General features: G+C 48.2%; 51 protein-coding genes and 1 riboswitch (1 of these 52 cut by a window edge). Of the genes, 9 read left to right on the top strand and 42 right to left on the bottom strand.

Annotation, left to right across the window (positions count from 1 at the left end):
- From ACKKE8_RS11500 to ACKKE8_RS11485, 4 genes are all read right to left on the bottom strand, one after another.
- A protein-coding gene (locus tag ACKKE8_RS11500; RefSeq protein WP_409178273.1) for an AMP-binding protein crosses the window boundary here: on the bottom strand, positions 1 to 911 show its 5' portion. It extends 334 nt beyond the left edge of the window; 911 of the gene's 1,245 nt are visible here — the first part of the coding sequence; its start codon is at positions 909 to 911; its stop codon lies off the left edge, out of view.
- On the bottom strand, positions 889 to 2,781 hold the full coding sequence (locus ACKKE8_RS11495; RefSeq protein WP_409178272.1) for an IucA/IucC family protein: 1,893 nt from the start codon (positions 2,779 to 2,781) through the stop codon (positions 889 to 891). Before ACKKE8_RS11495 ends, ACKKE8_RS11500 begins: the two co-directional genes overlap by 23 nt.
- A gap of 40 nt (positions 2,782 to 2,821) precedes the next feature.
- On the bottom strand, positions 2,822 to 4,627 hold the full coding sequence (locus ACKKE8_RS11490) for an IucA/IucC family protein (protein WP_409178271.1): 1,806 nt from the start codon (positions 4,625 to 4,627) through the stop codon (positions 2,822 to 2,824).
- A gap of 218 nt (positions 4,628 to 4,845) precedes the next feature.
- Complete coding sequence (locus tag ACKKE8_RS11485; RefSeq protein WP_409179103.1) at positions 4,846 to 5,973, bottom strand: D-alanine--D-alanine ligase; 1,128 nt, start codon at positions 5,971 to 5,973, stop codon at positions 4,846 to 4,848.
- A 234-nt stretch (positions 5,974 to 6,207) separates the two neighbouring features.
- On the opposite strand from ACKKE8_RS11485, the gene ACKKE8_RS11480 reads away from it, so the two are divergent.
- Together ACKKE8_RS11480 and ACKKE8_RS11475 are read left to right on the top strand one after the other, a co-directional pair.
- Positions 6,208 to 6,699 (top strand): hypothetical protein, encoded by a 492-nt coding sequence (locus ACKKE8_RS11480; protein WP_409178270.1) that lies wholly within the window; start codon positions 6,208 to 6,210, stop codon positions 6,697 to 6,699.
- A gap of 102 nt (positions 6,700 to 6,801) precedes the next feature.
- Entirely contained in the window at positions 6,802 to 6,990 is a 189-nt protein-coding gene (locus ACKKE8_RS11475; protein WP_007727654.1) for a DUF4177 domain-containing protein, read from the top strand.
- Between the two features lie 63 nt (positions 6,991 to 7,053).
- On the opposite strand, the gene ACKKE8_RS11470 is transcribed toward ACKKE8_RS11475, so the two are convergent.
- Entirely contained in the window at positions 7,054 to 8,349 is a 1,296-nt protein-coding gene (locus ACKKE8_RS11470; protein WP_409178269.1) for a class I SAM-dependent rRNA methyltransferase, read from the bottom strand.
- Between the two features lie 89 nt (positions 8,350 to 8,438).
- Here ACKKE8_RS11470 and ACKKE8_RS11465 point away from each other — a divergent pair, with 89 nt between their 5' ends.
- On the top strand, positions 8,439 to 9,422 hold the full coding sequence (locus tag ACKKE8_RS11465) for a Na/Pi cotransporter family protein (RefSeq protein WP_047072548.1): 984 nt from the start codon (positions 8,439 to 8,441) through the stop codon (positions 9,420 to 9,422).
- On the opposite strand, the gene ACKKE8_RS11460 is transcribed toward ACKKE8_RS11465, so the two are convergent.
- The 13 genes from ACKKE8_RS11460 to lepA form a co-directional block, all read right to left on the bottom strand.
- A complete protein-coding gene (locus tag ACKKE8_RS11460; protein ID WP_409178268.1) occupies positions 9,388 to 10,053 on the bottom strand; it encodes an LrgB family protein in 666 nt (221 codons plus the stop codon). The two genes, ACKKE8_RS11465 and ACKKE8_RS11460, sit on opposite strands and share 35 nt — an antisense overlap.
- Entirely contained in the window at positions 10,046 to 10,441 is a 396-nt protein-coding gene (locus tag ACKKE8_RS11455; RefSeq protein WP_409178267.1) for a CidA/LrgA family protein, read from the bottom strand. Before ACKKE8_RS11455 ends, ACKKE8_RS11460 begins: the two co-directional genes overlap by 8 nt.
- A gap of 101 nt (positions 10,442 to 10,542) precedes the next feature.
- Positions 10,543 to 11,208, bottom strand: a complete 666-nt coding sequence (gene deoC, locus ACKKE8_RS11450; protein WP_409178266.1) for a deoxyribose-phosphate aldolase — start codon at positions 11,206 to 11,208, stop codon at positions 10,543 to 10,545.
- A 4-nt stretch (positions 11,209 to 11,212) separates the two neighbouring features.
- On the bottom strand, positions 11,213 to 11,641 hold the full coding sequence (locus ACKKE8_RS11445; protein ID WP_409178265.1) for an NUDIX hydrolase: 429 nt from the start codon (positions 11,639 to 11,641) through the stop codon (positions 11,213 to 11,215).
- Positions 11,638 to 12,996, bottom strand: a complete 1,359-nt coding sequence (gene mtaB / locus ACKKE8_RS11440; RefSeq protein ID WP_409178264.1) for a tRNA (N(6)-L-threonylcarbamoyladenosine(37)-C(2))-methylthiotransferase MtaB — start codon at positions 12,994 to 12,996, stop codon at positions 11,638 to 11,640. The genes ACKKE8_RS11445 and mtaB overlap by 4 nt, the downstream gene beginning before the upstream one ends.
- A 101-nt stretch (positions 12,997 to 13,097) precedes the next feature.
- Positions 13,098 to 13,856 (bottom strand): 16S rRNA (uracil(1498)-N(3))-methyltransferase, encoded by a 759-nt coding sequence (locus ACKKE8_RS11435; RefSeq protein ID WP_409178263.1) that lies wholly within the window; start codon positions 13,854 to 13,856, stop codon positions 13,098 to 13,100.
- Positions 13,857 to 13,874: 18 nt separating this feature from the next.
- Positions 13,875 to 14,816: a 50S ribosomal protein L11 methyltransferase gene (prmA, locus tag ACKKE8_RS11430; protein WP_409178262.1), complete on the bottom strand. Its 942-nt coding sequence runs from the start codon at positions 14,814 to 14,816 to the stop codon at positions 13,875 to 13,877.
- A 99-nt stretch (positions 14,817 to 14,915) separates the two neighbouring features.
- A complete protein-coding gene (dnaJ, locus tag ACKKE8_RS11425; protein ID WP_088906871.1) occupies positions 14,916 to 16,043 on the bottom strand; it encodes a molecular chaperone DnaJ in 1,128 nt (375 codons plus the stop codon).
- A gap of 150 nt (positions 16,044 to 16,193) precedes the next feature.
- Positions 16,194 to 18,020 (bottom strand): molecular chaperone DnaK, encoded by a 1,827-nt coding sequence (dnaK, locus tag ACKKE8_RS11420; RefSeq protein ID WP_409178261.1) that lies wholly within the window; start codon positions 18,018 to 18,020, stop codon positions 16,194 to 16,196.
- 51 nt (positions 18,021 to 18,071) lie between these two features.
- Positions 18,072 to 18,614: a nucleotide exchange factor GrpE gene (grpE, locus tag ACKKE8_RS11415; protein ID WP_409178260.1), complete on the bottom strand. Its 543-nt coding sequence runs from the start codon at positions 18,612 to 18,614 to the stop codon at positions 18,072 to 18,074.
- 58 nt (positions 18,615 to 18,672) lie between these two features.
- Entirely contained in the window at positions 18,673 to 19,698 is a 1,026-nt protein-coding gene (hrcA, locus tag ACKKE8_RS11410; RefSeq protein ID WP_409178259.1) for a heat-inducible transcriptional repressor HrcA, read from the bottom strand.
- Between the two features lie 152 nt (positions 19,699 to 19,850).
- Positions 19,851 to 20,993: a radical SAM family heme chaperone HemW gene (gene hemW, locus ACKKE8_RS11405; RefSeq protein ID WP_409178258.1), complete on the bottom strand. Its 1,143-nt coding sequence runs from the start codon at positions 20,991 to 20,993 to the stop codon at positions 19,851 to 19,853.
- A 256-nt stretch (positions 20,994 to 21,249) separates the two neighbouring features.
- On the bottom strand, positions 21,250 to 23,067 hold the full coding sequence (gene lepA / locus ACKKE8_RS11400; protein ID WP_409178257.1) for a translation elongation factor 4: 1,818 nt from the start codon (positions 23,065 to 23,067) through the stop codon (positions 21,250 to 21,252).
- A gap of 277 nt (positions 23,068 to 23,344) precedes the next feature.
- On the opposite strand from lepA, the gene ACKKE8_RS11395 reads away from it, so the two are divergent.
- A complete protein-coding gene (locus tag ACKKE8_RS11395; RefSeq protein ID WP_409178256.1) occupies positions 23,345 to 24,223 on the top strand; it encodes a GNAT family N-acetyltransferase in 879 nt (292 codons plus the stop codon).
- A gap of 54 nt (positions 24,224 to 24,277) precedes the next feature.
- Here the strand turns inward: ACKKE8_RS11395 and ACKKE8_RS11390 are convergent, their stop codons facing one another.
- The 11 genes from ACKKE8_RS11390 to ACKKE8_RS11340 form a co-directional block, all read right to left on the bottom strand.
- On the bottom strand, positions 24,278 to 25,282 hold the full coding sequence (locus tag ACKKE8_RS11390) for a hypothetical protein (protein WP_409178255.1): 1,005 nt from the start codon (positions 25,280 to 25,282) through the stop codon (positions 24,278 to 24,280).
- Complete coding sequence (locus tag ACKKE8_RS11385) at positions 25,252 to 25,800, bottom strand: sigma-70 family RNA polymerase sigma factor (RefSeq protein WP_409178254.1); 549 nt, start codon at positions 25,798 to 25,800, stop codon at positions 25,252 to 25,254. Before ACKKE8_RS11385 ends, ACKKE8_RS11390 begins: the two co-directional genes overlap by 31 nt.
- A 57-nt stretch (positions 25,801 to 25,857) precedes the next feature.
- Positions 25,858 to 26,871 carry a methyltransferase domain-containing protein gene (locus tag ACKKE8_RS11380; protein WP_409178253.1) on the bottom strand — a complete coding sequence of 338 codons (1,014 nt, stop codon included), beginning with the start codon at positions 26,869 to 26,871 and terminating at the stop codon, positions 25,858 to 25,860.
- 6 nt (positions 26,872 to 26,877) lie between these two features.
- The gene (locus tag ACKKE8_RS11375) at positions 26,878 to 29,052 is read right to left on the bottom strand and encodes a CocE/NonD family hydrolase (RefSeq protein ID WP_409178252.1); all 2,175 of its coding nucleotides are present in this window, start codon (positions 29,050 to 29,052) and stop codon (positions 26,878 to 26,880) included.
- Between the two features lie 24 nt (positions 29,053 to 29,076).
- Complete coding sequence (locus tag ACKKE8_RS11370) at positions 29,077 to 30,120, bottom strand: dipeptidase (RefSeq protein ID WP_409178251.1); 1,044 nt, start codon at positions 30,118 to 30,120, stop codon at positions 29,077 to 29,079.
- Positions 30,121 to 30,142: 22 nt separating this feature from the next.
- Positions 30,143 to 30,793, bottom strand: a complete 651-nt coding sequence (locus ACKKE8_RS11365) for a transcriptional regulator (protein ID WP_409178250.1) — start codon at positions 30,791 to 30,793, stop codon at positions 30,143 to 30,145.
- Between the two features lies 1 nt (position 30,794).
- Positions 30,795 to 31,262 (bottom strand): RidA family protein, encoded by a 468-nt coding sequence (locus tag ACKKE8_RS11360; protein ID WP_409178249.1) that lies wholly within the window; start codon positions 31,260 to 31,262, stop codon positions 30,795 to 30,797.
- 182 nt (positions 31,263 to 31,444) lie between these two features.
- Complete coding sequence (locus tag ACKKE8_RS11355) at positions 31,445 to 32,260, bottom strand: ABC transporter ATP-binding protein (RefSeq protein WP_409178248.1); 816 nt, start codon at positions 32,258 to 32,260, stop codon at positions 31,445 to 31,447.
- On the bottom strand, positions 32,257 to 33,315 hold the full coding sequence (locus ACKKE8_RS11350) for a FecCD family ABC transporter permease (RefSeq protein ID WP_409178247.1): 1,059 nt from the start codon (positions 33,313 to 33,315) through the stop codon (positions 32,257 to 32,259). Before ACKKE8_RS11350 ends, ACKKE8_RS11355 begins: the two co-directional genes overlap by 4 nt.
- Before the next feature lie 24 nt (positions 33,316 to 33,339).
- Positions 33,340 to 34,359 carry an ABC transporter substrate-binding protein gene (locus ACKKE8_RS11345; RefSeq protein WP_409178246.1) on the bottom strand — a complete coding sequence of 340 codons (1,020 nt, stop codon included), beginning with the start codon at positions 34,357 to 34,359 and terminating at the stop codon, positions 33,340 to 33,342.
- 167 nt (positions 34,360 to 34,526) lie between these two features.
- A riboswitch (cobalamin riboswitch) is annotated at positions 34,527 to 34,727 on the bottom strand.
- Positions 34,728 to 34,743: 16 nt separating this feature from the next.
- Positions 34,744 to 35,835, bottom strand: a complete 1,092-nt coding sequence (locus ACKKE8_RS11340; protein WP_409179102.1) for a M24 family metallopeptidase — start codon at positions 35,833 to 35,835, stop codon at positions 34,744 to 34,746.
- A gap of 124 nt (positions 35,836 to 35,959) precedes the next feature.
- On the opposite strand from ACKKE8_RS11340, the gene ACKKE8_RS11335 reads away from it, so the two are divergent.
- Positions 35,960 to 36,730, top strand: coding sequence for an alpha/beta fold hydrolase (locus ACKKE8_RS11335; RefSeq protein ID WP_409179101.1), 771 nt, complete (start codon positions 35,960 to 35,962; stop codon positions 36,728 to 36,730).
- A 58-nt stretch (positions 36,731 to 36,788) separates the two neighbouring features.
- Here ACKKE8_RS11335 and ACKKE8_RS11330 read toward each other — a convergent pair whose 3' ends face one another.
- The 8 genes from ACKKE8_RS11330 to gpr form a co-directional block, all read right to left on the bottom strand.
- Positions 36,789 to 37,694 (bottom strand): ABC transporter permease, encoded by a 906-nt coding sequence (locus ACKKE8_RS11330; RefSeq protein ID WP_106656650.1) that lies wholly within the window; start codon positions 37,692 to 37,694, stop codon positions 36,789 to 36,791.
- Between the two features lie 16 nt (positions 37,695 to 37,710).
- A complete protein-coding gene (locus ACKKE8_RS11325; RefSeq protein ID WP_409178245.1) occupies positions 37,711 to 38,721 on the bottom strand; it encodes an ABC transporter permease in 1,011 nt (336 codons plus the stop codon).
- 92 nt (positions 38,722 to 38,813) lie between these two features.
- Complete coding sequence (locus ACKKE8_RS11320) at positions 38,814 to 40,469, bottom strand: ABC transporter substrate-binding protein (protein WP_409178244.1); 1,656 nt, start codon at positions 40,467 to 40,469, stop codon at positions 38,814 to 38,816.
- Positions 40,470 to 40,597: 128 nt separating this feature from the next.
- On the bottom strand, positions 40,598 to 41,569 hold the full coding sequence (locus tag ACKKE8_RS11315) for an ABC transporter ATP-binding protein (RefSeq protein WP_409178243.1): 972 nt from the start codon (positions 41,567 to 41,569) through the stop codon (positions 40,598 to 40,600).
- Between the two features lie 18 nt (positions 41,570 to 41,587).
- Positions 41,588 to 42,556 (bottom strand): ABC transporter ATP-binding protein, encoded by a 969-nt coding sequence (locus tag ACKKE8_RS11310; protein WP_174225797.1) that lies wholly within the window; start codon positions 42,554 to 42,556, stop codon positions 41,588 to 41,590.
- Between the two features lie 313 nt (positions 42,557 to 42,869).
- Positions 42,870 to 43,178 carry a YqxA family protein gene (locus ACKKE8_RS11305; RefSeq protein ID WP_007727739.1) on the bottom strand — a complete coding sequence of 103 codons (309 nt, stop codon included), beginning with the start codon at positions 43,176 to 43,178 and terminating at the stop codon, positions 42,870 to 42,872.
- A 5-nt stretch (positions 43,179 to 43,183) separates the two neighbouring features.
- Positions 43,184 to 44,362, bottom strand: a complete 1,179-nt coding sequence (gene spoIIP, locus ACKKE8_RS11300; protein ID WP_409178242.1) for a stage II sporulation protein P — start codon at positions 44,360 to 44,362, stop codon at positions 43,184 to 43,186.
- 140 nt (positions 44,363 to 44,502) lie between these two features.
- A complete protein-coding gene (gene gpr, locus ACKKE8_RS11295) occupies positions 44,503 to 45,603 on the bottom strand; it encodes a GPR endopeptidase (protein WP_409178241.1) in 1,101 nt (366 codons plus the stop codon).
- Positions 45,604 to 45,781: 178 nt separating this feature from the next.
- Here gpr and rpsT point away from each other — a divergent pair, with 178 nt between their 5' ends.
- Entirely contained in the window at positions 45,782 to 46,057 is a 276-nt protein-coding gene (rpsT, locus tag ACKKE8_RS11290; protein WP_409178240.1) for a 30S ribosomal protein S20, read from the top strand.
- 62 nt (positions 46,058 to 46,119) lie between these two features.
- On the opposite strand, the gene holA is transcribed toward rpsT, so the two are convergent.
- The 4 genes from holA to ACKKE8_RS11270 all read right to left on the bottom strand — a co-directional run bounded on the left by holA (position 46,120) and on the right by ACKKE8_RS11270 (position 51,251).
- A complete protein-coding gene (holA, locus tag ACKKE8_RS11285; RefSeq protein WP_409178239.1) occupies positions 46,120 to 47,157 on the bottom strand; it encodes a DNA polymerase III subunit delta in 1,038 nt (345 codons plus the stop codon).
- A 241-nt stretch (positions 47,158 to 47,398) separates the two neighbouring features.
- Positions 47,399 to 48,250, bottom strand: coding sequence for a hypothetical protein (locus ACKKE8_RS11280; protein WP_409178238.1), 852 nt, complete (start codon positions 48,248 to 48,250; stop codon positions 47,399 to 47,401).
- Positions 48,250 to 48,795, bottom strand: coding sequence for an RNA polymerase sigma factor (locus ACKKE8_RS11275; protein ID WP_409178237.1), 546 nt, complete (start codon positions 48,793 to 48,795; stop codon positions 48,250 to 48,252). Before ACKKE8_RS11275 ends, ACKKE8_RS11280 begins: the two co-directional genes overlap by 1 nt.
- 53 nt (positions 48,796 to 48,848) lie before the next feature.
- Entirely contained in the window at positions 48,849 to 51,251 is a 2,403-nt protein-coding gene (locus ACKKE8_RS11270; RefSeq protein ID WP_409179100.1) for a DNA internalization-related competence protein ComEC/Rec2, read from the bottom strand.
- A gap of 204 nt (positions 51,252 to 51,455) precedes the next feature.
- Between ACKKE8_RS11270 and asnB the strand changes: the two genes are divergently transcribed.
- From asnB to comER, 3 genes are all read left to right on the top strand, one after another.
- The gene (gene asnB / locus ACKKE8_RS11265; RefSeq protein ID WP_409178236.1) at positions 51,456 to 53,381 is read left to right on the top strand and encodes an asparagine synthase (glutamine-hydrolyzing); all 1,926 of its coding nucleotides are present in this window, start codon (positions 51,456 to 51,458) and stop codon (positions 53,379 to 53,381) included.
- A gap of 119 nt (positions 53,382 to 53,500) precedes the next feature.
- On the top strand, positions 53,501 to 54,205 hold the full coding sequence (locus tag ACKKE8_RS11260; RefSeq protein WP_409178235.1) for a helix-hairpin-helix domain-containing protein: 705 nt from the start codon (positions 53,501 to 53,503) through the stop codon (positions 54,203 to 54,205).
- A 74-nt stretch (positions 54,206 to 54,279) separates the two neighbouring features.
- Positions 54,280 to 55,113 (top strand): late competence protein ComER, encoded by an 834-nt coding sequence (gene comER, locus ACKKE8_RS11255; RefSeq protein ID WP_409178234.1) that lies wholly within the window; start codon positions 54,280 to 54,282, stop codon positions 55,111 to 55,113.
- Positions 55,114 to 55,205: 92 nt separating this feature from the next.
- Here the strand turns inward: comER and leuS are convergent, their stop codons facing one another.
- On the bottom strand, positions 55,206 to 57,623 hold the full coding sequence (gene leuS, locus ACKKE8_RS11250; protein ID WP_409178233.1) for a leucine--tRNA ligase: 2,418 nt from the start codon (positions 57,621 to 57,623) through the stop codon (positions 55,206 to 55,208).
- Between the last annotated feature and the right edge of the window lie 48 nt (positions 57,624 to 57,671).

Below are 57,671 nucleotides of genomic sequence, written 5' to 3'. Positions count from 1 at the left end.
TCTCCCGTCCAGAAACCCAAATCCTGCGTCGCTATCTCGTTCTGTCCATTCCAAATCTTAATTTCACCGGGGTGTTCTTCATTTTCACCTGTTGTCATGGTTACATGGGAAAGGGGAATCCCCAGATCTGTATGCGTCCGCATCTGTTTGCTCATACTGACGCACCCCGCCTCAGAGCATCCATATTGTTGCATCAAGACGTCGCTCATGCCTTGCAGCTTTAGAAACAAGCCTTCTGGCATTGGAGCGCCAGATGTCATTAACCGGTGAAAGCGTACCTGCTCTCGCGTAAAGCTTGATAAGATGTGATAAAAGACTGGCAGACCATAAACAATATGCTGGGGAGTATCTTGAATCACTTGCAAAGCAAACTTTGGATTTTTGTGCGTCACAATCGAAGGCTTGCTTCCCCGTTCCAGTGCTGCCAAAACTCCACATATCAATCCATACGAATGTGTCACCGATGCCAGCACGATCGGGGTTAACGCTTCCTCTCCCTGAAACAACTGGTTGTAGGCATGAATTTCTGTTTGGATATCATCCCAACTTCTCCCGATTAGCTTCGCGTCCCCCGTAGTACCTGAGCTATATTGGTAGAGCGATGGTTTCTCGCTCTGTTGTTTATCCGTGATGGACAAGAAGCTCTTCGTCTCCTGATAAACAAGCCCATAACACCTTGCCTTCACTGCCATCTGATAGGCTGTTTCCATTGGGGTTTCCCCATGAATTAACAACACCGAGGCATTATGCTCACGTAAATATTGAACAAGACTAATCACGTCAAGTGGGTCAGCTAAGCAGACTGCGTACCTCTTTCCTTCCGGCTGTCGAAAATGATCCATGCTTTCGAATCCTTGCTTATGCCTCTCCATTTCATGCACAGAAATCTCATTTTGATTCACGATGATCATGATAGTAACCTCCCACAGCCATGGAATGAAGCCTTTTCCTTGCCTCGAACAAAGGATTGGGAACATCATGTAAATGATAGTTCTCGTTCGTTGTATATAGTTTTTTCTTGGTCAATTTCTCTACTTGCACGCTTGGAACAAACAGATCGAATCGCTTAAATCGCTCCGCCAATTCCGGGAATCGTTGTTGGTGACCCTCCAATACCTGAACGGCCATCTCCCAGAATTGCTCTTCAGCATATCCGTAATGCTCCTCTAACAGCCGTGCGAGTTGCCCCAGATTGATCAGAAATAAAGTTTCTAACGTCAAATCTCTGACTGTTGATGTTTCATTCATGTGGAACATTACATCATCTGGCTTCGTTGCGTAATATTCGTGCACTTCCGCGAAGTTCGGACATTTGTCTGGTTCACTCAAGAACGGTTGGCAAAAAATCAAATCTTCATGAAAATCCTTCAATGCTACTCGAGTAGGGACACCATCCCGATGCACCAAGATCATATTCTGCCCGTGGGATTCCATTGCAATTCCGTGTTTCACAAGTATATGAACAACCGGCAATACACTGCTTTCCAATAACCGCACAAGCCAGTTCTCCAGCCCCTGCTCTCTTATCCAGCGATCAATGAACGGCACCCCATCCACTTCTACTGCCGCTAATGCGTTATAAGGAACTGCATCTTCTCCTGCTTCGAGATGAGGGATGAGACTTTCTCTCCACATGCACCCGATTACCCCGAATGTAACCATCTCGACCAAGTCAGAAGCAGGTGGAGGATCGTATGCCACTGCCGCAAACTCTTGGAGCATGATCACCTTTTGTACGTCTCGTAAATACGAATCTGCGTCCGTAATCCCCTTGAGCCACCTCGAAACAATGGGTGCACTTGCCAGTGAGTGCGGGGTGAGATGACGTGCCGCTGACGTATTCACGACGTTGATCGACAGTTTAATATACGGTTTATGTGGATTGCTTTTGTTCGCAAAGGTTCGGATCGATTGCTGTGGACGATGACCATCAGAGCCTACTCCTAACACAATGATCTCTTTGCGATGGATATCGTCCAGGAATCCAGGCACGATATGATTACGCCACTGCCAAGGATGGACAGGCACGAAGGCATACTGATCAGGATCGCATCCATGCTTGACGATGATTTGTTGAAAGTCTTCTTTTTGTTCTCGACCTATTTCATCCAAAAGAAGGTCATCGAAATTTCTCCCTTGATCAATGGACACTTGAGAATATTGTTTTTTTATCGCTAACCAAAGAAAATGAACTTCCTGCTTAAATTCAGGACCATAGGCAAAATGATCTACGTAGGTAAATCCAACACGTGATTTATAGCTCGGGTGGTAAGGGTGACCGTCCATTAAATCACCTTCCAGCTCATCGTACGATTTGCCCTCCATCCGAATATCATTTTGTACCCGATAGTATTGGGACAATGTATCCTTTAACAACGTTTGTTCCAAGTCATTGGCAAATAGCTTCAGTCTTTGTTCATCTACCGCATTCATTCGGAAGACTTCCACTAAAAAACGAGTGAGGGATATCGCCTCAGATTCTTGCTGGGCAACTCCGCTTTGATCGTAAACAACACGAGTAACGGGGTCCTTCGCTAAACGAACAAGCCCAAAACTAGCGCTCTTCCTCCCTCGGCAACGATAGCGAACAGGCAGATCACCCTCATCAAGCCCATGTAGGGTGTAAATCGTCTCTTCACCCTCTTGGATGGTCTCAGGAATCAAAATTCCCTCATATAACAAAGACTCTATGCATTGTCGAAACACCCTTCTTCTCACCTGCACGTACTGTGTCGAGTGAAGTGCCTCTTCAATCGAGAAATCTTGTATTGTTAACTCCATACGTTATCCTCCAAATCTCTTCAAGCTAGATGCTAGTAAGCTATCCAAAAGCATGCAGCCCTGCCTTTTCGGTCTGCTTTACTTTTGCTAAAGGATTATCTATGTAAACAAAAACAGATGATCTCTCTTCCGGTTGGGTTAATTCATCCAGATCATAGAAGCGCGTGAGCAGATTCGCCTTACACGGAAGCTGTTCGCAAGTAAGTAGATTCTCTAGAAACTTCGACGCCTCTCGATTCATAGGTAAAAACTCCGTCAAAACCTCATGCATCTCTGCCAATAAGATTTGTTCATCAATTAATCCTTCCGTTCCAAATCCATTAATGAGTCCAAACATATGGTTAAAAATCATGTAATAGGTGATTCGCTCATCTACAAGATGGTCTTTGTAAATGTTCCTACTCTCCTTGCCAATCCCAGGCAATTCTGTCTCTAATACTTCTTGCATCGATTCTGAGAAATAGTAGCCTTGATTATCACGATAATAGAACTGATCGGGATATCCGTCGTTAAGAGTGACAACACTATTTTGTTGATGGGCTTCCAAGCCGATTCCGTATTTTAAATAGAGCCATACCATTGGCTTCAAAGAAATATCTACATACCGCTTAAACCATTCCAAACTAACTACTTCTAGTGCCTTTCCTTCCTTTTGTGCCAGATGGTGAATGATCGTTGCCAACCTACTCTTGTACCCAGGAAGTGGATCTTGCACAAGTGCAGCAATTTGCGTGACCTGCCGAGCATGACTCCCCATAAAGGGATTATCACGCAGGATTACTTCAAATCCTGTTTCTTCTGACTGATCCAATGTGATCGTGATGTAAGCCGGATCAGAGATAAAACCAAAGCCTGGATACTTGCGACTTACCTCACCGATCCCTGTTTCAAAAAGTTGATTCGCCTCTAAACCAATCTCCATCTCACTTAACTTATTGATCCGTAAAGAATTTGTAACTTTGATTGGGACGGACAGCTTGAGCATGTATTTCTTCTCAGGATGATAAACCGTTCTGAGAGAAGATGTTGCCATATACTCCTCACCTGCTGGCCCCAGGTAAAGAAGCAACCCTTTCTCGATCAAGGATTGAACGGCTACCTGTTCAAGCAACCATTCTGCTTGAAGCGGGTGAATCGGGACGAGTGAAAATGATGGATCGACATCAGATATCGAAGGAAACTCACCCTTCAGTAATTGCGTAGCGGATTCTGTTAGCCCAGATTTTTCGTGAACAATCGACGGATGGGCAGCAAACAAGTGGAGTTGAAACTTCCCGCAACACTCCGGTGCATACAACGCTTGCTTGGCCTCAGGAATTCCTTGCTGACTCTTCGGGGTTGGATGGAACAAGTGACCGAACAAAAGCGCCTGCTCTGCTTCGATGAAACTTTGTTCCACGCCATATAAAATCTCTGCTTTACTTTGACGAGTCCTAACAAATTTCTCAATGCTTTGGCAGCTTTGAATCATACGCAAGACTAATTCATCTGGAACTGCATTTTCCCCATGCTGAAGCGTTAGTTCTTTAATCAAAAGAACCGCTAATGTCAAATAGTCCGCCTGAACGAAACGAGTACAGTCACCACTTCGGTAGCAAGCTGGATAATGAAACAAATGCCTGCCTGTCACCGAATGATATTTGACACCGACATAGAGGGAAATCCCCTGATGCGGGAGTTCGCAATGAAGGTACATACCTGTTGTACTCGGCTGTATGATTTTCGTTAGCTGCTTAATAATCTCGTCTTTCCGATTGATCCACTCGCCCCTACCTGTTTCTCGGAGATAACAATTGAGAAAGCTCTGCATCGTTGCATGCTCTGCGATATGCTTGACTACGAACATGTTACCTCTCCTCTTGCTTGATCCAATTTTTTATCCAAGCACTGTGACTTACATAATTGGTAAAACGTCCCATAAATAATGTAAACGATTATCATTCTCATTTCAAGCCATAATATTCAGCTCATACAGTTAGGAGAGATAGTCTGACAGAAATTCGTTCCATCATCCTACACAAAAAGAAAAAAGATGCCGATTCATCAGCATCTTTTTTCTCATGATTAATCCAACTCTTCCGCATCTACCACATTGCGACCTTTATCCGCATGTCGCTCGATACCGAGTTGCACCAGACGATCGATCAGCTCGCTGTAGCTCACACCCGCCGCTTGGAAAAGCATTGGATACATGCTAAACGGCGTAAAGCCTGGCATCGTATTCACTTCGTTGATGTAGAGCTTGTCGTTTTTCTCATCCCAGAAAAAGTCTATACGGGAAAGGCCAGAGCCATCGAGTGCTTGGAATGCCTGCTTGGCTATTTCCGCGATTTGTTCGGATACATGCTCGGGAACGATGGCAGGAATGGAGAGCTCTGTTCCCGCCCCCTTGTACTTGGCTTCGTAATCGTAAAATTCTTTAGCAGCAATGACTTCCCCAACGACAGATGTCATCAGCTCTTCATTCCCCAAAACGCCAATCTCCAATTCACGTGCTTGAACGAACTCTTCCACAATCAATCTGCGGTCAAACTTGGCAGCTACCTCTAATGCGTGCTTGAGCTCCTCACGATTTTTCGCTTTGTTAATCCCTACGCTAGAGCCCATATTCGCCGGTTTGACGAAACACGGATAGCCGAGTTCACGCTCGATCCGATCCATGACATCGTCCTGTCCTTTTTCCCATTGCGAGCGCAGAAAGCCTACATATTTCACTTGCGGAAGTCCAGCCTGTGCAAAGACGGTCTTCATCATCCATTTATCCATTCCGATAGCGGAAGCCATTACTCCGGTTCCCACGTACGGGATATTCGCCAATTCCAACAGTCCCTGGATCGTCCCATCTTCGCCAAATGGTCCATGAACCACAGGGAAAACAACATCCAATTGCTCATTCATGGCAAACAGCGACCCTGACTTGCTTGCGACTGCCAGCTCTTGCCCTGTCTCTGTTGCCTCGCTAATGACTGGCGTTTTTGCCGATAAGCGCAACGCTTCGATCTTATCCGGCAGTTGACCTGCCAGTGTTTCTCCAGTCACCCAAGAGCCATCCAATTGAACGTACACAGGTGTTACCTCATATTTATTTGCATCCACGGCCTGCATAATGGACATGGCCGTACGCAATGAAACTTCATGCTCTGAGGATTTTCCTCCATAAATAATGCCCAGTCGGATCTTTTGATTTCCCATCTGTGTCATGCTCCTTTCCCCTCCGTACGAAACCGGAGAGTCTACCCAGTTTCTACTCTCTCCTATGCTATGCAAAAGCCCAACATCTGCTCTATTTACCGGGCCGAGCCCGTCATTTAGCATACACAAACCAAACGCCAAAAACAAGAGAAGCAAGTATCACCTGCTCACGTTTTTTCACATACCATATAAATAAAATTCCTGTCATGGAGCTATTTTTCTGGAGGGATTTCCATGAGAGATTATTTGTTGTACTGCACATATTGCTCTTCTTACACTTTATTGCACAGCTATGATAAGGAAAGCGGGTCTTTCTTGGGGGAATACTCCCTGCTGCATAACAACTACACCCGAGACCCCATCGTCTTGAACAAATTTCTCCTCGCCCATCTCGGTCATACCATCCGTACCATTCCCTCTAAGACGGATGACTACCGCCATATCATCTGCAATGCCTCCCATTTTTTGGAGGATGATATTGACAAGTACGTGGAGGAAAGTCAGCAGCGGGCTAAGTTCAAGGAGCGTGATCGGAAAAGCGAACGGGAAATTGGTCAGGTACAGCTATATCTGCTCGAGCATCTCTTGACCCACGAGCTTCAGAACTTAAGCCAGGCCCGCGCTTCTACCCCCGCCGAAGGACAAGTCTTGTTGGGCAAGGAACTGGGGTTCAAGCAGGCTCTCGATCTCGTCAGGCGTGTAAAAAATGACAAGCAATTGTCATGAGCACTTATTTCTTTGTTCGAAATGATTCACGTTCTTTTGCAACTCTTTCCGCTCGTCGCGCGTATAAAAAGAGAGACGATGATACAAGCGGGGGGAAAGAACATGTTTGAATACAAATTCGTCCGAGTTGAGCTGTCCTCTTTTCGACGCCAACCAAAAGAAGATTATCAGACCGTTGTCCACGAGCACGCCAAGGAAGGCTGGCGTTTGGTGCAAATCTTTGCTCCAAGCATCGGGGGCGACGGTATGGCCAAATACTTCGAATTGATTTTTGAAAAACCAAAATCTTAAATCAGGCTGAAGCCAAAAAGAAAAACAGCGCCGTATGAAAGCGGACGCTGTTTTTCTTTTTCTCTATCGACGATCTCTTACTTCAAAGATGGCAAATTTCAAATAATGAGCCTCATCAGCCCCACTGATTTGCGGATGATCCTTGCCCGCGCCTCGCCATTCAATCAGGCGCAATATCTTTTTCGCATCGACCGCTGCCTCTTGAATCGTTTGCAGGAACAGCTCAGGAGACATATGGTACGAGCAAGACGCGGTAACGAGAAAACCCCCTGAACGAACGAGCTTCATCCCGTTTAAGTTAATGTCTTTGTACCCGCGGCAAGCGCCTTTTACTGCCCCACGTGATTTCGCGAATGCTGGCGGGTCAAGAATGACCACATCCCAGCTCTTGCCTGCCTCTACATTTTCACGCAAATAATCAAACGCATTGGCCACCACAAAATCAACGCGATGCAAAAAGCCATTGAGTGTAATGTTTCGCTTCGCTGTTTCGATGGCGTGATCGGAAATATCGAGGGCTGTCACTTTTTTCGCACCGTGCTTGCAAGCATTCAGGGTAAAGGAACCGGTATGTGTAAAGCATTCCAATACCTCAGCGCCATCCCAAAACGGATTTTTAACCACTTTACCGCGCTTGTCTACAGGCATCTGCTTTGTCTCGCCATCAACTTCCATGCTCGTCAGGGTAATACCGTGGTTTTCGCCCCAGCCTTTCATCAAAGGCGCGATGGAAGCGCGATTCTCCCGCTGATCATAGAAAAAGCCAGTCTTTTGCCCCTCTACGATATCGACATAGTATTTTAATCCGTTTTCTTCGATCAAAACCTCACGCGGACACTCTCCGTACAGGACTTCTTTGCCCTGTGTCAGCCCTTCCAGTTCACGGACAGGTACATCATTGCGCAAATAAATACCAGTCGGTGAAAAAACCGCTACGAGTGCATCCCGAATCCATTCGATTCGCTTCTCCATCCCCAATGAGAGGACTTGGACAACCAATGTGTCTTCATAGCGGTCGACGATGAGTCCTGGCAAAAAGTCGGCTTCCCCGTAAATAACGCGGCATGCCCGTGGGTTGTCCACAAATCTCGTCCGGAATTCTGCCGCCTGCTTGATTTTGCGCAAGAAAAAGTCGTAGTCGATCTCTTCCTTTTGGTCATAACTCAAAATGCGCACGATCATTTGTGAAGCAGGGTTGATGTAGCCCTTTGCCAAAAAATGTCCTTTGTGATTGGTGACCTCGACGATTTCACCTGGTTCTACATCCCCTTGAATTTCTAATACCTCTGATTGAAAAATCCACGGATGTCCTACTTCTAGCCGCTTTTTCCGATGTTGATTCAATAGCACACGAGCCATGCAGCTATTCCTCCTCTTGTCATGCTTGCCCTTGTACAGGCATAGCGTTATAGTAACTTGCTAAAAATGGACAGGGAGGAACGTATCTTGTGATAGTCTCCATCCTCGCCCCTTTTACCTTTGGGCTCACTTTTTTTCTTTTCGGTATGTACGCCATGCGCTCCGGCTTTCAAAACCTCGCCGGCAAAAAAATGGAAGAATGGATGGGGCGATTTACACGTACCCCGCTCCATAGCTTCTGGATTGGTCTCTTCGCTACTTTTGTCTTGCAAAGCTCCAGTGCGGTAACTGTCCTGACGATTGGGCTGACGAACGCAGGCATCATCCAGTTCACACAAACCGTCGGCATCATATTGGGAACCAATTTGGGCACGACAGTGACAACGGAGCTGGTTGCGCTCAAGCTCGAGTCCTTTGCCATCCCCATGCTTCTCATCGGAGTGGCTCTATGGCTGATGCCGCGCCGAAACATTCGTTGCATTGGTCTCGTCGTCGCTGGCTTCGGACTGATTTTTCTCGGAATCGATACATTGAAAGTCATGGCGAAGCCTTTGGAGCAGTCTGAGACGTTTCGTTCGCTTTTTCTGGAGAGCAGCCATTCCATCTGGATCGGTTTGATTACCGGGATCATTTTCACCGCTCTCATTCATAGCGGTTCCGCTACGACCGTGATCACGATGGGCCTGCTCAGTCATCAAATTCTTTCGATGGAAACGGCACTCGCCATCGTACTGGGCGCAAATGTCGGAACTTGCTTTACCGCTGTCATCGCTGCAATTGGCACGAATACGGCATCCAAACAGGTCGCATGGTGCCATACGCTCTTCAACGTCGCAGGCGCGATTGTTTTTTTACCGTTTCTTTCCCAGCTTGCCCTCGTCAGTGCATTTTTAACGGATAGTCCTTCGATGCAGATCGCTCATTCACAGACGATCTTCAATCTCGTCTGCTCGTTGGTCGCGCTGCCATTCGTGCCGCAGATTGCCCGCTTTATTCAATGGTTGATCCCTGATAAGCGTCGTCCTACTGACCTCACCTTCAGAAAGAAAATGGTATCAAGTAGATGGAAGTAATGACGCCTGCCACGATCATTGCGACACTGGACGCTGCCGTTTGAACAGGTGAAACGCGGTTCAAGCTGGCTGTACCAATGGCGTGAGCACTCGTACCGATGGCGATCCCGATTGCCCAATCATCCGTGATCTTACCCCATTTGAGAACAGGACGGGCAATCATGACACCGACCATCCCCGTCAATGCGGTAAAAAAGGCTGCAAGCGCAGGTTCGCCACCTATGGAACGACTCAGCTCCAACGCAATCGGGGTGGTCACGGATTTACTGAGCATGCTTTTGTATACGAGCTCATCTGAACCCAGACACCAATGAACCGCGATAACAACGAAGATCGCGACTGCACAGCCTGCACATACACCAAGCAAAACACCACGCCAAATATGAGCAAACTCCTTGATCTGTTTAGCCAGCGGAATAGCAAGTGCCACCGTTGCAGGGCCGAGCCAAAAGGAAATCCATGATCCTCCGGCAGCAAACGCCTCCCAATCGCCGCTAAACGCCCACCACATGGTCCAGACCAAGACCACAGCCACCAGAAGAGGCTGCAACCGTTGGAATCGAGCGTTGATCATTGTTGCGCCTTTGTACCCTGCTATCGATACCAAAATGGCGAAAAATTGACTAAGCATCCAGAGTCCTCCCCTCTTGCTGCAAGGACGATTCTGATTTTTGTTTATGGTGCTTCAAATACCATTGCACGACCACACCCGTCACAAGCATGACTAGCAATGGTCCGAGAACCATCGATAGTATGATTGGCAATGGGTTTTGCGTGAATACGTTTAAATAGGAAGCGACTCCGACGATGATCGGTACGAAAAAGAGCAACATATGTCGGATCAGAAAAGTACCCGCTTGTTCCACCATATCCATTCGTATCCATCCCATACACAGTCCCAGTGTTAACAGCAACATTCCCACCAGGTTACCAGGCAGGGGAATATGCAGCCATTTGCTCGCAGCTACGCCGACTCCATAAAAAGCCAACAGGATGATGATTCCTTTAACAAATTTCATTTTGCTAATCTCCTCCCCGCTCCCTATCCTCTCTCTATAGGAACATCAGCATGCAGGACGGAAAAAGCCCGGCCTTACCTCGGCCAGGCTTTTCTTTCGTATTAGTATCCGCTGCCTGTTGTTTTTGCTCCAGTTACAATGGAAACACCGGAGCTTGTACCGATACGGCTCGCGCCTGCTTCGATCATCGCAACCGCTGTTTCGCCGTCACGAACGCCACCAGACGCTTTTACACCTACATTTGGTCCTACGGTTTTACGCATCAGGGCAATATCTTCAACCGTTGCTCCACCTGTTGAAAATCCTGTGGAGGTTTTTACGTAATCAGCACCAGCCTCTACGGAGAGCTTGCAAGCAACTACTTTTTCTTCTTCAGTCAAGAGGCAAGTTTCCAGAATCACTTTCAAGAGAATATCGCCAGCAGCTTGCTTCACAGCAGCGATGTCTTTTTTGACAGTTTCCAGGTCGCCGGATTTCAGTGCACCTACGTTCAGTACCATATCTACCTCAGTCGCTCCGTCTGCAATCGCATCGCGGGTTTCGGCTGCTTTGGACTCGATCGTGCTCGCTCCCAGAGGGAATCCGATAACTGTGCACACTTTCACATCAGAGCCTGCCAAGAGTTCAGCAGAGCGTTTTACCCAATAAGGGTTTACGCATACAGACATGAAATCGTGCTCTCTTGCTTCTTGGCACAGCTTGTCAATCATCTCTTGTGTAGCATCAGGCTTCAACAGCGTGTGGTCGATATATTTGTTCATGTTCATAGAACTACACCTCTATCCCTAATTGTTCGAATGCAAGGCGAAAAATGCTGTCATTGTTACGGTATCCTCGTTGCAGTTGCAAGTCCCATGCTTCCTTTGCTGGATGCCAATGAACATCATTGATTTCTTCCAGCTGTACGGTGATCTCTGTGTTGTAAGCTTCCACCAAATAATAATGGACTTCTTTGTCGATGGATTCGCCCGTCACCGGATGCGTATACACGTAGGTGATCATGTCGAGCTTGGACCCCAATCGTCCTGCTACGCCTGTTTCTTCCAAAACTTCGCGCAGAGCCGTTTCTTCGATGGTCTCGCCCATCTCCTGCTTCCCTTTTGCGAGTGTTACTTTGCCATAGCGGTCTTCAATCAATAGGAGCATGTACTCTGTGTCTTGCTTCTGGTATACAACGCCTCCTGCCGATATCTCCCTCATATAGCTCGCTCCTTCAGGTAAGGCAGCGCCTCTGTTTCCACTACGCGGACAAAAGTCCCTTTGCAGTATTCCGAGCCTGGTTCATCCAATCTGACCTTGCAAATCTTGCCGATCATGCTCTCATCGCCAGGGAAGACGACGTTCAGGTAGTTGTCCGAATAGCCCATCAGAAGACCGCTATCAGGCGCTTCTTTAAATGGACGCTCCGGAATGACTTCCAGTACATCCCCTACGAATTTCTTGGAGTATGCCAAGGTCAATTCCTGATTGAGCTCCAGAAGCTTCGCTACGCGCTCGTTCTTTTCCTCTTCAGGAATTTGATCCGTCATACGCGCTGCTGGTGTACCGGTACGCATGGAGTACGGGAATACGTGCATCTCGGCAAAACCGATTTTCTTCATAAACTCGTATCCGTTCCAGAATTGCTCTTCGGTCTCACCCGGGAAGCCTACGATGACGTCTGTTGTAATCGCTGCTCCTGGCAATGCTTCACGAACTTTGACCATTCTTTCGTAAAACTCAGCAGTCGTATACTTGCGGCGCATGCGTTTCAACACTTCGTCATCGCCCGCTTGCAGCGGTACATGCAGATGGCGCACGACACGATCGGAGTTGTTGATGACTTCGATCACTTCATCGGTGATTTGGCTCGCCTCGATCGAACTGATGCGGATGCGCTTGAGACCTTCTACTTGATGAAGGTCAAGCAACAGCTTGGCCAAATTGTAGTCTTCCAAATCCTCGCCGTATCCACCCGTATGAATCCCAGTCAAAACGATTTCCAAATAGCCCGCTTCCACCAGCTTTTGAGCCTGTTCGACGACGCTTTCCGGTTTGCGAGAACGCATCAGACCGCGTGCCCAAGGAATAATGCAAAACGTACAAAAGTTGTTGCAGCCCTCTTGAATCTTCAGGGAAGCACGTGTGCGATCCGTGAAGTTAGGAACATCCAGCTCTTCGAATTCGCGAGCTTTCATAATGTTGCCTACTGCGTTGATCGGCTGGCGCTCTGCACGAATTTGATCCACGTACTCGATCAGCTTCTCGCGTCCTTGTGTACCAACTACGATATCTACACCGGGAATTTGCGCAATCTCACTTGGGGAGGTTTGCGCATAGCAGCCAGTTACGGCTACGATCGCCTCAGGATTTCGGCGAATCGCACGACGAATCACTTGGCGGCTCTTCTTATCCCCGGTGTTCGTCACGGTACAAGTATTAATGACATAAACATCTGCATCATCTTTTTCGAAGTCGACTCTCTCGTAGCCGTCTGCCTTAAACAATTGCCAGATGGCTTCTGTCTCATAGCTGTTTACTTTGCAGCCCAATGTATGAAAAGCAACGGTAGACATTGCCATTCCTCCTTTTCCGTGAAAAACGCCTCGACGTTTTTCATAAAAGTGGATGTGACCGCTTGCGGTCAACCAAACGGTCATGACCGTTTAGTTCCTGCTCATCCTTTGCGAAGTGATGAAGCCTTGCGTTCAAACTGATAGGAAGCGCAGGCCAAAACGTACTGGCTTGCCGTTTCCGTGCGCAAAATGCGCGGGCCGAGAGAAACCGTCAGGAACCCTTTGCTCTCTGCTTGGGCCACTTCCTCAGGAGAGAAGCCTCCCTCCGGTCCGACGAGGACGAGAAGTGAATCACCCGCAGTCATCTCTTCTAGCACTTGATGAATCGTGGTACTGCCTTCTTTTTCATAGGCAATTGCACAATGCGTATACGACTGGCTAGCTTGAAGTATCTCACGAAATGAAACAGGAGATAAAAGCTCTGGCAAAACAGCACGATGAGACTGCTCAGCAGCCTCCTTAACAATTTTGCGCCAACGCTCCAGTTTTTTCGCTTCTTTTTTGGCGTCCAGCTTTACAATGGTTCGCTCAGAAGAAAACGGGAAAAAAGAGTACGCCCCAAGTTCCGTCCCCTTTTGCAAAATCCACTCCAGCTTCTCGCCTTTTGGAAGCCCCTGACCAATTGTGACCCGGATCGGCAGTTCTCGTTCTTCTTGAAGCATTTCCATTACTTCTGCCCGCACTTCCTTGGTAGAAAGGTAGACAAGCTTGGCCCGTGCCGACCTGCCCGCTCCATCAGAAACGATGATTTCTTCGCCTTCCCGAGCACGCATTACATTTACGATATGGTGTACATCGTCTCCGACAATCGTTAGCTCATTCTCACTAAAGGAATGTGGCTCGACAAAATATCGTTGCATCTCGCCAACCCCACTATTCTATCGTTTTTTTGCTACAATTGCTACCCAGTCATCGATGAAAATGGTTTCCACGACCTCAAGACCTGAAGCCGCCAACGCCGCTTTCACATCCGCTTCACGTGCAGCAATAATACCTGACGAGATAAAGGTTCCACCTGGCTTCAACACGCGGAATACATCGTCGGTGAAACGCACGATGACTTCTGCCAAAATGTTAGCCACTACCACTTCTACCTGCTCCTCGATGCCGTCGAGCAAGTTGTTTTGTCTCACGTTAATATGCTCATGCACACCATTCAGTTCGGTATTGGCCTGTGCGGAGCGTACGGCCACTTCATCCAAGTCCATCGCTAGCACATCTTTTGCTCCGAGCTTGATAGCAGCAATACTCAAAATAGCTGTGCCTGTCCCAACATCATACACCTGATCGCCTTTTGCCATGTACTTCTCGAGTGCACGCAGACAAAGAATGGTCGTCGGATGTGTACCTGTTCCAAATGCCATTCCTGGGTCCATCTCGATAATGATCTCATCTGGATTCTTCGGCTCGTAATCTTCCCATACTGGCTTAATGGTCATGCGATCAGACACATGAACCGGTTTGTAATATTTTTTCCAGGCGTGGGCCCATTCATCTTCGTGGACATCGTTTACAGCAATCGATGCCTTGCCGATATCCAAACCGTACTCGATCAACTGCGCCAATTGCTCTTTCAGCTCTTCTACTACGTCAAGCAGCTCGCTGCTGTCAACCGGCAGGTATGCTTTAACGAATACGCCCTCGGCCGGAAAATCATCAGGAGAAAGCTGGTAGATTTCGCCAAAGGGGGTATCCCACTCACGATAGAGCACCTCCGGGTCTTCAATTACGACACCATTGGCACCCAATTCATACAAGAGGCTTGACACCGCCTCCGTAGCCTCCGCTGTAGTATGGATACTGATTTCTGACCATTTCACGAATCTACCACTCCCCACATAAGCTCCCAATCGGGCTTTTCATTTAATCGACTCTGCTACATGAAACTTTAGGCAAAAAGCGGACAAAACCGCGACGGATTACTCGCCGCGGAATGCCCGTTTCATTTTTTCGAAAAAGCTTTCGTCTTCTCCTCCATGCTGTCCTGGCTTTTCTCCAGACAGTTCGGCGAGCTCACGCAACAATTCCTTTTGTTTATCGCTCAGCTTGGTCGGTGTAATGACGCGCACTTTCACATGCTGATCACCACGGCCGTTTCCACGCAAATGCGGAACACCTTTACCACGCAAGCGGAAGAATGTTTCTGTTTGGGTACCTGCCGGGATCTTCAACTTCACACGACCATCGACAGTCGGCACTTCGATCTCATCTCCAAGTGCTGCCTGTGCGTAAGTAAGTGGAACCTCACAGTAGATATCATTTCCTTCACGCTCAAAAAACTCATGACTCTTCACACGCAAAACGACGTACAAATCTCCAGGAGGTCCACCGTTTGCGCCCGGTTCACCTTCGCCTGTTACGCGCAATTGTGCTCCATCGTCCACACCTGCTGGGATGTTGAGATGAATTTTGCGGCGTACCTTGACACGTCCACTGCCACGGCAAGTTGAACATTTTTCTTTGACGACTTTCCCTTTGCCTTCGCAAGTCGAGCAAACACGGCGATTGACGATTCGGCCGAATGGCGTGTTCGCCACCACTTCTTGCTGTCCAGTACCGCTACAAGTCTTACATGTATCGACACCGGAACCTGGTTTCGCGCCAGAACCAAGGCATGTATCGCATTCTGCTTCTTTTGGAATTTCCACGTCGGTTTCTTTTCCAAAAATCGCGTCAATAAAGTCAATGCTGAGGCCAAATTGCAGATCAGACCCTTTGCGCGGTGCATTTGGATTCGAACGTCTGCCTCCACCACCGAAGAACATATCAAAAATATCTCCGAAGCCGCCCATGCCGGATCCATCAAAACCTCCGCCACCGAAGCCCTGATTCGGGTCTTGGTGACCAAAACGGTCATACTGCGCACGCTTTTGTGGCTCGGACAGGATGTCGTACGCATCCTTTACTTCTTTGAACTTTTCTTCCGCGTCAGCCTCTTTATTTACATCGGGATGGTACTGACGTGCCAGCTTTCGGTACGCTTTTTTGATTTCATCCGCGTCCGCGTCCTTGGCAACGCCCAGAACCTCGTATAAATCACGTTTCATCTCCTACATCACTCCCATGACAGTCAACTGTTATCATAGCATGTGACAGACTTGAAAAAAAGTCAAAGTCAGCATTCCGTGACTTTGACTTTCATGGGTCACATCGTGGGAAGTGAGGGAAGAAATCTCTCCCCTCACAGTTCCAGCGTGTTACTTTTTATCGTCTACCACTTCGTAGTCAGCATCAACGACATTGTCTTTCTTCGGCTCTTGACCTTCAGCGCCGCCTTGTGCTGCTTGCGCTTGAGCAGCCTGCTCATAGAGCTTCACCGAAATTTGTTGGATGATCTCGGACAGTTCATCTTTCGCTGTCTTGATCTCCTCGATGTTGCCGCCTTCCAGAGCAGCTTTCACTTTATCTTTCGCAGCGTTAGCGCGATCGATTTCAGCTTGGTCGATCTTGCCTTCTACTTCTTTCAGTGTTTTCTCAGTCGTGAATACGAGCTGATCAGCTTCGTTGCGAACTTCTACTTGCTCTTTGCGTTGTTTGTCCGCTTCTGCATTCAACTCAGCATCTTTTACCATGCGATCGATATCTTCGTCGGAAAGACCGGAGTTGGAAGTAATCGTGATGCGTTGCTCTTTACCTGTACCCAGGTCTTTTGCACGTACGTTTACGATACCGTTCGCGTCGATATCGAAGGAAACTTCGATTTGCGGGATGCCGCGTGGCGCTGGCGGGATATCGGACAGGTTGAAGCGACCGAGAGATTTATTGTCGTTCGCCATTTGACGCTCACCTTGGAGAACGTGGATTTCTACAGATGTTTGGTTGTCAGCAGCTGTAGAGAACACTTGGGATTTGCTTGTTGGGATCGTCGTGTTGCGATCGATCAGCTTGGTGAATACGCCACCCAATGTTTCGATACCGAGGGACAGTGGAGTTACGTCAAGAAGTACGACGTCTTTCACATCACCAGTCAGTACGCCCGCTTGAACAGCCGCTCCCAGTGCTACTACTTCGTCTGGGTTTACACCTTTATGTGGTTCTTTCCCTGTAAATTTCTTGATTGCTTCTTGTACCGCTGGGATACGAGTAGAACCACCAACCAGGATAACGCGATCCAGTTCGCTTGGAGTCAGACCAGCATCTTTCAGCGCTTGACGAGTCGGGCCCATCGTACGCTCTACCAAATCAGCGGAGATCTCTTCGAATTTTGCGCGAGTCAGGTTCATCTCCAAGTGTTTTGGACCGGTTGCATCTGCTGTAATGAACGGCAGAGAAATGGTCGTAGTCAGAACACCGGACAGGTCTTTCTTCGCTTTTTCAGCAGCGTCTTTCAAACGTTGTTGTGCCATACGATCCTTGGATAGATCGATGCCATGTTCTTTTTTGAATTCACTCACCAGGTAGTTCATAACTACATCGTCGAAGTCGTCTCCACCCAGCTTGTTATCACCAGAGGTCGCTTTTACTTCGAAGAAGCCGTCGGACAATTCGAGAATGGATACGTCAAAGGTACCGCCGCCCAAGTCGAATACGAGAACAGTTTGATCTTCTGTTTTCTCCATACCGTATGCAAGAGCAGCTGCCGTTGGTTCGTTCACGATACGCAGTACTTCCAGACCAGCGATTTTACCAGCATCTTTTGTCGCTTGGCGTTGGCTGTCATTGAAGTATGCTGGAACCGTAATCACTGCCTGCGTCACAGGTTGACCAAGGTAGCTTTCCGCGTCTGCTTTCAGCTTTTGCAGAATCATAGCAGAAATCTGCTCAGGCGAGTATGCATTGCCTTCAAGCGTTTCTTTATGAGCAGTACCCATGTGGCGCTTGATGGAGATTACGGTATTGTCTGGATTGGTGATCGCTTGGCGCTTTGCCGCTTCCCCAACGATGCGCTCGCCGTTTTTGAATGCTACTACGGATGGTGTAGTGCGGTTACCTTCCGCATTGGCAATAACGACTGGCTCGCCGCCTTCCATTACTGCTACACAAGAGTTGGTTGTTCCCAAGTCAATTCCGATTACGCGACTCATACAAAATGTCCTCCTAACACTATACGTCTAGTGAATTTTCGTTTTTTGAGATTACTCGTTCACTTGAACCATCGCCGGACGAACGACGCGGTCTTTGAACATATATCCTTTTTGCAGCTCGGCTACCACAACGCCTGATTCAAACTCAGGGTTTTGTGTTTGCATAACCGCCTGGTGGATGTGTGGGTCAAATGGTGTTCCTTTTGCCTCGATTGCAGCCAAGCCTTCTTTATCGAATACTTGGACCATCTGACGATATACCATGTTTACACCCTCCAAGAGGGAGTCAACTGTCATGGATTCCTTGTCAGCGGCAAGTGCTCGCTCGAAGTTATCGAGAACTGGCAGAAGCTCTTCTACAATTTTAAGAGAAGCGTATTTAGCCAGATCTTCCTGCTCTTTGCGAACACGGCGGCGGAGGTTATCCATATCGGCCATGGCACGCAGCATGCGGTTTTGGTGATCCTCAGCCTGAGCCTTCCAGTGAGCAGCCTCTTGCTCCCAGTTCATCTCGGATGTTTCTGTTTGGTCTGCATCCTTTGCTACTTGTTCTTCCTCGAGAGTCGGGTCTTGCGTTACTTTTTCCTCGCTCAACGTCACTACCTCCTGGCGGCTTTTCCCAGTCAGAAGACTGTTTAGCCATTCACTCCATTTATTTCTCAAACTGCGAAGTCAGCATGCGCGATAGGCCTTCCGCCAAATGGTTGAGTACAGTAATGACCTTGCCGTATTCCATTCGCGTCGGACCAAGTATCCCTACCATTCCTACCGGCTTGCCTCCAAGCGAATAAGAAGTGGTAATAATACTGCATTGCTTAATCGCGTCTAGCTGGTTTTCCTGTCCGATGCGTACCGTGAGACCATCACCCTGCATGCCGATCACATTCATCAACTGATCGTGCTGCTCTAATAGCTCGAGAATATCCTTGACTTTATCCACGTCTCGGAATTCCGGCTGGTTCATGATCTTGGTCGCACCGCGTAAGTACACCCGTTCTTCTTCTTGTGTCAGCGAGTTGTTGAGGAGCTGAAGTATTTCTTCATACTGCTCTGTATGACGCTGCATTTCACCGGAAATCTCTTGATAAAGACGTTGCCGAAGCTGCCATAGTGGTACGTCGGTCAGCTTTGCATTCAATAGATTGACGAGTCTCTCGATTTCCCCGGCACCAATGCCTTCAGGGAGATCGATCAGCTTGTTCTCCACTCGTCCGGTATGCGTCACTACAATCGCGACAGCCTGTGCAGTATTGAGAGGAACGATTTGAATATGTTTTAACCGATGCTCAAAAATCTCTGGACCCAAGACAATCGCCGTGTAGTTTGTCAGCTGAGAGAGAATTTGGGCAGTGTACTCTACCACTTGTTCTGCGTGGAGAATACGTTCGGCAAACAACTGTTTTAGGTTACCCAACTCAGCTTCCTCCAAAAGATGAGGCTGAATCAAGTTATCGACGTAGAAGCGGTATCCTTTTGTCGAAGGAACACGTCCCGCCGATGTGTGGGGCTGTTCTAAGTATCCCAGCTCCTCCAAGTCAGACATCTCGTTGCGTATCGTTGCCGAAGAGAATCCGATGTCGTCCCGTTTGGAAATGGTTCGGGAGCCAACAGGTTCGGCAGAATGAATGTAATTATCGACAATCGCGTTTAAAATCATTTGTTGACGGTCTGATAACATGGATGTCGCTCGCCTCCTGTTGGATTGTTAGCACTCATGCTTATCGAGTGCTAAATCTATATACTAAGGTATCAATAGTAGAAGGATTTGTCAACGAACTTGAGCTAGTTCCAAAGACAAAAAATCTCATTTTTCGCGAGTTTCGCTTTGTACTAGCGAAGAAAACGCGCAAATACCTCATTTCCGAGCGGAAGCCCCTGTTTCGTCAGCTTCAAAAACCCGTCCTGTTCTTCCAGCATTCCTTTGGCTACCTCTTCTTCTATTATTGTCCCAAAAACATCATGAACAGTGGCGCCAAAGCGGGAGGCAAACGCCGAAAGGTCAACTCCTTCTCTCAATCGGAGCCCCAAAATCATCTGTTCCTCCATGGCATCCTCGCGTGGTACCTCGAATTGTTCTACACGCGGCAACCCTTCCTTGCACTTCTGCATGTAAATTGCAAGCGGGCCAGCATTCACGTGTCGATGGCCGCACACATAGCCGTGGGCACCTGCACCCACCCCATAGTATTCACGATTGAGCCAATAGGTTTTATTATGTTTGCTCTCAAAGCCCGGTTTTGCAAAATTGCTAATTTCATACTGCTTGTACCCGTGACGCTCCATCTCTTCTATTAATACCATGTACATCTCAAGCTCTGTCTCTTCAGATGGCAGTGGCAGCTGATCCTTCTGGTAAAGGGTGTGGAACAGCGTGTTCTCCTCCACCTTGAGACTGTACGCAGAGAAATGGGTGGTGCCTAGCCCAAATGCCTTGTCCAACGTCTGGCGAAAAATGTCTAGTGTCTGATCCGGCAACCCAAACATCAGGTCAATGCTGAAGTTGTCGAAGCCCACTGTTTTCGCATTATCGATACTGCGGTACACGGCTTCCTGGTCGTGTATTCGCCCCAGTCGTTTTAAGAGCGCGTCGTCAAAGGACTGCACACCAAAGCTCAGACGATTAACACCCAGCTCACGCATGATCCGCAGCTTTTCCACGTCTGTCGTTCCCGGATTCGCTTCCATCGAAAACTCGATATCATCCGCCCAGTACTTGCCCAATTGTTTTTGTACCAATTCTAAAAACGCGCGCATTTGGGCATGATCGAGAAACGTAGGCGTCCCTCCGCCGACAAAAATCGTTTTCACCTGCTCGATCGGCTGTTGGCTAAAGGTGATCTCCATTTCGCTTTTCAATGCGTCCAAGTAATCCCAAATGAGCTGCGGATTATTCGTCACAAATGAGTTGAAGTCACAGTAGTAACATTTATTCGTACAAAAGGGAATGTGAATGTAAACCGATTGTGGCATCATGTCCCTTTCCCTCCTTATAATAACGACTTTTGGATTGCCTTTTTCAATAAAAGTCAAAAAGTCGGCTTTTCAGCACCGAGAAAGTGGCGAGAACCTGAAGAAGGAGGAGCCGAGTGTAGGGGACCTACATGAGCACCGGACTTCGAAGGTGAACGCCAGTTTCGATGCCGAATCAACTTTCATAAATGACTTCGTGATCAAAAGCCGACTTTTTGACTACCTTTTTTAATGGAAAAGACCTGACACAAGGTCAGGCCTACTTCTTATCATCCATGCGCAATACAGCCATAAATGCTTCTTGCGGTACCTCTACGGAACCGACAGACTTCATGCGCTTCTTTCCTTCTTTTTGCTTTTCGAGCAGCTTACGTTTACGCGAGATGTCCCCGCCGTAACACTTAGCAAGAACGTTTTTACGCAAGGCACTGATCGTTTCACGAGCGACTACCTTGTGTCCGATGGTCGCTTGAATCGGCACCTCGAATTGCTGACGTGGAATCAGTTCCTTCAGTTTTTCGCAGATGACTTTTCCACGAGGATAAGCCGTGTCTTTGTGGACGATAAACGACAGAGCATCCACCACTTCGCTGTTGAGGAGAATATCCATTTTCACCAGCTTGGAAGCCTTGTACCCAGCTAGCTCGTAGTCAAAGGATGCGTAGCCTTTTGTACCCGACTTCAGCATGTCAAAGAAATCGTAAACGATCTCCGACAAAGGCATGTCGTACTTCAGCTGCACACGGCTCTCACCCATATACTGCATGTCAAGAAACTCGCCGCGTTTACCTTGGCACAATTGCATAACATCGCCGACGTATTCTTTCGGCACCATGACTGTCGCTGTAACGTAAGGCTCCTCGACCATTTCGATCTTTTGCGCTTCCGGCATTTTGGACGGGTTGTCGATTTCGAATACTTCGCCGTTCGTTTTGGTAATACGATAAATAACGCTCGGCGCGGTAGTAATCAAGTTAATGTTGAATTCCCGTTCGATCCGCTCCTGGATGATCTCCATGTGCAGAAGTCCCAAGAAACCGCAACGGAAACCAAAGCCAAGTGCTTGGGAAGTCTCCGGTTCAAACTGCAAAGACGCATCGTTTAGCTGGAGCTTTTCTAACGCATCGCGCAGATCGTTGTACTCGTTCGTTTCGATTGGGTACAAACCGCAGAAAACCATCGGGTTGATCTTGCGGTAACCAGGTAGCGGTTCAGGTGCAGGGCGATTCGCATCTGTAATGGTATCCCCCACACTGGTGTCGCCCACTGTCTTAATGGAAGCAGCTACGTAACCTACATCTCCAACCGTCAATTCTTCTACTTGTGTTTGGCGTGGCGTAGAGGTACCGATTTCTGTTACCTCAAACGACTTGCCCGTCGCCATCATTTTGATTTTCATACCCTTTTTCAAGGTTCCGTTAATGACACGGATGGAGGCAATTACGCCGCGATACGCATCAAAATAGGAGTCGAAAATCAAAGCTTGGAGAGGTGCATCCGGATCTCCCTCTGGAGCAGGTACTTTTTGCACAACGGCTTCCAGTACTTCTTTAATCCCGATACCCGCTTTGGCAGAAGTCAGAACCGCATCGCTGGCATCCAGACCGATCACGTCCTCAACTTCTTGCTTCACGCGCTCAGGCTCTGCGCTCGGCAGGTCGATTTTGTTGATAACCGGAATGATCTCCAGGTCGCTGTCCAACGCCAAATAGACGTTCGCCAATGTCTGGGCTTCGATCCCTTGTGCCGCATCCACGACGAGAATAGCCCCTTCACAGGCAGCCAAACTGCGGGATACTTCATACGTAAAGTCTACGTGTCCAGGGGTGTCAATCAGGTGCAGAATGTATTCTTCACCGTCATCTGCTTTATAGTTCAAACGCACGGCATTGAGCTTGATCGTAATCCCGCGCTCTTTTTCCAGCTCCATCGTGTCAAGAAACTGGGCTTCCATCTCACGTGCAGTCAAAGCACCGGTCAGCTCCAAAATGCGGTCTGCCAGCGTCGACTTTCCATGGTCAATGTGGGCGATGATGGAAAAATTTCGTATCCTTTTTTGTCTTTCACGACGATCCATGTGTTGTTCGTTCCCTCCCACGCGAATCCATTCAAACGTTCAGATTGCGCCTCGCAAAAAATACACTAACAGTAATTATAACAAACCGATGATATAAAGAGCAACCAAAGAGAATTGGGCATTTGCCTCCTTTTTCTCGTATCCAAACTTTTCCTGTGCTAAAGTGGGTAATAGCATGGAGCTGCGAACCGCTTGGCCGCTACACGTACAAAAGTTGCGAATGCAATAAACGATTTCTTAGGCGATACCGCCGTGAATACAAAGAAAGAAACGGAGAATGATCAAAGTGAACAGCGTTGACTCTTGCTTGCATTGCTTGACGATATCGGATATTCCCGGACTCATTGCCTTATCTGATTCCGTAGGCTGGGATTACGATGAACTTGAAATTCACACAATTCTGTCTATCGGCACCGTAATCGGTCACAAAGACGCGAGTGGCACCCTACTTTCATGTGCGGCTATCATCCCGTACGATGACAAGCTTGCGAGCATCGGTATGGTGATCGTCCATCCCTCAACACAAGGCAAAGGGTATGGCAGCCAGCTCATGAAGGCGTGCATGGCGTCTGTTTCTAACGATACAACGATCATGCTCATTGCAACTCCAGAAGGAGAGCCTTTGTACAAACGCCTTGGGTTCCAGACAACCAGTCGTATTCGCAAGTTTATTGCAGAACACTTTGCTCCTGAAACACCTCCGCGGCTTGAAGAGCATGACGAGTTCGTAATCATTCCAATGGAGTTAGGCGATTTCTCGAGCGTGGTTGAATTGGACAATGCAGCATTGGGCAGCAGACGCTCTCTCTTTCTCGAGACACGCAGGAAACAAGCTACTACCTGTCTAGTCGCAAAAAATAGCTCCGGCAAGATCGTCGGATATGGCTTCGCCGTTCAAGGTCCGGTCAACCTGATCGCGGGACCGATCGTGGCAGAAAGTTCCATCATGGCTGAACACATCCTGTATAAGTTAACACAAAATCATACCGGACGTGTGCGAATAGATGTACCGGATGAGCAAACAGCATTTCACACTTATTTGGAGCAAAACGGCTTCACACAGGTTTCCCATCCGCCAGTGAAGGTTGCAAATGCGGATAGCCTGCCACGCCGCGCTGGGACGTACTGGGCGATTGGCGCTCAAATATACGGATAAGCATGAAAAGCGAAAAACGGACCTCCTGCCAGGAAAAGGTCCGTTTTGTCATTCTTACTTTGTTTTTGATCGATTGTTAACTTGCTCCAATACTTTAGGCGGAAACAGCTTTTGCAGGCTGCTCTGGTAGTTGCTGCCGTCCTCAGGCATTTGGATGTCAGTTACCCGATAATCTTTCCCATTGTAAGCAATTTGAAAGGCCATTGGTGTACTGAGCGCAGAAGAATTGCTTCCCGTTATTTTCACCCAAGCGTATACCGTTCGTTTTGCAGCGTCTGGCGCTTCTACACCGAGGAGCTCGACATTTATCTCGCGGCGTTTTCCCAGCCACCCCAGCTTATCGCTTTCCGTCTCCAAATACTGCTGAATGATAGGCCCGACCAATTGACGGTTCGCAGGTGCTATCCCTTTTTTCACCTCGACAAAAACTTGTCCGAGATGTTTGCCTCCCGATCTTACTTCCAACTTCCATTTTCCCGGTTCAGGCAACACGATCCCTGATGGAAAATGGCCTTCCGCATCGTATAATGGGTCCATCACCTCGTAGCTGCCCAATACTAGACGGGTCCCCTCGGTGTTGTAAGCAGCGATCTCTACTTTGGAAGCGTAGTTTCCATTCAACAGCCATATCACACGCTGCGTCTGCCCTTCGTAAAAACCGTCCTGATCTGTCATGATGCGGACAGGCTTTTCTCCCAAATAAGAAAAAGATTGATTGTTGTAAGTGGAAGACAAAGAAGGCGATAGCTTCCACAAATCCGCTTCGACGATTTGACCCCCTGGCAACAAAGAGGGAACTTGTGTCTGTCCATGTGGTGGTCTCATCTCGTGCTGTGCAGATTGTCTCTCCTCCTGAATAGGGAGCCCGAACCACAATAGCAAGCCCATAGTCAGCACAACGCCCGGCAAGGCTAGCTTCCTCCAACCAGTCATCCACCCTGTCCCAGGCCTCGCCCTCTGCCGCACTCGCTCTTCCATCGATGCAGTGAATTGTACATCACGAAAAATGGTCTGATCTGCCCGTTCCTTTAAGTCCGTGAGCCATCGGTTTTCGTCCATTCCCAGTCCCTCCCCTCTCCCATACTCTGCCGTAGCTGCTGTCTGGCCCTATGCAACCGGGTTCTGACTGTTCCTTCCGTTACTGCTAGCACCTCAGCCACCTCTCCGATGGATAAATCCGCATAGTAATGAAGGGCAATCACTTGGCGATAGAGCGGAGGAAGCTGCAACACTTCTGCTACGAGCTGGTCCCTCTCGGCTTGATCGAGCACAAGACTTTCTGTAGAAAGCTCACCATCCTGCCTAATCCACGAGCGGGGAAGGATATGACGGAACGACCAAGAACGCAAATAACCTTTGCACTCATTTACCGCGATTCGATACAACCACGTGTGCACACTGCTCTCCTGCCGAAATCGGGGAAGATGCCGATACACCTTAACGAATACATCCTGTGTAATATCCTCTGCCAAGCTGCGATCTTTGACCAGAAAAGTGACGAGTCGAAGCACGCGGGTCCCAAATTCCCTCATGATTTGTTCAAACGCAGCATCTGTCGTTGGCTGCAATTTTTCCAAGGGCGCGACCTCCTTCACTCGCATTCATACTGGTTAGATGCAGCAGCAGACATTTTGTTACAAAGTGGAGGCAGAAATTTTTTTCGCCAAAATCGTCCAGCGAGTAGCTCCACCCGGTGTCCCGACAGGTTCAGCGAATGGATACCCACCATGCTGCCAACGATCCATATCGTAGTTCTCGTCAGCTTGACTCGTCTCGAAGTCTTGCTTGTGGAATACATTCTCTTTGCTATAGGTGACGTGAAAGCCTGATCCCTCCAATAAGAGCTCAAGCTCTGTAGGCAAAAGCAACGCCATCTCGCGCTCTACGCGATACCTTGGCTGCTCGATCTGATCAAGAAAAGTCTCATAAGTAAGCGTATAGCGGAACTTTTGATCCAAGAGTGAAGTTTCCCCCTCCACCTTTTGATACACCATGCGGTCCGGGAAAACGAATTTGCGTTGCATCGTTGTCCATTGATTTTTTACTGGCGGCAAGAGTAAGTCAATTGCCAAGGTTCCGTCTTCTGTTATGTAATCGTGGATGACCGAAAGCAATTGACGTTGCTTGTCTCTACAGGTGGCCTGCTGAAAAATCCCTTCTGGAAGTAGGACATGCGTAAATTGCCGTTCAAGCTCCAGCTCTAACATATTTTGTTCTACCAGCTCCAGCAGATCTTCTTTCCCTTTTAACATGCGCCGTTTCTTTTTGGTGGCCATCTCCAGCATATCCGGGCTCCAATCTATCCCACAGACGGACAAGCCATTCCGTGCCAGTTCAATGGCAATTCTCCCTGTTCCAACACCCAGCTCCAGCACGGAGACTGCTGATTGCTCCGCTTCCCGCAGCAACCAGTTTCGATAAAAAGCGATGCTGGCCTTCCCGGCAAACTGATCGTAATACGTAGCTTCTACGTTCGTGTACTTCGTTTCAGGAAGCGGCAAGTGCCGGCCTTCCTCGTTCATCCCACAGTCGGTACACACAGAACCCGCTAAATGAGGAAAAGGCACCCCGGGCGGGACGCCATTTTTCGTATCACCTAGCCACTCGTCGTAACGGAACTTGCATATTCTGCAACTGTAAACTGTCATATTGCTTTAGATACCTCCTGAAGATTGCTTACTTCCCCCAGAACGCAAGAGAGGGAGCTTGATATGACTCGGATATTGGCTGTCATGATAGACACGTTGCGAGGCGATGACCGTCTCGGTTTCCGTCGCCAGATCGTTGCCTGTATTCGGATTGGGGAACGAGAAGTTCTCGGCGCCAGAAGTAACGGAGACGCGAATGCGGTGACCTTTTCGGAAGACATTGGCGATCTTGGTCATCCGAATCTCATAGCATTCGATTTGTCCTGGAACAAGAAGCTCGGGCTCTTCGAATGAGTGACGGTAGCGTGCGCATATAATCCCGTCCGATAGACGAATCGAATTGCCTTCCTCATCTACATCACACAGCCGGACCAGCCAATCTGTATCACGCGCTGAGCTGGATGCATAGATAACAGCCGAGATTTCTCCCGCGATGACGACTTCCTCTTCCAATGGCTCTGATGTGTAGACAAGGACATCTGTTCTTTCTTCCACATCACGATAGTTTTCCGGAACGCTGTTTTCATTCTCGGACAAATCCAGCAGATACGGTGCTGCGTCTAGCGGATCATAGCTGTATGTATCCACTGCCTGTTCACCTGGGATAGACAGGGTCAGTGTTCCATCTCCGCCGCTCGTATTGGCGTTTCCCTCACTGCTCAGATACAGATTCGTCAGTGTCGTCTCTGCTGGTGGCCAAGTCTGCGAGGTCTTCCATTCGTTTTCTCCCACCATGTAGTACTCGACACGCGGCTCTTGATCGACGCCATTTTCCACCCCTTTTAAATAGCGGTCAAACCAGCGGAGCTGTGTCACATCCAGATCGTAACGGATGGCGTTGTTTCCAAATGGCACATGATGGATTTCACGGGTTGTATTCGCCTTGTGATACCACGGCCCCAAGATGAGTCTGGCATGCTCTGGCACATTTCGGGAAACGACCTCCCACGATTCGCTCGTCCCCATCCCGTTGTCGTCATACCAGCCTGATACCAGGGTAGCAGGCACCTTTACCTGATCCGCATGCCGTTTCCAGTCTGACATAGCCCAGAACTCGTCTCCATCCTGATGTTCCATCCATTTTGTCCAAAACGGGATTTCTTTCCCCAGCACTTTTTGCGGGATTTCCTTAAGCGGCCGCACCTTGATGACCTCACTCCAGTCATCTCGGGAGAGAGCCGCGACATTTCGACGCTGCTCTGCCATCATGAATATCCATGACAGACCACCAAGAATCGTCCCCCCTTTGCGTGGGATATCTACATATGGCGTCCCTACTGTCACATAACTAAAAATCGCCTTCAGATGCGGATTGCCGCTCGCGGCCGCAGCCCATTGCACATAACCCACATACGAGCCGCCGAGCATCCCGATGTTGCCATCCGACCACTCCTGACTCGCGATCCAGTTGAGGCTGTCGTCTCCATCATTGCGCTCGTGAACGAGTGGAATCCACTCTCCCTCGGAATCTTCACGCCCGCGTGTATCCTGAACAACCAGCGCATATCCGCGAGCTACAAAGGGCAATCGGCGAAAAATGGCATCCATTCGTCCATAGGGAGTGCGCATGAAAATCGTTGGAACTCGTTGGCCTTCCACCAAACCCGCAGGTAGCCAAACCTCAGTCGCCAGACGAACGCCATCTCTCATCACGACATCATGCCTACCCGAGTGGTGTACGCCGTAGTTTACTTCGGAAAGCAGAGGGTCCTGCCACATCGTAAGTGGAGTCAAAGCCTCCCACCCGGTTTTCGCCAATACGACGCTATCGCCACGACCTGTCAGCACAAAAGCGATGACTTCATTCTCACAAATGATCAAGTCAATTGGCTGCGCTGCTTCACGCACCGCCCAGATCCACGCTTGCTTTTGCCCTGCGGGACCTGTTCCTTCGATGGAAAGGTGGCGTTGGTAGTGCCCTTCGCTTTCCGGAAACACGACTCGCTCGCTCTCCCAGTCGATTTGCTCCCATTCCGGCAGCTTTTGTGCCAGGGTGAGGAGAGGCAACTCGTAGGCTGCTTCCCCTTCAGCCAGTTGTGCAAATAGACCGTCAGCCGCACCACCCGTATCCCAACCTGTACTCCGATGCCAAACTTCCCCATCCTCAAAGCGTATATCAGCTACCTTGATGCCAGATTGATAATAGCCAAAAGAAGCAAGTTTATGCCCAGTCTGTGCCATCCGTCATTCCTCCTGTTATCTGATCTACCTCCACACTTCCTGATACACTCTGAGGAAATTACCACCCAAGATTCCTTCGATTTCTGCCTCCGTGTACCCGCGCTTCATCAGCTCACGCGTAATTTCCGGAAGTGACGCATGGCCTTTTACTACATCAAATGGCATCTCTTTGGTTTTGGCAATCTTGTCCAAGGGCAAATATTTCGTCAAATCATCGCATAGGTCTAGGCCTATGCCGATGTGCCTTGCTCCGACAAGCTTTTTCATATAGTCAACATGATCAATTAGACTCTCAATAGTTGCGTCAGCGCTGTTAGCTGCTGTGAACATGCTAAACGCATTCAGCCCGACAAGTCCGTCCTTTTCCGCAATCGCTTTGATCTGCTCATCTGTCAGATTGCGCATCGTCGGCACGACTGTTCGGCTGTTGGAATGAGAAGCGATCACTGGCTTTTCAGCGATTTCCATCACGTCCCAGAACCCTTCGTCATTCAAATGGCTTACATCGATGACAATGCCCAGCTTTTCCGCTTCCTCGATGAGACGCACACCGAAATCGGTGATGCCCCCTTTTTTCCCTTCGCGTACCGGTGCAAAAAAGCTGCCGTCTCCAACGAAGTTGCGCCGACTCCAAACCAGCCCCATCATCCGTACTCCGAGCTCATAAAAGACACGCAAGAGACTCAGGTCGTTATGTAGTGGTTCTGCCCCTTCTAATGAGAGAATGAACGATACTTTTTGGTCCGCTCTTGCCCGTTGCAAATCATCCAAATTTTTGGCGATGACGATGTGCTCGGGAGACTCTGCCGCTTCTGCATGCATAGCGCTGATCTGGTTGAGCGCCTTGCGCAGACTCATCTCTGGTACAAAAGCATCCTCTACGAACACGGCTGCCACAATGGAATGCACACCACCCTGCTGGAACCGTGGCAAATATTCCGTCTCGATCATTTTGGTTCGACCGTATCCACGCTGAATCTCCACATCCATCAGCAGATCAAAATGCCCATCCAGAACGTGAACACCGTCATGAAATTTGCGCGCCTGTTCCCTCGTGACTTCCGTCATACGGGTCATCTCCCATCTTGTTCTATGGATTTTTCTTATCGAGATAGTTGTAAACCGTGAATTTGGATATATCCAATAAATCCGCTACGTATTGCACGGCTCCCTTGATCAAAAAGAGACCCATTTCATCCAACTGGTGGATAAATTGAATTTTCTCTTCTTTTTGCATCAAGGCGATTGGTTTGCCTGTCCGTTTCAAGCAGTCCTCTATCATTTGCTCCATCAAAGTCCCGACAGTCGGAGCAAATCTTTCCCCCGTTTTTTCTGCCTCACGCTTGTCTTGGATCACCATCATCGATTCGATGAATGATTGCGCCATTGCGAGATGAGTGATATCAAGATTGATACACAGACTTCCAATGACTTCTCCTTGCTCATCCTTGATGTAGATGGAACTCGATTTGATCTGTTTGCCTTTCATGGTGTCGTTGCGATAGTTGAGGTCAAAAGCTTCTTCACTGACCTTCGCCGTACGTAAAGCTTGCAGTGCCAAATTCGTTACCGGCGAACCGACCTGCCTGCCACTGACATGGCCGTTGGAAATGGCAATAATCGATGAGGAAATATCGCCTGTCAAATCATGTAACACCACTTCACAATGCTCGCCAAAAGTCCGTGCCAGTCCCTCTACTACCGGAATGTAGCTGGCTAATATTGGATGTAAGTTTTTCATATTACTCCTCGTTCACTTCCACAATCATCTCAATTTCGATTGGGTTGTTAAACGGAAGAACAGATGTCCCAGCTGCCGCTCTCGCATGCTTGCCCACTTCACCAAAAATTTCGATGAGGAAATCAGAAGCTCCATTAATCACCCGCGGCTGCTCGTAGAAATCAGGGGCGCTGCTGACAAGAGCGAACAGCTTGACAATCCGTGTGATTCGATCCAAATCACCAATCTCGCTTTTCAAAATGGCTAGCAGATTAAGAACCGTGATCTTTGCAGCCTCGTAGCCCTGCTCGATCGTCACATCTGTTCCCAGCCTACCAAGATACAGCGGGTTTCCATTTACGTAGCACCCCGCACCGGATGTATAAATGATATTGCCAGTCTGTACACATGACACATAATTCGCCATGGCTGGAGGAACTGGCGGCAACTCATACCCTAACTCTTTTAAGCGTTGCTCCACTTTGGACATAAAGCCATCACCTCGTCATCAATTTCATTCCTTTCTTTAAACATACTATTCTGTAAATTCTTCTTCAACAATTTTTTGCATGATAAAAAATTTATTTGAAATCTATATGCCGTCGGCTTAACAAAAAAGGACGCCGACTAGGCATCCTCTCTTATGAAAATCAAAGAAATTCAACGCCGCCCCTATCCGTTGACCCCACTCATTACCTTCTGGACAGTTGGCTTCACACGGATCGCTTCCGAGTAGAAATACACATGCTTTTTGCCTGTAATGGGATGTGTCGTCACTTCTGTCTCTACCCCGAAAACATCCCGAATCAGATTGGGTGTCAAGACTTCTTCCGGAGTCCCTGACGTAACGATTTCCCCCTCACAGATCACGTACAGACGATCACAGTACATCGCAGCGATATTGAGATCATGCAGCGAGGACAATACCGTAATCCCCAGCGTTTTCACCAGATCCATGACCTGCAACTGGTATCGAACATCCAAATGATTCGTCGGTTCATCAAGGACAAGAAACTGGGCTTGCTGCACCAAAGCTCTGGCAATCAGCACCCGCTGCTTCTCCCCACCGGATAAACTGAAAAAGCTGCGATCGGAATAGGTATGCATCCCTACCCGCTGGAGTGCATCTTCACAAATCCGAACATCTTCTGCGTTATCGGACTGAAACAGCCGTTTATGCGGGGCACGTCCCATATTCACGATTTCGGTTACCGAAAAATCGAATTCAACAGAGGACTCCTGCCTTACTGCCGCCATTCGCTGAGCGTTTTGACGTGAGGTTAACTTATACACGTCGTCGCCATCAAGCGAGATCCATCCCGATCGCGGCTTCAATACGCGATAAATGCTTTTTAGCAATGTGGACTTCCCACTCCCATTCGGTCCGATCAGCCCCACAAACTCTCCGGAGCGCACCTCCAGACTGACGTTGCGAAGGATTCCCTTTTTTTCCAGTTCGACCGATATATTCTCAACCAGTAAATTCATCGTCCGCTACCTCCAAAGGAGTAAGAACTCCGCAACATCAACCAGATAAAGAATGGACCTCCACACAGCGCTGTCAAAATACCAATCGGCAGCTCTTCCGGTGCAAATGCGAGCCTGGCGACTACATCAACCCAGATTAGAAATATCGCGCCAAACAAAGCGCTGACAGGAAGAACACGTCTGTGATCTGATCCGACCATCACACGGACGATGTGGGGCATCATTAAGCCGACAAAACCGATTGATCCCGCGATGGACACGATCACCCCCGTGAGCAGTGCCGTGATTACCAGGAGAAGCTTGCGGAACTGTACCGTATTAACCCCCAATGTTCCCGCAGACTCCTCGCCCATGAGCATCGCATTGAGCGAGCGGTATTGGGCCATTAAGACGATGAGACAGATGACGACAATCAATGTAGGGATCGTCAGGTACTCCCATTTCCCGCCAGCCAGACTTCCACTTAACCAAAACAGGACCGTCCCAATTCCATGCTCATTCGGCGCTGAAAAAACAAGGAGACTGGTAATGGCCGACAAGATCGCAGATATCGCAATTCCAGCCATGAGCAGGCGTACCGTCGAGTTTTGTCCTCCAATACGGGATAGCGTAAAAATGAGAATGATTGACACAAGCGAGCCTGTAAAAGCGCCAAAGGACAGCGCATACTGCCCGTACATGCTGAATGCTCCGAATATAATCACCGAGGTAGCGCCAACCGAAGCACCTGAAGATACGCCTAACACATACGGGTCAGCCAGGGAGTTGCGAACCAACGACTGGATCGCTACACCCACGACAGACAAACCTGCGCCGACGATCGCCCCCAAAAGTACACGCGGAAAGCGAATATCCCAAATAATAGTTTGCTCCCCTTTGGACCAGTCCACTTCAATCCATTGGGTCAACATCGGAATTTTTGATAAGGCAATTTTCCATACCGTTGTCGGCTTAATGTCCACTGAGCCCAAGGTAACCGCGAACGTAATCGAAAGGAAGAGTCCGACTAGTAGCGTGATGATGATATAAGGTAACTTGATCTGTTGCAGTGCCATTCCCTCCCTTAAAAGGGGCGAACTCTATTTGAATTTATCCGGGTAGAGTCCTTCCGCCAAAATTTTTAGCGCAATCGGTGCGCGAACGCCTTCAGAAGCCGCAGACAATGGCAATACCATTAGTCGTTGATTTTTAATCGCCGGGATATCCGCCAATTCTTTTTTGGTCAAAAGGAAATTGCGCTTTTGCTCGACGGTTCTATCACCGTAGTCTACGATCATAATCACGTCTGGATTGCGACTCACTACTTGTTCCCAACTGACCTCTGCCCAACCCTTTTGAATGTCATCGAAAATGTTCTTGCCGCCAGCGGTCTTGATTAAGGACGTCATGTAGTTGTTGGCTGCTGTGAATGGTTTATCTTCCCCGTTGTCGTACACGAACACTTTAAGTGGCTCATCCACCTTGCCGATTTTGCTGATCGTTTGATCCATTTCACTCTTCATTTTGTTGATCAATTCATTGGCTTTGTCTTCCACACGGAAAATGCGTCCGATGTTCGTAATATCTGCGAACACATCATCGATCGTTGGACCAGGCTTGCTGGACGAATCTTGCAGGTACGATTTGATGCCGACTTTTTCCAAATCCTGCATCGATCCTACCCCCTTTTCCCCGAATCCGCTTTTCCATCCGGCGTACACGAAGTCAGGGTTCGCTGCCAGCAGCACTTCTTTCGTCGGATACTTGTCAGACAGTACCGGAACCTTGTCGTAATCTGCTTTTAACTCTGGAAGGATTTCATCGTCTAGGTAAGCGGTTCCGACCATTTTATCAGCCAGGCCCAATGCCAGCATGATTTCGGTGACGTGTTGGTTCAATGTCACGGCACGCTCAGGTGCTATTGGATAGGTCATTTCGATACCATTATTGGTTAGTGTTACAGGCTTGCTCTCTGCTGTTGGTGCAGCCGGTTGTTCTGTTTTGGCTGGAGCCTGTGTTGTCGTAGTGGAGCCGCATGCCGAAACCAAAAGCATGGCAGCTGTCATGATACCGAAAGCTAGTCCTTTCATTACTGTATGTGGCTTGTTTGTCTTAAACATCTGTAATCCCCTTTTCTGTATAGAAATGATGAGTTGAACCAAATCCTCCACAAAAAAGCACCCCCCATTTCAATCGGGAGGTGCATGACAAACGTAGATATAGCTATAAGCAGGCACAAGGCGCCCTTTCATAGACTGCTTCCACATCTGCCCCATCCTCGTGGGTCGATTGTATATGATCGCATGGCAGGTCTCCTGGCTTACGAATCAACACTCCCAGCTACCTTCCCATTTTTTGTCTCGCAAAAAACAGTGGCTATTCGCTAGGCGCTCCTCGTTACAGTGGCGGGACCGCGCCGGTTTCTCACCGGACTTCCCTTTTAAGCTGACGGCATATGCCATCCAGCACCATTCGATACTTATTCAATTTTTATGATTTATTCATTAGTTGATAGAAGTCAGTTTTTTCGGGAACTGCGTGAGAATTTCAACGCCGGTTTCCGTAACCAATACATCGTCTTCAATTCGCACTCCGCCTACACCTGGCAGATAGATGCCCGGCTCGATCGTAAAGACCATCCCTGGACGAAGCACTTCTTGGTTCTGGCTGTGAACAGATGGATATTCATGTACATCCATCCCAAGTCCATGCCCAAGACGGTGCATGAAGTATTCTCCGTAGCCTTTTGCGGTAATGACATCGCGCGCGGTTTTATCCAAATGCGCAAAGGTCACACCCGGACGAATCTCAGCAATGGCCGCTTCGTTGGCTGCCAATACTGTCTCGTAAATTTCTTGAAGCTGGGCACTGATCTCACCTACAGCAAAGGTACGAGTAATATCAGATACATATCCGTTGGCTGCTACCCCGATATCAAACAAAAGCAAGTCGCCTTCTTGCACCTGGCGCGTTCCTGGCTTCCCGTGTGGCAGTGCCGATTTCTCCCCTGCCAATACCATGGACGTAAAGGATGGACCTTCCGCACCCAAGCGCTTCATTTGGAATTCCAGCTCAGCTACGATTTCTGTCTCAGTCATGCCTACCTTGACTTTTTTCAGCGTCTCTTGCAAGGAATCCTCGACCAACTGAACAGCGTGCTTCAAACGATCCACTTCATCTGCGGATTTGATTAAACGCATTTCACGCAGTGGCTCTTCCACGTCCACATAGCTCGACGCCAGAACAACTTGTCCAAGTGCTTCATAGCGCTCGACAGTCATATGACTTTTCTCAATACCGAGCTTCGTCAAGTTTGCTGGCAACACTTGCTTGAGAATTTCATACGGGTTTTGGATATCCGTATGTGTATGGATATCTTGAACGAATGAAGCCTCTGCCGCTGCCTCACGATCAAGAGCAGGTACAATTAAAGAAGGTTTTCCCTCAGCAGGAATAACGAGACCCATAAAACGTTCATGCGGGTCTGTAAAAAATCCGGTCAAATAGTAAACGTGCTTGGGGGAGGTAATCAACACCGCGTTCAGCTCTTGCTCTGTCAAAAACGTGTGGAGCTTCGAAATGCGCTCTTGAAACAACTTCTTCACCCTGCTTTCACCAATTATTCTATTGCGAGAATACCACTTCCCCATCAAAAAAAGAAGAGTTCAATTGAAAAATCTGCTTCGGATCGGACAACCTAAGGGTGGGGTGAAAACGAAAATGGAACAAATACTCGTCCATCAGGATGGCAAGCAGTTTGCTTTTCACATATCGGGAAAAGGCCAGCCGTTATTGTGTATCCATGCGCCATGCATCGGCTCTATTAATTTTGTTTATCAGCAAACACTCGCGGATACGTATCAGCTCATTGTCCCTGATTTGCCCGGACACGGTGACAGTTCGCCGCTGGAGAAGCCTTATTCCATTGGGGAGCTGGCAGAACAGCTCCATAAGCTGATCCCGTCACTCGGCATTGAGCGTCCCTTTATCTTGGGGTACTCCCAAGGTGCTTCTATCGCTCTTGAATATTGTCTTCGATATCCTGATCATGCAAAGGGCATCATACTCGTGAGCGGCTTTTCCGAAGTGAATGACCTGTATTTACATGGACGATTTTGGATGGCACAGGCAATGTCGATGCTTCACGGAGTTCCTCTTCTTGCCCGTTCGATTGCTTCCTCACATGTCACTGACCCAGAAATGCGGGAAAAATGGACGTCGCACGCCTCCAAAACAGATCCCACTAGCCTGAAATACCTTTACGCTGCCGGACATCGTTATCAATGTACGGCACGTCTGGGCAACATCCAGCTTCCGATTTTACTTGCCTATGGCGAACAAGATCAACGGATGCACCATTATGCGCAGATGCTTACTATGAAATTGCCAAGAGCAAAACTCGAGATGATCCCTAACGTGAAGCATCAAATCATCACAAAAGCTGCTCCTGCTTTCAATCAGTTGTGCCGCACCTTCATCGAAGAAGGATAACTAAAAAAAGACAGAAGGACGGACACTGATAGCCCCCTTCTGTCTTTTTGCGGTTTGACTAGCTCTTCATCCGCGGGTCGAGTGCATCGCGCAAGCCGTCCCCAATTAAGTTAAAGCCGAGCACTGTCAGCATGATAGAGAGCCCCGGAAAAATAACAGTCCATGGTGCTTTCTGAATGTACTGACGTGAATCAGCAAGCATTTTTCCCCATTCTGGTTCTGGCGCTTGTGCGCCCAATCCGAGAAAGCCAAGTGCAGCTGCTTCGATAATCGCTGTTGCGATCCCCATCGTCCCGGTCACAATGATTGGTGCGAGGCTGTTCGGCAAAATATGCTGCATGATAATCCGGGAATTTTTCATCCCGATTGCCCGTGCGGCCATGACGAATTCTTCTTCCTTCAAGCTCAACACACGGGCCCGTACCAAGCGTCCAAAGGTCGGAATGTTAATAATCGCAATCGCAATCAAGGCGTTTTGCAAAGAAGGACCCAAGATGGCAACGACAGCGATTGCCAACAAAATACTTGGAAAGGCAAGCATAATATCAAAGAGACGCGAAATGATCGTATCGATCCATCTGCCATAGTATCCTGCCAAAAGACCGAGTAAAGTCCCAGCGAGAACGGAGCCAATGACAGAGAACGTCCCTACCCACAAAGAGATTTGTGCCCCATAAATAACGCGACTAAATACATCGCGACCATTGTAATCTGTTCCAAACCAATGCTCTTCGGAAGGTGGCTTGTTTTTCATCACGAGCTTGCCTTCGTCGTACGGATACGGAGCAATCCATGGAGCTAAAACAGCCACAACAATGAAAAACAAAATAATCCCAAAACCCACCAGCGCCAGCTTATTTTTTCGTAGCGTCCTCCATGCATCCTTCCAAGGAGAGACGACTTCTTCTTGCTTCACTTTTAAAGGTACTACCTGATCTTGGGGTTGTAATTGTGGTTGTGCCATGTCTCTTCGTCCCTCCTTAGCGATATTTGATGCGTGGATCGATATAGGCGTACAGAAGGTCGACCAAGAGATTGATCAGGACAAAAATCGTCGCGATCACAAGGATACCGGATTGGATTACCGGATAGTCACGGTTTCCAATGGCGGTCACAATATAACGACCGACACCTGGCCATCCGAAGATCGTTTCTGTCAAAACGGCTCCACCCAACAGCAACCCTGTTTGCAAACCAATTACCGTCAAGACAGGGATCATCGCATTTTTCAGCGCATGCTTGTACACGACCCAAAACTGTGCCAGCCCTTTTGCACGAGCGGTTCTGACATAGTCGGCACGCATAACTTCCAGCATGCTCGAACGAGTAATGCGCGCAATGATCGCCATCGGTATCGTACCTAACGCGATTCCTGGCAGGATCAAATGCTTAATGACTTCCCACAGCTGATCCCAACTTCCAGCGATCATCGTATCCAGTATATAAAAGTGCGTAATGGCCTCTACGGGATTACGCGAATCGTCGCGACCAACTGATGGCAGCCATTTCAGTTCTTGGGCAAACACCCACTGCTCCATCAAACCTAGCCAAAAAATTGGCATGGATACACCAACCAAAGCGATCAACATCGCACAGTAGTCAAACCAGGAGTTTTGTTTCCACGCAGAAAGAATCCCTGCATTTACCCCAATAAACACCGCAATCAGCATACTCACAATCGTAAGTTCAGCCGTCGCCGCCAAATAAGGCATCATTTCATCCGAAATCGGCGCATTCGTTTGCAATGATTCTCCAAGATTTCCGCTCAAAATATCTTTCATATAATCGAAATACTGTATGTACCACGGATTATTCAATCCCAATGCTTCTCGTATGTCTGCAATCGCTTGTGGTGTTGCCTTTTCTCCCAAAATCGTCAAAGCCGGATCACCAGGGATGGCACGAATAATGGAAAAAACGATGATTGACATGCCCACTAAGACAGGAATGAGCATTAATATTCTTCGAATGCTGTAAGCTAGCAATGCCATCTCCTCGCCTTCCTGCATAAAATAATCGCTACATAATAAAAGGAGGGTAAGAAGAGGTATGCACTCCTCTTACCCTTTTACTATGAATCAGCTTACTTGAAATCTACCTTTTCCAAACTTTCAGACCCTTTTGGATGCGGGTTGTAATCTACGATATTCGCTTTTCCTGCCAAGGCTGGTGTAGAGTGTGCCAGCGGAACCATTGGCACGTCTTTGAAGATGATCTCTTGTACTTGTTTGTACAGTTTTTCACGCTCAGCTTGCGCTGGAGTGGACTGAGCTTTCATCATCAATTGAGAAGCTTCTTCGTTTGCCCAGCGTGTATAGTTGTTGCTGCCGATGCTGTTTTTGTCGAGCAACACAGCCAGGAAGTTGTCAGGGTCGCCATTGTCACCTGTCCAACCAAGCATGAACATTTCTTGCTCACCCAAGCGAGTTTTTTCCAAATACGTTGCCCATTCCATCGTCACGATCTCAGCATCAACCCCGATTTTCTTCAGGTCTTGCTGGATTGCCTCTGCAATCTTCACACCTTCAGGCATGTATGGACGCGGTACTGGCATTGCCCAGAACTTGATTTTGAAACCGTTTGGATGTCCTGCTTCTGCCAGCAATTGTTTTGCTTTATCGAGGTTGAACTCACGATCTTTAATGTCGTTGTTATGTCCCCACATGGTTTTTGGCATTGGGTTGACCGCTGGTTCTCCAACGCCATCGAAGAAGGCCGTTACGATTTCAGGTTTGTTAATTGCATAAGCAATAGCTTCACGAACTTTTGGATTGTCGAGTGGCTTCTTCTCTACGTTAAAGCCGATGTATCCAATGTTATTGGTAGGACGGAGGAATAGTTGCAGGTCTTTATTGTCTTTTACTGCTGGGATATCATCTGTGTTGAGACCATCCATCAAATCGATCTCACCTGATGCCAAAGCAGTCAGACGCGCTGTATTTTCTGGAATGACCTTGAATACCAATTTATCCAATTTCGGGAAGCCTTTGTTCCAGTAATCTGGGTTTTTCTCGAGAGTGATGGTGTCGTTGCGCTTCCACTCAACGAATTTGAATGGTCCTGTACCAATTGGGTGCTCATTGAACTTTTTAACATCCTTTTTCAATGCTTCAGGCGAACCGATTGCAAAAGGAGACATGGCCAGGTTAGCAAGGAATGGAGCGAGTGGACGAGTCAGTGTGAATTTTACAGTCGTTGGATCTACTGCTTCCACGGATTTGATTACGTGATTCGCATCGCCTTTGTAACCGCCAAACTGGCTAATGTAATACTCGAAGCCCTCTGGCGAATGCTGTGGATGGCTCTTGTCGCTCCAGCGCTCAAAGTTGTATTTGACCGCTTCTGCATTGAAATCCGTACCGTCGTGGAACTTCACGCCAGATTTCAGTGTCAGCGTATAAACAAGACCATCAGGAGATACTTCCCACTTGTCAGCCAACGATGGAGCGAGCTCTGTTGAGCCGTCAGCGAAACCGACCAAAGTATCCATGATGTTCTCTGTTACTTTGAATGTCTCACCATCTGTTTGGGTAATTGGGTCAAGCCCCTTTGTGTCTGCACCGCGACCGACGATTAATTGCTTCGGTCCAGTTTTTGCAGGCTCAGTTGCAGGTGCCGGAGTTTCTGTCTTTGGTTGTTCTGCCGGCGCTTTTGTGGTTGGAGTGCTAGAGCATCCAGCAATCAGCATAGCCAGCGCCACTAGGCTGGTCATGGTTGCGGAGAGAACTCTCTTCTTCATGAAAACATCCCCCTTTTTCTAATAATGGTCGCATGTTCCTTTTTGGTAGATGGTCGATACAATACCTATTGCTTTGCATCCCCCCTTTACAAGACTTCCTATTCGGCAGGCAGACTCCCTTTTGTCGATTAGGACTTGTATAAGTGACAAGCAACAAAGTGACCGTCGCCTGCGTCCGCAAATTCTGGTCGCACAGTACGACACTCCTCTGTCACATGGGGACACCTCGTATGGAATGTACAACCACTTGGAGGTTTGGCAGGGCTCGGCACATCTCCCTGGAGGATGACTCTTTCACGTACGGCATCAGGGTCTGGCGAAGGTACCGCCGACAGTAGTGCTTTCGTATACGGATGAAGCGGATTGGAATACAATTGGCTACTCGTCGTCAGCTCGACAATTCTGCCAAGGTACATCACACCTACCCGATCACTGATGTGACGCACTACACTCAAATCATGGGCAATGAACAAGTATGTAAGGCCGAATTCGCGTTGCAAATCCTGCATGAGATTGAGCACCTGCGACTGGATGGACACGTCCAGTGCAGACACAGGCTCATCCGCAACGATCAATTTGGGCTTGAGCATCAGCGCTCTCGCAATGCCGATCCGTTGCCTCTGTCCTCCGCTAAATTGATGCGGATAGCGGCTCGCGTGATAGCTGCTCAGACCAACGATCTCCAGCATTTCCTGCACGCGCTTTTTTCGCTCTGCCGAAGAACCCAGACCATGTACAATCAAAGGCTCTTCCAAAATCTTCTCAATATTATGTCTAGGATTGAGTGAAGCAAACGGGTCCTGAAAGACAATTTGCATGTCGCGTCGCATCTTTCTCATCGCATCTGTGGAAAGCGACATGACATCGGTCCCGTCAAAGTTGATTTCACCCGAGGTCGGTTCAATCAGCCGCAGCAAGGAACGTCCCGTCGTGGACTTTCCACAGCCGCTCTCACCTACCAGCCCCAATGTTTCTCCACTCTTAACGGTAAACGATACATCATCTACCGCCTTTACTACACCTACTTCCCCTCCAAGAACACCGCCTGTGATAGGGTAGTATTTTTTCAAATTTTTTACGACAAGAAGATCTTCTGCCACCTGCATGCTCCTCTCGGGTTATTCGGTCAGCCAGCAGCGGGAAAGGTGATTGTCCCCTACCACTTTTAATTCTGGCATCTCACTGCGGCATCGGTCTGATACTTTATCGCATCTAGGTGCAAAACGGCATCCGACAGTAAGCGAACCCGGAATCGGGACGTTGCCTGGAATCGAATAGAGACGCTCCTGTGATCCTTCCAGCTTCGGCAACGAATTCAACAAGCCGATCGTATAAGGATGCTTCGGATTTTTTAAGATCGTACGAACATCGCCTTGTTCAATCACGTTTCCTGCGTACATCACCACGACGCGGTGACACATTTCCGCAACGACCCCAAGATCGTGGGTAATGAGGAGAATTGCTGTGTCTGCTTCCCGGTTTAGTTGGCGCATCAGGTCCAAAATCTGCGCTTGAATCGTCACGTCGAGCGCGGTAGTAGGCTCGTCTGCAATCAAAAGCTCTGGATTGCAAGCCATTGCCATCGCAATCATGACACGCTGCCGCATGCCCCCTGAAAGCTGGTGCGGGTATTCATCGACGATGGCTTCCGCTCGAGGAATCCCGACTTTTTTCAACATCTCAATGGCACGTGCTCTTGCGCCCTTTTTGCTCGCCTTCGTATGTAATCGGACTGATTCTCCTATCTGGTCTCCAATCGTAAACACTGGATTTAACGACGTCATCGGCTCCTGAAAGATCATCGCAATTTCATTTCCACGGATGTCTCTCATTCGCTTTTCGTCGACAGATACGAGGTCCTCCCCCTTAAATTTAATCGAGCCTCCCACGATTCTCCCTGGGGGATTGGGTACTAGCTTCATAACGGAAAGGGAGGTAACGCTCTTTCCGCAGCCGGATTCGCCTACGATACCGACTACTTCTCCTTTTTGTACCGTGATCGTCACGCCATCAACGGCAGGGATTTGGCCGCGGTCCGTGAAAAAGTGCGTTTGCAGGTTTTCGATTTGTAGGACAGGATGTGACACGTGGCTCACCTCTCTCACCGATATATACTTCCAAAATAGACCTATCAATAGACATTATGACATTTATTCAATTTTTTCGCAACACAATAAATTCAAACTATTACCTCTTTACTGATTAAAAAGAATATTTGGCTCGCGTTTAAAAATTATGTAAAAGAATTTTATGATAGCCCTTTCATTGTTGATGTGGCCTTACTTGCACTGTTTAAGCCGATCGAATGCAGCATCTGTGGTCGCATGCAAAAGACCCGCCTGTACGGGTCTTTTGTCACTGGGGCTTTCTGCACTCCTTCTTTTTGCGCATAAACCATTTTCACGGTTCAAAAAAACTCCCAACCCAATCGACAAAACTCTGCGCTCCACTTTTAATGCTTCCACCCAAAGTCAAACCGATCCGACTGACGTAGTTGACCATTTCCTTCGGGTTGGCGGTCTGAACCTGCTTGCCCATTACCGCGATCTCCACTTGCCCTTGATCCACTTTTTTGATGGAAAAGGTTTGCGCCTGCCCCTCAGGCACTCCACTCACCTTGGATATTCCACGCTCAGCCGTTTGCAATCCCAAAACTACCCCGACCAGCAAGATGATTAACAGTCCAGTCAGCTTCATCGTCACGTTCATGCCCGTCACCTCTTTGCAGGCTCGTCAGAAACTGTTTTGCCTACTTTTTCAGCTTGCTGATAATAGGCTGCGAAAACATCAGCCAATGCTTCTGCCGTATTCATGCTTTCCTGCACGCTGTTTTCCGTACCACCTATTTCTATTAACAGACTTCCCGGGGAGAGGGACTGATTATACTCGCCATGATCCGTTTTTGCGCCTTTTTCCATCACGCCACGTGAAAGCTCTGGGTACATTTTTTCCATCAACTCATGAAGCTCCGTTGCAAATGCCTCGTTTTTCTCGTAGCTTTTGTTTCTTTTTCCGATGACGAACAATATTCTTCCATACGTTTTTCCCTTGATCGTGACCGTCGTACGCTCTCGTGGCGCTGTGTCTCGGTGCAGATCGAAAAAGTAGTACAGTTCCTTGTTTTTCTCCGTTGCCGATTTGACCACTTGCAAAGATTCCGCATAGGAGAAGGAGTAATGCATTTTTTTGTTCAACAGCTGCTGATAGATGTCGTCTGTGCTCACATCCGAACCAATGCCTCTGTCATTCAACGCTTCTGATAAATGCTTGCTGATTAACGATATATTTCTCGTAGGATGGTCGACGGAGGTTCCCACTGGTTTCGTCTCACTAAACCACGATTCCCGATTGTGCGAGTTGTAGACGTAGACGATTTTTTTGCCGTCTGTGATGGAATTGGGCACAGGAGCTGGCTTGGTTTCGCCCGACTTCTTGGTATTGTCCGGCTTTGGCTCTACGATCGGAACTACTTGCGAGTTATCTGCTACCTGTCTCGGATGGGCGGGATACTCCAAATAAAAATCTGCGAGAGAAGCTCCTTTTCCCTGAACGACAAACCTGGCATCCTCTGTGGTCACCATCCCTGGAAGCTCCCTGCCTAGCAAGCTGCGCAAGTCTCCTGGCTGTATATTGGTTGCCAAGCGAAAGAGAAAACCCGTAACGCTATTCGTGCGATCATCAGCCTGCGCTTGCACCGTTTCGGACAAAACCGGAATTTCCTGCCCCATCCACCCCAAAATAGCCAGACTGGAAACATGAGAAGCAGCCTGTTGAATGGCGGAGGAAGAAATCGCGATTCGGTTCCCGCCGAGCGAAAGTACCCCTGTCATGACAAACAGAAAGGCGGTTATAAAGGAAAGAACAACGAATTGGCGTTGAATGAGGGTCGCCATCTGTCTCACTCCTCTAGCTGTAGCATGGTTGCACGTCGGGAGAACTTCCCCTCGCGCTTGTCTATGCTTTAGCTTATGAGGCTCATAGAGACGATAGAACCCTTTTCTAGCTTTTCTCTCTCACTCTAGCTTTTCATGACTTAGTGGGTATACGAGCCGCTATTCTCTTCATTCACCGCACTGTGCAAAGAACGATTCAGACCTGTTGCGATCACATTCGCCACGCCTTCAATAAAATCGTCCACTTCTTTTGGAGTGACGACCAGATCCTGTCCCAGCGGTCGAAGGACCTCATGAATTAGTTGCCGTTTCTCTTCTTCCGGCAGTGAACCTACCAATCCCATGAATGTCTTGCGGGATTCCAAGTCTGGCAAATCCTCTTCCGTATACGGTTCTTTACGCTCCGGCAGCGTACTCAATGCCAGCTTGTTAAACGCCCGCTTGCTCTCCACCATCGATTGTCCAAAATGCCCCAGCAAGTACGTAATCGCATCATTTACAATCGTGGAGGCAAAAACGACCGTAGGGACTCCTATCGCAATCACAGGCACACCCAGTGTCGCCTGATCAATCGCTTTGCGCTTGTTTCCAACCCCTGATCCAGGATGAATCCCTGTATCCGATATTTGAATCGTCGTGTTGACCCGGTGCAAAGCGCGGGACGCAAGAGCATCGATACAGATGACAAAATCGGGTTTGCTTTTTTCCACGACGCCAAAAATAATCTCACTCGTTTCGATACCCGTAATCCCAAGGACACCCGGTGATAGCGCACTGACTTCCCGATACCCTTCTCCAACGGTTTCAGGCGCCAGCGTATACAGATGGCGTGTAATCAACAAATTTTCCACAACCATCGGTCCCAGCGCATCCGGGGTCACATTCCAGTTGCCGAGACCAACGACGAGAGCCTTTTTGTCCTCGGTGATTCCCAGCTGTTTAAGAAACATCGCAAATTCGACGGAGAATCGCTTGGCCACCTGCTCTTCGATCGATGTATCATTATCCCGCAGCTTAGGCACTTCAATCGTAAGGTAATGCCCCGGGAGCTTGCCGATTTCCTTCCCCGCTTCCTCTGTTTCCACATGTAATCTCGTTACTTTCACATTGGGCTCGCTGTCGTCAGCTTGCAGCCAAATGCCCTCAATATCACTCTGGTTTTGCTGCTGGGCCAGCTCGTGGGCCTCCAAGGCAAGATCCGTACGAATGGAATAACCAGACAAATCAATGTTATGTGCCATGTTCATCAGCTCCTTTGATCCGAAGTGAAAAAAGTACTGACCATTTTGTTCCTGCTACTAGCTTGCTTGAATCCTTCATTTTTATTCCTAATCCTTTCTTGCAAATGGGTTCGCCCCATGCTAGAATTACTTTGTTGTATGACTGTATGTCTATGGTCGTATTAAGGAGGTGACACACATGCCAAACATTAAATCCGCGATTAAACGCACCAAAACAATCGAAAAGCGTCGCGCACACCGTGCTTCTCAAAAGTCTGATCTGCGTACTTCCATCAAGAGCTTTGAGAAAGCTGTCGCTGCTTCCGATGTAGTATTGGCGAAATCTACTCTTCTGGTGGCTGTGAAAAAGCTGGACAAGGCCGCTTCGAAAGGTCTCATTCATAAAAACGCAGCAAACCGTCAAAAGTCTCGTTTGATGAAAAAGCTTAACGTTCTGAGCGCTCCTGTAGCGTAAGAGACCAAGCGCAAAAAACCCCGTGAACATCTTGTTCTAGGGGTTTTTTACTGTAAAAAATGTCACGACCGTTTTGTTCGTTCGTCATGCGCACGTGCAATGAATAATTCGAGGGCGAGACGCTTGTCCACCTGCCCTGACTTCATCCGAAAATCTTCTTCTGCTAGAATGCCCAACAGTTTTTTCAATGACTCCTCAGAAAAATGACGCGCTTGCTCTATTGCTTTTTTCACCGCATAAGGATGCATTTTTATCATGCCTGCCATCTGTTGCTGCGAATAACCACGCGGAGCCAATTGCTTGACATGCAGCAGCATGCGGAACTGCCTCGCCAAGAGAGCCAGCAGCTTGATCGGCTCCTCTCCTGTTTTCATACAGTCGTACATCATCCTGAGTGCCTTGTCCAACCTCCCCGAAGCGACCTGTTCAATCAGCGCGAATACATCCTGCTCCAGCGTACGTGCTCCGAGCAGCTCGATGACGTCGTCCGTGATGCTTTCACCCACCCCGACAAACAGAGCCATCTTTTCGATTTCCTTGTCCAGAAGACGCAGCTCGGCTCCCACTCGCTCCACAAGCTTCATGGTTTGCTGACGATCGATTTTCGCCTCGTATTTACCCACTTGCCGCTCTATCCAGCCGTACAAATCTCCGTCTTTTAGCAACGGAAAAGAGATCACTTTCGCCTTTTGCTGCAGCGTCTTGACCAGCTTTTTTCGTTCATCGAGCTTGTCCGCTTCTGTATGTAGAATAAGCGTGGTGTAGGGGGGCGGATTTTGCAAATAATCGAGCAGAGCATCCGGGTCGCTTTCTACCTTCGTCGAAGGCTTACTTCCTGTTAGAAAGTAGGCTTGTCTGGCAATCACCAATCGATGCTCGCCCATAAACGGCAAGGTTTCCGCATCCTGCAGAATTTCACTCAATCCTGTTTCTGTACAATCATACACACTCATATTCAAATCCATAAATTCTGGATCAATCATTTCTTTACGAGCCAACGCCAAAAAATCTTCGGCCAGAAAAGACTCCGGACCGTATAAAACGTAGATCGGCGAGAATTGTTTTTGCCGTATTTCGCGAATAGCCGATAGGAGTGGCATACGTTTTCTCCCCTTTCCTTCTTCTTACCTGCGTTATTATAGCACATGTTGCTCAGCGCAAAGCGAAAAAAAACCGCCACCAGTGAATCGGTAGCGGTTTTTTCATCCGTTGGCACCTCTATGTAAACGTTTAGGGAAAAGCCCCGGGATTCCTCCTCCCCAAACGGTAAGCAGGGGGTGCTTGATAATGTACTATACGCAAAATCCCCGCAAGCGGTGCCGGTCCATACGCGGAAAAAAGTTAGTCATTATCTTTATCTTTTTTCTTCTCTTTATTTTTCCCCTTGTCTTTCTCCTCTTGCTTGTCCCCGCCGTCGTCCTTATCGTCATTAGCAGGTTCTTTGTCTTCTCTGTCCGGATTCTCGTCCAGTCCGATCGGCCATCCCGTTGGTTGATCCTCTGTCATTACTGGCGTTGGAGGTACAGCTTTCTTTGGTGGCGGTGTCGTATTCGTTTTCTTCGGTGGCGGTGTTTGCTTTTGAACGTTCTTTGCCGGTGGCTTTTTACTCTTCGTCTGAGTAGACGCTCCAGTAGACTTTTTTGTCTTGTCCTCTTCCTCTTTTAGATTCGATGATATTGGATTATTGCTTGGAGGAGTAGGATTGGCTGGAATTTTGGGTTGTTCCACGACCGCTGGCGTCATGTCCGTTCCGTTCTGGAACGAATCGACTTCATGCTTTTTACCATCACCGCCCGAGAACAGCATGCCAACCAATAAGCTAGCAGCGACGGCCGTACTACCAAGACTGGCCATCCACACTTTCATCCGCTTCCACTTTTTTGTTTCCGGCAGTGAAGACGACTCGCGCTTAACTTCCAGAGTGGGCAGGATTTCCTCGTTCATCGTAGATTTCACCGCAGCAGGCTTTGCAGCGGCTAACTCCAGCTTAGGCAGGATAGAATCTACGATGCTGAACGGAGGTACGACAGGGGGCAGATGTTCTAATTGTTGTGACACATCTTTCAAACGGTTGTACATGAGCTGCAGTTTAGCATCTTTCTGAATCAAACGATGGAGCAATTGCTGCTCTGACTCCAACAGATCTCCATCCAGATCCCGCTGCATGAGTTCAAAAATCTCTTCGTTGGTCATCAACCGATCCCCCCTTTCTGGTAGTCGTACAACAGCTCCTGTAACTGTTGCCTAGCCCGAAATAAATACGACTTTACCGTGTTAAGCGGCAAATCTAGTACCTCCGCTATTTCTTGATAGGACAAATCCTCTAGATAGCGGAGTACTACAACCATCCGGTATTGCTTTGGCAATCTTCCGATGGCATCCTGGATGTCATTCGACAGCCCGGTGAGAAGGATTTCTTCTTCTACGTTGTTACGATCAGGAATGATCAACTCGTGCTCGTCAATTGAGACCGTTTCCTTCTTCGCGCGAAATTTATCCATACAGACGTTGCTGACAATGCGTTGTACCCAGGTAGAGAACTTTGCTTTTTCCTGATAGGTGTCCAATTTTCGATAAATTCGAATGAGGACTTCCTGGGAGGCATCAAGCGCATCTTGTTCGTTCCCTAGAATGTAATAAGCGCTACGGTAAACGGAGGTCTCAATAGATCGAAGCAGTTCGACTAGCGCGTCATGATCCCCGGATTGCGCCATCCTGATCAACTCTGCTTCATGCATATTCTCTTCTCCCCCCTACAGACGGTTCGCTCATTGAAAAAGTTGCAAACAGTTTATGTATCCAATATTTGGGTCTGCCAATATAATCCCGCAGGTGTAATAACCAGCGTAATCGCTCCATGAGTATCAGTCCTGTACACGGCGGAACCCGATTTTTTTAAGCGATGCAGCACTTCGGACGATGGATGCCCGTACCGATTTTTCACCCCGGCAGAGATGACAGCAGCTTTTGGTGCTGTGACTGCAAGGAGCTCTTCGGTACTCGAGGTATTGCTTCCATGATGGGCTACTTTCAAAACATCCACGGAAGTCAAACCGTTTTGAACAAGCTGACTTTCCCCATCCTTTTCAATGTCACCCGTAAACAATACAGTCTTGTTGAAAGCAGTAAGCTGGAGTACTACGGATGCATCATTTCCTGAGAAGGTCGTTTCACCCGGGTGAAGCCACTTCCACTCGATTCCCGGCCCATCTGACCAAGATTGACCCGGGAGCCCGGTTACAATCGGAACTCCTTCTTGTTGAAAAAGCTGGACAATCTCGCCCTCCAATTTGGATGGTGCTGTCCCATTTACCAATACCTCTCCAAAAGAAAAATGAGGAACGAGTGATTTTACTCCCCCGATGTGATCCAGATCGCCATGCGTCATGACGACACGGTCGATTTTTTCGATTCCTCTTGCCATCAGAAACGGCAGAACGACGTCTTTCCCCACCTCAAATGGGTCACGCTTTTCCATCCATGGTTCAGCAGCTGGGAACCGCATTGTCCCACCCGCATCCATTAAGTATACCTTCTCATCACCAATTTCGACAACGATGGAATCCCCTTGTCCGACATCAAGGAAGGTAATTCGCACTTCTTCGACTCCTGAAAACGGCTGTCTGGCCGCAACAATGAACAACAGAAATATAACGAAAGTAAGCATTATATCACGCTTTCGATGATAGCCCAACTTCCATGAAATGGGCAGAACAACTAAAAAGCAGGTATACAAAACAAGCCACCACCACGAAGGATGCGGCCAATATGTGAAAGGGAGCCTCATTTTTTCAATGGCAAACAACGGGAGATGAATCCATTTCAACATAGCCGTCGATACCCAAACAGGGATTACTGCCAAAAATGGATGGACGAAATCGAGGACAATCGCAATATACCCGAACGGTAGCGCTATAGCCGAGAGAATCGGTGTCACTACCAAATTGACCAGCCAAGACACTGGTGAAAACAAATGAAAATGGTAGATGAGAAACGGAAAAGAAACGAGCTGAGCTGACAAAGTAACCGCCACAAGTGTACGAATCCAGACGGGTACCCGCACAAACACATGCAAGCTGTATGGCACAAAAATAATCAGACCAAGCGTCACCGCAAAGGAAAGCTGAAAGCCTACATGCCACAGCTGATAAGGATTCACCACCAGCATCAGGATGAGTGCACCTGCCCAGACGTCCTTGCCGTCCAACCTCTTTCCAAATACTTGACAGAGAAGACCCACACTCCCCATCAACCCCGATCGGATCGCGGACGCGCTGGCTCCCACCAGAAGTACATACCCGATCAAAAACAAAATCGTTACGACAAATGCGAGCCTGCGTCTGATACCAATCCGTTCCAAACACCACATAAACATGGAGCTAACCAATGTCACATGCAAACCGGAAATCGCGAGGATATGACTTAAGCCCAAATTCGAATACATGGCCGCAAGCTCAGGGTTCACCTCTTGTCCAAGACCAAGCAGCAGCGACTTCATGTAGCCCGCTGTTTCTGGATCTGTAAATAATGAATCAATTCGCTTGGCACCCGAGTCCTGCCATACTTGAAAGCTCGCCGACACGGAAAAAGCAGGTACCATATCAACCGCTTGATAGCTTGTTTCCCCTGTGACATGGACACCTTGCCAATACAAATAGCTGGCGTAGTCGAAGGCATGGGGATTGCGCGCAGTAGCTGGTAAGGATAGTCGGATCGGAGCTACGATAACACTGCCACGTCTCCACTGCTCTATTTGTGCTGCTTCCTGAAAAGAAGCAAGTTTAACACGAAGCGCGATTTTTTCCAGAGAGCGATGCTCGTTCTGATCAGGCTGATTTTCACCCCAGGATGTTATCGTGACAAAAAATCGTGCTACATCTCCGTCCCGTCTAACAGGTGAATCTATGACACCTTCTATCCAGATGCTCTGCTCGCTTTCTGCCAATGCTTTCACTTCAGTGCCGTGGAGATTCTCGTACCCATAAAAAAAGAGACCTGCTAGAATAGTAATCAGTGAGTAGCATGCAACGAATTTGCGGTATGGCAGCGGGATACATGCAACGAGTGCCCATGATACGCCTGTAGCCAGCAGCAGCCAAGCAGGATGCAAATAGGCGGACAGAATGAGGCCGATCATCATCGCTAGACTTGCTATCCAAACTGACACTCCAATTCCCCCGTCCTGTTCTTTCATGAACCGTTTTGTCGAACGATTCATGGTCTCCTAAGGGAGTATATCTAACCGATTGGGGACAAAAATAGAAAAGAAGAAAGGCTAATTCCCTTGTAGAATCAGCGTTTTCGAGGTCAATCACTGGCATTCATAAGAGATTGCACTGATGATCGATACATGATAGAGTTAGCAGGAGCAATCCAGTGAGAGGAAGAGTCATTTCTTATGTGCGGAATCGTATCACTCTATAACAAGCGGCAAATGCCTGTTCAACAAGAAGCGATTAGTGCAATGACAGGTGTCATCCTGCACCGTGGTCCAGATGACGATGGTTTTCACCTTGAAGACAACATCGCCCTGGGCTTTCGTCGTTTAAGCATCATTGACGTGGAAGGCGGACATCAACCGCTGTTTAACGAAACACGTGACATCTGGATTATTGGTAACGGTGAAATCTACAATTACAAAGAGCTACAGCAATGGTTAAAGGACATCGGTCACGTTTTCCATACCGATTCTGATATTGAAACCATCCTCCACCTTTATGAAGAGGTAGGAACAGATGCACCTAAGCATTTGCGCGGGATGTTTGGCTTTACGATTTACGACTCCCGTAAAAAACGTTTGTTTGGGGCACGCGACCATTTTGGAATCAAGCCTCTCTATTATGTCGAGACGAATGATTCAATCGGGGTATCCAGCGAGATTAAAAGCTTGCTGGAGATACCAGGATTCAAGCGTGAAGTGAATCCAACCGCTTTTTATCACTATTTGACGTTCCAATACGTACCTGATCCTGAAACGATGTTTGCTGGTATTTACCGTATACCGCCTGCGCACTCGTTCGTGATTGAAAACGACCAGATCAAGCTGGAAAGGTACTGGGATGTAGAATTCAAGCCCGATGAAAGCAAGCCGTTCTCTTATTTTGTTGAGGGTACGCGCAGTGTCATGCTCGAATCTGTCGACAAACACCGGATTAGTGAAGTTTCTCGTGGAGCCTTCTTGTCTAGTGGGGTTGACTCTAGCAGTATCGTTGGGATGTTGCGCACATTCGAGCCAGTCAAATCTTTTTCTGTCGGCTCGGATATTCCAGGTTACAGCGAGCTCGATTATGCGAAGCGAACCGCCGCGTATTTGGGATCGGAGCATTTCGAGCGCGTGATAAACGCCAAGCAGTACATGGATGAATTGCCACGGCTCATCTGGCATCAGGACGAACCGGTAGCGGACCCATCTGCCATCCTGCTCTATTTCGTAGCACAGATGGCAAGTGAGCACGTAACCGTTGTATTGTCTGGTGAAGGTGCAGATGAATTTTTCGGCGGATACAATATTTACAGAGAGCCTCATTCTCTCAAAATGTTTTCCGGGATGCCTGGCTGGATGCGCCAATCCATTGGATACATGGCAGAACGCCTCCCCGATCAGGTAAAAGGGAAAAACTTCCTCATCCGTGGATCGAAAACGGTTGAGCAACGCTTCTTCGGAAACGCACTGATTTTCAGCGAAGAGATGAAAAAGCGTGTCGTCATGGATGATATTACCCGTTCGGAATCGTATGTTTCTCCTTTCACCATTACAGAAGAGATTTACAAGCGCGCTTCCGAATATGACGATGTAACCAAGATGCAATACTTGGACATTCACACTTGGCTCAGAGGCAACATTTTGATGAAGGCCGACAAGATGACGATGGCCAATTCTTTGGAGTTGCGAGTGCCTTTCATTGATCTGAAGGTATTTGAATTCGCCGCTACCATTCCAACGAAGTACAAAATTGCCAACGGCACGACCAAGCACGTGCTTCGTGAAGCGATGAAAGACTTCTTACCACCTGAAATTCAAACGAGAAAGAAGCTGGGCTTCCCTGTTCCGACTCGTCATTGGCTCAAAAACGAATTTTACAAATGGGCAAAAGAGATCATTTTTGAATCCAAGGTGGATAACTTGATCAATAAGGCCTATGTGCTGTACATGCTCGATGAACACCGCGAAGGCAATGCGGATTACAGCCGCAAGATCTGGACGATCCTGGTCTTCATGCTGTGGCATCAAATCTTCATTGAGCAAAAACACAATTTTGAGCCTTATGTCAGCCCGAATGTAGACCTTCGCCGCAAAAAAAATTCGCTGCAGCATATCGGCTAACAGCGAGAACGCAATAAATAGATTTGCAGACCCTCTCTTACTTTTCGTAGCATCGTTAATAGAGAACAAGTTCTCTCTATGAACGTATCGCTATGTGAAGGACGGGAGGTTTTTTTGTTATGGTGCTGGAGTGGTGGGAGCGTTATCGTCGTTTCATCTTGCTGACTGCGGCTGTTCTGTTTGTCGGTTGTAGCTATTGGTTATATCAACGCGACCAATCGCATAAGACTGACGAACTACCGTTGCATTCTCCAGCTTATGCAGCATCGAATCTTGAAACAAAAGAACTGACAGATGATTCAGCAACTGCTCAACCTGCCAAGCCTGTAAAAACGACACCGGAAAAAGATAAAGAAAAAGAAGCACTCCCCCCTCCTCTCTATGTCGATGTGAAAGGGCAGGTGAAAAATCCCGGTTTATATCAATTCGAACCAGGTACGCGTGTCGCAAATGCCATCGAAAAAGCAGGAGGAGCACTGCCTGATGCTGACCTTGTCCAAATCAATTTGGCAGCGCCGCTCACAGATGGAGCTGCTTTAGTCATCCCTGCTAAAGGGGCAGCAGCGCCAGCCTCCGCATCCATTGGCCTTGTACAATCTGCTGCCAGCGTATCCACCACTGGTACCTCTTCAGCCATTAATCTCAACACGGCAACTGTCGAAGAGCTCATGAGCCTTCCCGGGATTGGAGAAGCGCGTGCCAAGGCAATCGTGGATTACCGGTCAAAACAAGGGCTATTTCGTTCAGCGGATGACCTGAAACAGATTGAGGGAATTGGCGAGAAGATGTTTGCACGGATAAAGGATCGGCTGGTGGTACAATAAGTGCTCAGCATCCGGTCATGATCATAGGCACTCCTACATAGAATGGGAAAAGAATATCGGAGGGAGGTATGCCCATGAATAGAATTGGGTTCATTGGTACGGGCAGCATGGGCAGTATCTTGATTGAATCATTGCTGTCAGCCAAAGCGCTGACTCCTGGTCATGTCATTATCAGCAACAGAACCCTTTCGAAGGCGCAGCAACTGGCAGCAAAACATCCCGGGCTCATTGTCGCGCACAACAATGCCGATTTGGTCAAAGAAGCTGCAACGATCGTACTGTGCGTCAAGCCACTGGAATATAGCGTGATGCTCGAACAAATTGCTCCCGCCTTGACGCCAGACCACCTATTGATTACAATCACCAGTCCAATCAAGCTTGCGGATTTAGAGTCTCAAGTTCCATGCGCCGTTGCCAGAGTCGTTCCTTCTATAACAAATGCCGTAATGAGTGGTGTCAGCTTATGTGAATTTGGATCACGTATCCAAGAGGAACAACGTCATTTTATACGAAGTCTGTTTGCCCACATTAGCTCCCCTATTGAGATTTCGGAGCCTTTTTTACGAATTTCTTCTGACATTGTCAGTTGTGGGCCAGCGTTTATCAGCTATATTTTGCAGCAAATGATTCAAGAAGCTGTTGAAGAAACTGGCATTTCCGCAGAAGCTGCTACCTACATGACCGCGGAAATGTTAATTGGGATGGCAGATCTTTTACGCGAAGAAGCATTCACCCTACCTACTCTGCAAAAGAGGGTCTGCGTGCCCGGTGGAATTACTGGGGAAGGTCTTATTCCTTTGCAAGATGGTATTCCCGGTCTTTTCGCCCAAGTATTTCGTCGCACACAAGCGAAGTTTGCCGAGGATCAGGAACTGGTTGCACGAAATTTGAGCAATCAGCCGCATTAGCGAAAGACGAAGAAGCGATATCTGTAAAAAAAGGAGTGGACACCTGTCACTCACAGGCTCCACTCCTCTTTTCATTTCTTGCCTAATTCTGCTTAACGAACGACGATATTCACCAGTTTGCCTGGAACAGCGATGACTTTGACGATCGTTTTTCCTTCGATCAGTTCTTTAATCATCTCGTTGTTTTTCGCCATCTCTTCCATCTGTTCTTTAGTCGAATCAGAAGCGATGAGCAGCTTCTCTTTATTTTTGCCGTTAATTTGCAGGACGATTTCTACCTCGTCTTCAACCAGCTTCGCTTCGTCATACGTAGGCCATGCTTCGTATGCCAGGCTCTCGCTGTGTCCCAGTTTTTCCCACAGCTCTTCACCCAAGTGCGGAGCGATTGGAGACAGCATTTTTACAAAGTCCTCCATGAATTTCTTCGGCAGAACTTCTGCTTTGTAGGCTTCGTTTACGAATACCATCAGCTGAGAAATACCTGTATTGAAACGCAGGCCCTCGTAGTCTTCTGTTACTTTTTTCACCGTTTGGTGGTACACGCGCTCCATGCCAGCCACGTTGGAGGTTTCCACGATTTTTTCGTTCAGCTCACCGTTGTCACCCACAAACAGACGGTATACGCGATCCAGGAAGCGGCGTGAGCCATCCAAGCCTTTTGTCGACCAAGCGATCGAAGCATCCAGTGGTCCCATGAACATTTCGTACATACGCAGTGTGTCGGCACCATGGCTGTTGATGATATCGTCTGGGTTTACGACGTTGCCTTTGGACTTACTCATTTTCTCGTTGTTTTCACCCAGGATCATCCCTTGGTTATACAGCTTTTGGAATGGTTCCTTGGTTGGTACGACACCGATATCGTACAGGAACTTGTGCCAGAAGCGAGAGTAGAGCAAGTGCAGTACCGCATGCTCTGCACCACCAATGTAAATGTCGATTGGCAGCCATTCTTTCAGTTTATCTGGATCAGCCAATGCCTTGTCATTGTGTGGATCGATGAAGCGCAGGAAGTACCAGCAGCTACCCGCCCATTGTGGCATGGTGTTAGTCTCACGGCGTGCTTTCATGCCTGTTTCCGGATCGACTGTATTCACCCACTCCGTGATGTTTGCCAATGGCGATTCACCTGTACCGGATGGTTTGATTTCTTTTGTTTTTGGCAATACGATTGGCAGTTCGGATTCTGGAACGACTTTCATCGTGCCGTCTTCCAGATGGAGAATCGGAATTGGCTCACCCCAGTAGCGTTGACGGCTAAACAGCCAGTCGCGCAGACGGAATGTTACTTTGCGATTTCCTTTGCCTTCCTTCTCCAGCCACTCGATCATTTTGCTGATCGCCTGTTCTTTGTTCAAACCATCGAGCATGCCGGAGTTGATGTGCTCTCCGTCGCCTGCATACGCTTCTTTGGAGATATCTCCACCAGCAATTACTTGCTTGATTGGCAGATCGAATGTTTTCGCGAACTCATAGTCGCGTTCATCATGCGCTGGAACCGCCATGATGGAGCCTGTTCCGTAGCTGATCAGCACGTAATCCGCAATCCAGATTGGCAGACGCTCGCCGTTAACCGGGTTGATCGCATACGCTCCGGTAAATACTCCTGTCTTTTCTTTCGCCAGATCGGTACGCTCCAGATCGCTCTTGTGCTTCGCTTGATCCAGGTACGCTTCCACTGCTTCTTTCTGAGCTGGTACGGTAATTTGCTCAACCAGCTTGTGCTCAGGAGCCAATACCGCATAAGTTGCTCCGTAGAGAGTGTCTGGACGAGTCGTAAAGACGGTAAAGGATTGGTCATGACCTTCGATACCAAAGGTTACTTCTGCCCCTTCAGAACGACCGATCCAGTTGCGTTGCATTTCCTTGATGCTCTCTGGCCAATCCAGTTCATCCAGGTCAGCCAAGAGTCTTTCCGCATACGCAGTAATTTTCAAGACCCATTGCTTCATTGGGCGGCGTTCTACTGGGTGTCCGCCACGCTCACTTTTCCCGTCAATGACTTCTTCGTTCGCCAAAACCGTCCCCAAAGCAGGGCACCAGTTTACAGCTACCTCGTCAATATAAGCCAAGCCGTGCTCATACAGCTTCGTAAAAATCCATTGTGTCCACTTGTAATAATTCGGATCAGTCGTATTGATTTCGCGATCCCAGTCGTAGGAAAATCCGAGTGACTTAATCTGGCGACGGAAGGTGTTGATATTATGCTCGGTGAATTCCGCCGGATCGTTTCCTGTATCGAGCGCATATTGCTCCGCTGGCAAACCAAACGCATCCCAGCCCATTGGATGGAGAACGTTATATCCTTGCATCCGCTTCATGCGGGACAAAATATCAGTAGCCGTATAGCCTTCCGGATGCCCTACGTGCAGGCCAGCTCCAGATGGATACGGGAACATGTCGAGTGCGTAAAACTTTTTCTTACCTTCATCCTCGGAGGTTTTGAAGGTCTTGTTCTGCTCCCAATATTGCTGCCACTTCTTTTCGACATTTTGATGACTGAATACCATGGTAAAGCACTCCCATCTTAAAATAGGTGAAAATACGAAAACCTCTAT

This window comes from Brevibacillus fortis (genome assembly GCF_046196545.1).
Classification (GTDB): Bacteria; Bacillota; Bacilli; order Brevibacillales; family Brevibacillaceae; genus Brevibacillus; species Brevibacillus fortis_A.
Note: the sequence above shows the minus strand (reverse complement) of the source record. Positions and strands in the feature narration are given on the sequence as shown.

What these genes read in the sequence shown, in the direction of transcription:
- ACKKE8_RS11280 (WP_409178238.1), bottom strand. Translation starts at nt 48,250, where the DNA reads ATGACCAACGAAGAGATTTTTGAACTCATGCAGCGGGATCTGGATGGA.
- ACKKE8_RS11345 (WP_409178246.1), bottom strand. Translation starts at nt 34,359, where the DNA reads ATGTTTAAGACAAACAAGCCACATACAGTAATGAAAGGACTAGCTTTC.
- hemW (WP_409178258.1), bottom strand. Translation starts at nt 20,993, where the DNA reads ATGATGCCACAATCGGTTTACATTCACATTCCCTTTTGTACGAATAAA.
- ACKKE8_RS11305 (WP_007727739.1), bottom strand. Translation starts at nt 43,178, where the DNA reads ATGAACGTGACGATGAAGCTGACTGGACTGTTAATCATCTTGCTGGTC.
- ACKKE8_RS11350 (WP_409178247.1), bottom strand. Translation starts at nt 33,315, where the DNA reads ATGGCACTGCAACAGATCAAGTTACCTTATATCATCATCACGCTACTA.
- ACKKE8_RS11370 (WP_409178251.1), bottom strand. Translation starts at nt 30,120, where the DNA reads ATGACGGAAGTCACGAGGGAACAGGCGCGCAAATTTCATGACGGTGTT.
- dnaK (WP_409178261.1), bottom strand. Translation starts at nt 18,020, where the DNA reads ATGAGTCGCGTAATCGGAATTGACTTGGGAACAACCAACTCTTGTGTA.
- spoIIP (WP_409178242.1), bottom strand. Translation starts at nt 44,362, where the DNA reads ATGGCGACCCTCATTCAACGCCAATTCGTTGTTCTTTCCTTTATAACC.
- dnaJ (WP_088906871.1), bottom strand. Translation starts at nt 16,043, where the DNA reads ATGAAACGTGATTTATACGAGGTTCTGGGCGTTGCCAAGGACGCGGAC.
- ACKKE8_RS11375 (WP_409178252.1), bottom strand. Translation starts at nt 29,052, where the DNA reads ATGGCACAGACTGGGCATAAACTTGCTTCTTTTGGCTATTATCAATCT.
- ACKKE8_RS11435 (WP_409178263.1), bottom strand. Translation starts at nt 13,856, where the DNA reads ATGCAACGATATTTTGTCGAGCCACATTCCTTTAGTGAGAATGAGCTA.
- ACKKE8_RS11275 (WP_409178237.1), bottom strand. Translation starts at nt 48,795, where the DNA reads ATGCATGAAGCAGAGTTGATCAGGATGGCGCAATCCGGGGATCATGAC.
- holA (WP_409178239.1), bottom strand. Translation starts at nt 47,157, where the DNA reads ATGCCACTCCTATCGGCTATTCGCGAAATACGGCAAAAACAATTCTCG.
- mtaB (WP_409178264.1), bottom strand. Translation starts at nt 12,996, where the DNA reads ATGTCTACCGTTGCTTTTCATACATTGGGCTGCAAAGTAAACAGCTAT.
- ACKKE8_RS11395 (WP_409178256.1), top strand. Translation starts at nt 23,345, where the DNA reads ATGATCAAAGTGAACAGCGTTGACTCTTGCTTGCATTGCTTGACGATA.
- deoC (WP_409178266.1), bottom strand. Translation starts at nt 11,208, where the DNA reads ATGAACATGAACAAATATATCGACCACACGCTGTTGAAGCCTGATGCT.
- ACKKE8_RS11485 (WP_409179103.1), bottom strand. Translation starts at nt 5,973, where the DNA reads ATGGGAAATCAAAAGATCCGACTGGGCATTATTTATGGAGGAAAATCC.
- ACKKE8_RS11365 (WP_409178250.1), bottom strand. Translation starts at nt 30,793, where the DNA reads ATGAAAAACTTACATCCAATATTAGCCAGCTACATTCCGGTAGTAGAG.
- ACKKE8_RS11470 (WP_409178269.1), bottom strand. Translation starts at nt 8,349, where the DNA reads ATGGCTCGTGTGCTATTGAATCAACATCGGAAAAAGCGGCTAGAAGTA.
- ACKKE8_RS11380 (WP_409178253.1), bottom strand. Translation starts at nt 26,871, where the DNA reads ATGACAGTTTACAGTTGCAGAATATGCAAGTTCCGTTACGACGAGTGG.
- ACKKE8_RS11320 (WP_409178244.1), bottom strand. Translation starts at nt 40,469, where the DNA reads ATGAAGAAGAGAGTTCTCTCCGCAACCATGACCAGCCTAGTGGCGCTG.
- ACKKE8_RS11480 (WP_409178270.1), top strand. Translation starts at nt 6,208, where the DNA reads ATGAGAGATTATTTGTTGTACTGCACATATTGCTCTTCTTACACTTTA.
- leuS (WP_409178233.1), bottom strand. Translation starts at nt 57,623, where the DNA reads ATGGTATTCAGTCATCAAAATGTCGAAAAGAAGTGGCAGCAATATTGG.
- ACKKE8_RS11330 (WP_106656650.1), bottom strand. Translation starts at nt 37,694, where the DNA reads ATGGCACAACCACAATTACAACCCCAAGATCAGGTAGTACCTTTAAAA.
- lepA (WP_409178257.1), bottom strand. Translation starts at nt 23,067, where the DNA reads ATGGATCGTCGTGAAAGACAAAAAAGGATACGAAATTTTTCCATCATC.
- ACKKE8_RS11260 (WP_409178235.1), top strand. Translation starts at nt 53,501, where the DNA reads ATGGTGCTGGAGTGGTGGGAGCGTTATCGTCGTTTCATCTTGCTGACT.
- ACKKE8_RS11355 (WP_409178248.1), bottom strand. Translation starts at nt 32,260, where the DNA reads ATGAATTTACTGGTTGAGAATATATCGGTCGAACTGGAAAAAAAGGGA.
- rpsT (WP_409178240.1), top strand. Translation starts at nt 45,782, where the DNA reads ATGCCAAACATTAAATCCGCGATTAAACGCACCAAAACAATCGAAAAG.
- ACKKE8_RS11490 (WP_409178271.1), bottom strand. Translation starts at nt 4,627, where the DNA reads ATGTTCGTAGTCAAGCATATCGCAGAGCATGCAACGATGCAGAGCTTT.
- ACKKE8_RS11335 (WP_409179101.1), top strand. Translation starts at nt 35,960, where the DNA reads ATGGAACAAATACTCGTCCATCAGGATGGCAAGCAGTTTGCTTTTCAC.
- hrcA (WP_409178259.1), bottom strand. Translation starts at nt 19,698, where the DNA reads ATGTTATCAGACCGTCAACAAATGATTTTAAACGCGATTGTCGATAAT.
- ACKKE8_RS11360 (WP_409178249.1), bottom strand. Translation starts at nt 31,262, where the DNA reads ATGTCCAAAGTGGAGCAACGCTTAAAAGAGTTAGGGTATGAGTTGCCG.
- gpr (WP_409178241.1), bottom strand. Translation starts at nt 45,603, where the DNA reads ATGGCACATAACATTGATTTGTCTGGTTATTCCATTCGTACGGATCTT.
- ACKKE8_RS11495 (WP_409178272.1), bottom strand. Translation starts at nt 2,781, where the DNA reads ATGGAGTTAACAATACAAGATTTCTCGATTGAAGAGGCACTTCACTCG.
- ACKKE8_RS11455 (WP_409178267.1), bottom strand. Translation starts at nt 10,441, where the DNA reads ATGAAATTTGTTAAAGGAATCATCATCCTGTTGGCTTTTTATGGAGTC.
- ACKKE8_RS11390 (WP_409178255.1), bottom strand. Translation starts at nt 25,282, where the DNA reads ATGGACGAAAACCGATGGCTCACGGACTTAAAGGAACGGGCAGATCAG.
- ACKKE8_RS11270 (WP_409179100.1), bottom strand. Translation starts at nt 51,251, where the DNA reads ATGAAAGAACAGGACGGGGGAATTGGAGTGTCAGTTTGGATAGCAAGT.
- ACKKE8_RS11325 (WP_409178245.1), bottom strand. Translation starts at nt 38,721, where the DNA reads ATGGCATTGCTAGCTTACAGCATTCGAAGAATATTAATGCTCATTCCT.
- ACKKE8_RS11460 (WP_409178268.1), bottom strand. Translation starts at nt 10,053, where the DNA reads ATGCTTAGTCAATTTTTCGCCATTTTGGTATCGATAGCAGGGTACAAA.
- comER (WP_409178234.1), top strand. Translation starts at nt 54,280, where the DNA reads ATGAATAGAATTGGGTTCATTGGTACGGGCAGCATGGGCAGTATCTTG.
- asnB (WP_409178236.1), top strand. Translation starts at nt 51,456, where the DNA reads ATGTGCGGAATCGTATCACTCTATAACAAGCGGCAAATGCCTGTTCAA.
- ACKKE8_RS11445 (WP_409178265.1), bottom strand. Translation starts at nt 11,641, where the DNA reads ATGAGGGAGATATCGGCAGGAGGCGTTGTATACCAGAAGCAAGACACA.
- ACKKE8_RS11475 (WP_007727654.1), top strand. Translation starts at nt 6,802, where the DNA reads ATGTTTGAATACAAATTCGTCCGAGTTGAGCTGTCCTCTTTTCGACGC.